58 protein-coding genes and 8 pseudogenes (2 of these 66 running past the window's edge) are annotated in these 55,031 nt (G+C 68.0%); 20 read left to right on the plus strand and 46 right to left on the minus strand.

The features are described from left to right. The 6 genes and pseudogenes from GO592_RS46075 to GO592_RS37685 all read right to left on the minus strand — a co-directional run. Positions 1-322, minus strand: partial view of a condensation domain-containing protein gene (locus GO592_RS46075; protein WP_012686824.1) — the 5' portion only. Its footprint begins 119 nt before the window's first position; only the first 322 of its 441 coding nucleotides appear in the window; the start codon lies at positions 320-322; its stop codon lies beyond the left edge, outside the window. A 333-nt stretch (positions 323-655) separates the two neighbouring features. Beyond that, positions 656-1,299: pseudogene (locus GO592_RS37665) on the minus strand (HemK2/MTQ2 family protein methyltransferase). 209 nt (positions 1,300-1,508) lie between these two features. Further along, a pseudogene (locus GO592_RS37670) lies at positions 1,509-1,967 on the minus strand (phosphate signaling complex PhoU family protein). Positions 1,968-2,218: 251 nt separating this feature from the next. Continuing rightward, positions 2,219-2,479, minus strand: coding sequence for a CD225/dispanin family protein (locus GO592_RS37675; protein WP_012686827.1), 261 nt, complete (start codon positions 2,477-2,479; stop codon positions 2,219-2,221). Positions 2,480-2,892: 413 nt separating this feature from the next. Continuing rightward, positions 2,893-3,654, minus strand: a complete 762-nt coding sequence (locus GO592_RS37680) for a COG4705 family protein (RefSeq protein ID WP_012686828.1) — start codon at positions 3,652-3,654, stop codon at positions 2,893-2,895. Continuing rightward, a complete protein-coding gene (locus tag GO592_RS37685; protein ID WP_012686829.1) occupies positions 3,575-4,447 on the minus strand; it encodes a DedA family protein in 873 nt (290 codons plus the stop codon). The genes GO592_RS37680 and GO592_RS37685 overlap by 80 nt, the downstream gene beginning before the upstream one ends. A 1,123-nt stretch (positions 4,448-5,570) precedes the next feature. Here GO592_RS37685 and GO592_RS46080 point away from each other — a divergent pair. Then, on the plus strand, positions 5,571-5,699 hold the full coding sequence (locus GO592_RS46080; protein WP_258085249.1) for a hypothetical protein: 129 nt from the start codon (positions 5,571-5,573) through the stop codon (positions 5,697-5,699). 29 nt (positions 5,700-5,728) lie between these two features. On the opposite strand, the pseudogene GO592_RS37690 reads toward GO592_RS46080, so the two are convergent. After that, positions 5,729-6,022 (minus strand): annotated as a pseudogene (locus GO592_RS37690) (integrase core domain-containing protein); the annotation flags it as partial. A 48-nt stretch (positions 6,023-6,070) separates the two neighbouring features. On the opposite strand from GO592_RS37690, the gene GO592_RS37695 reads away from it, so the two are divergent. After that, on the plus strand, positions 6,071-7,465 hold the full coding sequence (locus tag GO592_RS37695; protein ID WP_043827253.1) for an IS30 family transposase: 1,395 nt from the start codon (positions 6,071-6,073) through the stop codon (positions 7,463-7,465). 7 nt (positions 7,466-7,472) lie between these two features. On the opposite strand, the pseudogene GO592_RS37700 reads toward GO592_RS37695, so the two are convergent. From GO592_RS37700 to GO592_RS37720, 5 genes and pseudogenes are all read right to left on the minus strand, one after another. Continuing rightward, positions 7,473-8,401 (minus strand): annotated as a pseudogene (locus GO592_RS37700) (IS3 family transposase); the annotation flags it as partial. Between the two features lie 159 nt (positions 8,402-8,560). Then, positions 8,561-8,984, minus strand: a pseudogene (locus GO592_RS37705) (MFS transporter); the annotation flags it as partial. 111 nt (positions 8,985-9,095) lie between these two features. Continuing rightward, positions 9,096-9,632 carry a universal stress protein gene (locus GO592_RS37710; protein ID WP_007296124.1) on the minus strand — a complete coding sequence of 179 codons (537 nt, stop codon included), beginning with the start codon at positions 9,630-9,632 and terminating at the stop codon, positions 9,096-9,098. A gap of 24 nt (positions 9,633-9,656) precedes the next feature. Next, complete coding sequence (gene crcB / locus GO592_RS37715) at positions 9,657-10,022, minus strand: fluoride efflux transporter CrcB (protein ID WP_012686833.1); 366 nt, start codon at positions 10,020-10,022, stop codon at positions 9,657-9,659. After that, on the minus strand, positions 10,019-10,507 hold the full coding sequence (locus GO592_RS37720; RefSeq protein WP_007296122.1) for a fluoride efflux transporter FluC: 489 nt from the start codon (positions 10,505-10,507) through the stop codon (positions 10,019-10,021). The genes crcB and GO592_RS37720 overlap by 4 nt, the downstream gene beginning before the upstream one ends. Positions 10,508-10,775: 268 nt before the next feature. Here GO592_RS37720 and lgt point away from each other — a divergent pair, with 268 nt between their 5' ends. Beyond that, the gene (gene lgt, locus GO592_RS37725; RefSeq protein ID WP_012686835.1) at positions 10,776-11,681 is read left to right on the plus strand and encodes a prolipoprotein diacylglyceryl transferase; all 906 of its coding nucleotides are present in this window, start codon (positions 10,776-10,778) and stop codon (positions 11,679-11,681) included. Between the two features lie 537 nt (positions 11,682-12,218). On the opposite strand, the gene GO592_RS37730 is transcribed toward lgt, so the two are convergent. The 7 genes from GO592_RS37730 to GO592_RS37760 form a co-directional block, all read right to left on the minus strand. Then, positions 12,219-13,646, minus strand: a complete 1,428-nt coding sequence (locus GO592_RS37730; RefSeq protein WP_007296120.1) for a HAMP domain-containing sensor histidine kinase — start codon at positions 13,644-13,646, stop codon at positions 12,219-12,221. A gap of 70 nt (positions 13,647-13,716) precedes the next feature. Further along, complete coding sequence (locus GO592_RS37735; RefSeq protein WP_007296119.1) at positions 13,717-14,043, minus strand: hypothetical protein; 327 nt, start codon at positions 14,041-14,043, stop codon at positions 13,717-13,719. A gap of 121 nt (positions 14,044-14,164) precedes the next feature. Then, positions 14,165-16,825 (minus strand): FtsX-like permease family protein, encoded by a 2,661-nt coding sequence (locus tag GO592_RS37740; protein WP_007296118.1) that lies wholly within the window; start codon positions 16,823-16,825, stop codon positions 14,165-14,167. Continuing rightward, positions 16,822-17,580 (minus strand): ABC transporter ATP-binding protein, encoded by a 759-nt coding sequence (locus GO592_RS37745; protein ID WP_007296117.1) that lies wholly within the window; start codon positions 17,578-17,580, stop codon positions 16,822-16,824. Before GO592_RS37745 ends, GO592_RS37740 begins: the two co-directional genes overlap by 4 nt. Beyond that, positions 17,577-18,260, minus strand: a complete 684-nt coding sequence (locus GO592_RS37750) for an ABC transporter ATP-binding protein (RefSeq protein ID WP_007296116.1) — start codon at positions 18,258-18,260, stop codon at positions 17,577-17,579. The genes GO592_RS37745 and GO592_RS37750 overlap by 4 nt, the downstream gene beginning before the upstream one ends. A 4-nt stretch (positions 18,261-18,264) precedes the next feature. Then, positions 18,265-18,882, minus strand: coding sequence for a hypothetical protein (locus GO592_RS37755; protein WP_007296115.1), 618 nt, complete (start codon positions 18,880-18,882; stop codon positions 18,265-18,267). A 267-nt stretch (positions 18,883-19,149) separates the two neighbouring features. After that, a complete protein-coding gene (locus GO592_RS37760; protein WP_007296114.1) occupies positions 19,150-20,082 on the minus strand; it encodes a phosphatase PAP2 family protein in 933 nt (310 codons plus the stop codon). Positions 20,083-20,192: 110 nt separating this feature from the next. Between GO592_RS37760 and GO592_RS37765 the strand changes: the two genes are divergently transcribed. Next, entirely contained in the window at positions 20,193-20,867 is a 675-nt protein-coding gene (locus GO592_RS37765) for a response regulator transcription factor (RefSeq protein ID WP_007296113.1), read from the plus strand. A gap of 7 nt (positions 20,868-20,874) precedes the next feature. Here GO592_RS37765 and GO592_RS37770 read toward each other — a convergent pair whose 3' ends face one another. From GO592_RS37770 to GO592_RS37790, 4 genes and pseudogenes are all read right to left on the minus strand, one after another. After that, positions 20,875-21,360, minus strand: coding sequence for a hypothetical protein (locus tag GO592_RS37770; RefSeq protein ID WP_007296112.1), 486 nt, complete (start codon positions 21,358-21,360; stop codon positions 20,875-20,877). Positions 21,361-21,548: 188 nt separating this feature from the next. Continuing rightward, a pseudogene (locus tag GO592_RS45185) lies at positions 21,549-21,843 on the minus strand (hypothetical protein); the annotation flags it as partial. A gap of 83 nt (positions 21,844-21,926) precedes the next feature. Then, entirely contained in the window at positions 21,927-23,216 is a 1,290-nt protein-coding gene (locus GO592_RS37785) for a COG4705 family protein (protein ID WP_007296109.1), read from the minus strand. A gap of 730 nt (positions 23,217-23,946) precedes the next feature. Further along, positions 23,947-24,324, minus strand: coding sequence for a CD225/dispanin family protein (locus GO592_RS37790; RefSeq protein WP_039950588.1), 378 nt, complete (start codon positions 24,322-24,324; stop codon positions 23,947-23,949). 572 nt (positions 24,325-24,896) lie between these two features. Between GO592_RS37790 and GO592_RS37795 the strand changes: the two genes are divergently transcribed. Further along, a complete protein-coding gene (locus GO592_RS37795) occupies positions 24,897-25,703 on the plus strand; it encodes a COG4705 family protein (protein ID WP_236581628.1) in 807 nt (268 codons plus the stop codon). A 568-nt stretch (positions 25,704-26,271) separates the two neighbouring features. Here GO592_RS37795 and GO592_RS37800 read toward each other — a convergent pair. Next, positions 26,272-27,588 (minus strand): alpha/beta hydrolase, encoded by a 1,317-nt coding sequence (locus GO592_RS37800; RefSeq protein ID WP_007296106.1) that lies wholly within the window; start codon positions 27,586-27,588, stop codon positions 26,272-26,274. A gap of 525 nt (positions 27,589-28,113) precedes the next feature. Then, complete coding sequence (locus tag GO592_RS46085; RefSeq protein ID WP_272943264.1) at positions 28,114-28,245, minus strand: hypothetical protein; 132 nt, start codon at positions 28,243-28,245, stop codon at positions 28,114-28,116. Between the two features lie 163 nt (positions 28,246-28,408). On the opposite strand from GO592_RS46085, the gene GO592_RS37805 reads away from it, so the two are divergent. After that, complete coding sequence (locus GO592_RS37805) at positions 28,409-28,609, plus strand: hypothetical protein (RefSeq protein WP_007296105.1); 201 nt, start codon at positions 28,409-28,411, stop codon at positions 28,607-28,609. Positions 28,610-28,742: 133 nt separating this feature from the next. Here GO592_RS37805 and GO592_RS37810 read toward each other — a convergent pair whose 3' ends face one another. Next, entirely contained in the window at positions 28,743-29,045 is a 303-nt protein-coding gene (locus GO592_RS37810) for a helix-turn-helix domain-containing protein (protein ID WP_007296104.1), read from the minus strand. Then, positions 29,045-29,392, minus strand: coding sequence for a type II toxin-antitoxin system RelE/ParE family toxin (locus GO592_RS37815; RefSeq protein ID WP_007296103.1), 348 nt, complete (start codon positions 29,390-29,392; stop codon positions 29,045-29,047). The genes GO592_RS37810 and GO592_RS37815 overlap by 1 nt, the downstream gene beginning before the upstream one ends. Positions 29,393-29,509: 117 nt before the next feature. Here GO592_RS37815 and GO592_RS37820 point away from each other — a divergent pair, with 117 nt between their 5' ends. Then, positions 29,510-29,878: a hypothetical protein gene (locus GO592_RS37820; protein WP_007296102.1), complete on the plus strand. Its 369-nt coding sequence runs from the start codon at positions 29,510-29,512 to the stop codon at positions 29,876-29,878. Between the two features lie 147 nt (positions 29,879-30,025). On the opposite strand, the gene GO592_RS37825 is transcribed toward GO592_RS37820, so the two are convergent. The 15 genes and pseudogenes from GO592_RS37825 to GO592_RS37885 form a co-directional block, all read right to left on the minus strand. Then, positions 30,026-30,190, minus strand: a complete 165-nt coding sequence (locus GO592_RS37825) for a hypothetical protein (RefSeq protein WP_012686844.1) — start codon at positions 30,188-30,190, stop codon at positions 30,026-30,028. A 578-nt stretch (positions 30,191-30,768) separates the two neighbouring features. Next, positions 30,769-31,185, minus strand: a pseudogene (locus GO592_RS37830) (TVP38/TMEM64 family protein); the annotation flags it as partial. 149 nt (positions 31,186-31,334) lie between these two features. Further along, a complete protein-coding gene (locus tag GO592_RS37835; RefSeq protein ID WP_007296099.1) occupies positions 31,335-32,573 on the minus strand; it encodes a L,D-transpeptidase in 1,239 nt (412 codons plus the stop codon). Between the two features lie 126 nt (positions 32,574-32,699). Continuing rightward, positions 32,700-33,383 carry a DUF305 domain-containing protein gene (locus GO592_RS37840; protein ID WP_007296098.1) on the minus strand — a complete coding sequence of 228 codons (684 nt, stop codon included), beginning with the start codon at positions 33,381-33,383 and terminating at the stop codon, positions 32,700-32,702. Between the two features lie 94 nt (positions 33,384-33,477). Beyond that, positions 33,478-33,933, minus strand: coding sequence for a DUF6153 family protein (locus GO592_RS37845; RefSeq protein WP_012686845.1), 456 nt, complete (start codon positions 33,931-33,933; stop codon positions 33,478-33,480). 148 nt (positions 33,934-34,081) lie between these two features. Then, on the minus strand, positions 34,082-34,339 hold the full coding sequence (locus tag GO592_RS45190; protein ID WP_012686846.1) for a hypothetical protein: 258 nt from the start codon (positions 34,337-34,339) through the stop codon (positions 34,082-34,084). 38 nt (positions 34,340-34,377) lie between these two features. Beyond that, entirely contained in the window at positions 34,378-35,376 is a 999-nt protein-coding gene (locus tag GO592_RS45195; RefSeq protein ID WP_231869104.1) for a CopD family protein, read from the minus strand. Between the two features lie 2 nt (positions 35,377-35,378). Then, a complete protein-coding gene (locus GO592_RS45200; protein ID WP_012686848.1) occupies positions 35,379-36,017 on the minus strand; it encodes a copper resistance CopC family protein in 639 nt (212 codons plus the stop codon). A 5-nt stretch (positions 36,018-36,022) separates the two neighbouring features. Further along, on the minus strand, positions 36,023-36,844 hold the full coding sequence (locus GO592_RS37855; protein ID WP_007296096.1) for a F510_1955 family glycosylhydrolase: 822 nt from the start codon (positions 36,842-36,844) through the stop codon (positions 36,023-36,025). A 94-nt stretch (positions 36,845-36,938) separates the two neighbouring features. Beyond that, on the minus strand, positions 36,939-38,489 hold the full coding sequence (locus GO592_RS37860) for a multicopper oxidase family protein (RefSeq protein WP_007296095.1): 1,551 nt from the start codon (positions 38,487-38,489) through the stop codon (positions 36,939-36,941). Positions 38,490-38,614: 125 nt separating this feature from the next. Beyond that, positions 38,615-39,904, minus strand: a complete 1,290-nt coding sequence (locus GO592_RS37865; protein ID WP_007296094.1) for an MFS transporter — start codon at positions 39,902-39,904, stop codon at positions 38,615-38,617. Then, positions 39,901-41,013, minus strand: coding sequence for a PLP-dependent cysteine synthase family protein (locus tag GO592_RS37870; protein ID WP_012686849.1), 1,113 nt, complete (start codon positions 41,011-41,013; stop codon positions 39,901-39,903). The genes GO592_RS37865 and GO592_RS37870 overlap by 4 nt, the downstream gene beginning before the upstream one ends. A gap of 107 nt (positions 41,014-41,120) precedes the next feature. After that, on the minus strand, positions 41,121-41,513 hold the full coding sequence (locus GO592_RS37875) for a hypothetical protein (protein ID WP_007296092.1): 393 nt from the start codon (positions 41,511-41,513) through the stop codon (positions 41,121-41,123). Between the two features lie 116 nt (positions 41,514-41,629). After that, positions 41,630-42,592: a M56 family metallopeptidase gene (locus tag GO592_RS37880; RefSeq protein WP_007296091.1), complete on the minus strand. Its 963-nt coding sequence runs from the start codon at positions 42,590-42,592 to the stop codon at positions 41,630-41,632. After that, on the minus strand, positions 42,589-42,969 hold the full coding sequence (locus GO592_RS37885) for a BlaI/MecI/CopY family transcriptional regulator (RefSeq protein WP_007296090.1): 381 nt from the start codon (positions 42,967-42,969) through the stop codon (positions 42,589-42,591). The genes GO592_RS37880 and GO592_RS37885 overlap by 4 nt, the downstream gene beginning before the upstream one ends. A 378-nt stretch (positions 42,970-43,347) precedes the next feature. Here GO592_RS37885 and GO592_RS37890 point away from each other — a divergent pair, with 378 nt between their 5' ends. From GO592_RS37890 to GO592_RS45210, 6 genes are all read left to right on the plus strand, one after another. Next, complete coding sequence (locus tag GO592_RS37890) at positions 43,348-43,938, plus strand: TlpA family protein disulfide reductase (RefSeq protein WP_007296089.1); 591 nt, start codon at positions 43,348-43,350, stop codon at positions 43,936-43,938. Further along, a complete protein-coding gene (locus tag GO592_RS37895) occupies positions 43,935-44,561 on the plus strand; it encodes a TlpA disulfide reductase family protein (protein WP_012686852.1) in 627 nt (208 codons plus the stop codon). Before GO592_RS37890 ends, GO592_RS37895 begins: the two co-directional genes overlap by 4 nt. Beyond that, positions 44,558-45,364 (plus strand): cytochrome c biogenesis CcdA family protein, encoded by an 807-nt coding sequence (locus tag GO592_RS37900; protein ID WP_007296087.1) that lies wholly within the window; start codon positions 44,558-44,560, stop codon positions 45,362-45,364. Before GO592_RS37895 ends, GO592_RS37900 begins: the two co-directional genes overlap by 4 nt. Before the next feature lie 153 nt (positions 45,365-45,517). Next, on the plus strand, positions 45,518-46,771 hold the full coding sequence (locus tag GO592_RS37905) for a M23 family metallopeptidase (protein WP_050785263.1): 1,254 nt from the start codon (positions 45,518-45,520) through the stop codon (positions 46,769-46,771). 100 nt (positions 46,772-46,871) lie between these two features. Beyond that, the gene (locus GO592_RS45205; protein WP_231869105.1) at positions 46,872-47,063 is read left to right on the plus strand and encodes an SRPBCC family protein; all 192 of its coding nucleotides are present in this window, start codon (positions 46,872-46,874) and stop codon (positions 47,061-47,063) included. After that, entirely contained in the window at positions 47,009-47,311 is a 303-nt protein-coding gene (locus GO592_RS45210; RefSeq protein ID WP_328799687.1) for an SRPBCC family protein, read from the plus strand. The genes GO592_RS45205 and GO592_RS45210 overlap by 55 nt, the downstream gene beginning before the upstream one ends. Positions 47,312-47,334: 23 nt before the next feature. Here the strand turns inward: GO592_RS45210 and GO592_RS37915 are convergent, their stop codons facing one another. Both GO592_RS37915 and GO592_RS37920 read right to left on the minus strand, forming a co-directional pair. After that, on the minus strand, positions 47,335-47,865 hold the full coding sequence (locus GO592_RS37915; RefSeq protein ID WP_039950558.1) for a hypothetical protein: 531 nt from the start codon (positions 47,863-47,865) through the stop codon (positions 47,335-47,337). Positions 47,866-47,867: 2 nt separating this feature from the next. After that, positions 47,868-48,131, minus strand: coding sequence for a hypothetical protein (locus GO592_RS37920; RefSeq protein WP_007296084.1), 264 nt, complete (start codon positions 48,129-48,131; stop codon positions 47,868-47,870). A 99-nt stretch (positions 48,132-48,230) separates the two neighbouring features. On the opposite strand from GO592_RS37920, the gene GO592_RS37925 reads away from it, so the two are divergent. Further along, complete coding sequence (locus GO592_RS37925; RefSeq protein ID WP_007296083.1) at positions 48,231-48,806, plus strand: TetR/AcrR family transcriptional regulator; 576 nt, start codon at positions 48,231-48,233, stop codon at positions 48,804-48,806. A 39-nt stretch (positions 48,807-48,845) separates the two neighbouring features. Here GO592_RS37925 and GO592_RS37930 read toward each other — a convergent pair whose 3' ends face one another. Further along, positions 48,846-49,607, minus strand: coding sequence for a methyltransferase domain-containing protein (locus GO592_RS37930; protein WP_007296082.1), 762 nt, complete (start codon positions 49,605-49,607; stop codon positions 48,846-48,848). Positions 49,608-49,635: 28 nt separating this feature from the next. Between GO592_RS37930 and GO592_RS37935 the strand changes: the two genes are divergently transcribed. Then, positions 49,636-50,064 (plus strand): helix-turn-helix domain-containing protein, encoded by a 429-nt coding sequence (locus tag GO592_RS37935; RefSeq protein ID WP_007296081.1) that lies wholly within the window; start codon positions 49,636-49,638, stop codon positions 50,062-50,064. 45 nt (positions 50,065-50,109) lie between these two features. On the opposite strand, the gene GO592_RS37940 is transcribed toward GO592_RS37935, so the two are convergent. Then, positions 50,110-50,775: a class I SAM-dependent methyltransferase gene (locus GO592_RS37940; RefSeq protein WP_007296080.1), complete on the minus strand. Its 666-nt coding sequence runs from the start codon at positions 50,773-50,775 to the stop codon at positions 50,110-50,112. 574 nt (positions 50,776-51,349) lie between these two features. Between GO592_RS37940 and GO592_RS37945 the strand changes: the two are divergent. The 5 genes and pseudogenes from GO592_RS37945 to GO592_RS37960 form a co-directional block, all read left to right on the plus strand. After that, a pseudogene (locus GO592_RS37945) lies at positions 51,350-51,957 on the plus strand (ATP-binding cassette domain-containing protein). Further along, the gene (locus tag GO592_RS46365; protein WP_012686859.1) at positions 51,954-52,358 is read left to right on the plus strand and encodes a hypothetical protein; all 405 of its coding nucleotides are present in this window, start codon (positions 51,954-51,956) and stop codon (positions 52,356-52,358) included. The pseudogene GO592_RS37945 and the gene GO592_RS46365 overlap by 4 nt, the downstream one beginning before the upstream one ends. 108 nt (positions 52,359-52,466) lie before the next feature. After that, on the plus strand, positions 52,467-53,495 hold the full coding sequence (locus tag GO592_RS37950; RefSeq protein ID WP_012686860.1) for a hypothetical protein: 1,029 nt from the start codon (positions 52,467-52,469) through the stop codon (positions 53,493-53,495). A gap of 362 nt (positions 53,496-53,857) precedes the next feature. Beyond that, positions 53,858-54,106 carry a hypothetical protein gene (locus GO592_RS37955; RefSeq protein ID WP_007296076.1) on the plus strand — a complete coding sequence of 83 codons (249 nt, stop codon included), beginning with the start codon at positions 53,858-53,860 and terminating at the stop codon, positions 54,104-54,106. Positions 54,107-54,224: 118 nt separating this feature from the next. Beyond that, positions 54,225-55,031: the beginning of a heavy metal translocating P-type ATPase gene (locus GO592_RS37960; protein ID WP_007296075.1), read on the plus strand. Its footprint extends 1,626 nt past the window's final position; 807 of the gene's 2,433 nt are visible here — the first part of the coding sequence; it begins with the start codon at positions 54,225-54,227; its stop codon lies off the right edge, out of view.

The following is a 55,031-nucleotide window of genomic DNA, read 5'->3' on the forward strand; positions in this document are numbered from 1 at the left end:
CCGGCAGGTCCGCTGTCTCGCCAACCCAGAAATCACGATCGCGGCGTCTCTGGTCGGACTGCTGGTAGCGCAGGTCCTCGTCGAGCAGCTGCCCGGGGTGCACCACCGGATGGGCGGGAGCTTCCCGCTGTTCGAGGGCGGCGACGTACAGTTCGGCGGTCCGGCCGATCAGTGTCATCGCGCCGTATCCGTCGAGGGCGATGTGGTGGGCGCGCGAATACCAGAAGCAGCGGCTGTCGGTGAGCCGCAGGATGTGTGAGACCACGAGGTGCTCGTCGTACATGTCGAGGGAGATCTTGCGGTCCCGTCGCATCCATTTCATGAGCTGCCTCCAGCGGCGCGTCTTCGGCGCTGAGGTCGACGACGGTGACCGATACGTTCGCGGCCGGTGCGACGACGACGGCGTGGGGGTGACCGTCGACGTCGACGAGCCGAACGGATCCGGCGCCGAGTTCGCGGTGGGCCCGCTGGTTGGCGGCGGTCAGCAGGTCGAGGTCGACGGAGCCGCGGAGTTCGGTGTACTGGGCGATGACGAAGGGCACCTCGGGGGAGAGATGCTGTGCGAACCAGATGGCCTTCTACGCCCCGGTGAGCGGAAGGGTCTCCGGTCGCCCCGGCAGGGCGCACACCGAGGGCGGCCCATCGATCGACGAGGTCATGCCGCTGCCCTCACGACAACGATCTCCTCGGCCCTGTGCACTGGAGTGATCAGACCGCGTACCTCGAGCATCTGGATGCGCGAGGAGAGAACCGGACCGAACGGGACCTCGGCCCTCGCTGCGATGTCGACGCGCAGCCCCTGTTCTTCGAGGATGTTTGTATCATCTCGATTCTCCGCTGAGTGAGGACTGGGCGATCAGCAGTACCCCGTCCGCGTAGAGGACATCCGGTGCCTCGATACAGATCCGGTCGAGCAGTGCCCGTCCGTTCCGTCCCACGCCCGCTCGCCCCCGCGGCTTGGCAGCTCATCGTTGGGGGCGGGAACGTAGGGAGGATTGGTGACCACCAGGTCGAACCTGTCGGCGCGGACCGGAGCGGTCAGGTCGCCGCGCGCACGACCCGGATCGACCGGCGATGCATCGCGGCGTTGAGCCGCGTGTTGAGCCTAGCGCGGCGGGAGAGGTCCACTGCCGTCACCCGGCCGGCGCCCGCCGCGAGGGCCCCCAGGCTCAGTGCCCCCGTTCCGGTGCACAGGTCGAGGACCCGGGAACGGGGTCCGAGTTTCTGCGATGCGAGTACCTGTGCCAGCAACCAGGTGTCTGCCTGTGGCGGATATACCCCGGGCAGGCGCAACAGCACCGGTACTCCTCGCGATTGCGGCAGCGGTCATCACCGACTCGTGGACGATCCGGAGTGGTGGCTACACACACGGCCTTTTCGGTCGTGCGGTGCAGCATAAGATCCGCGGTCGTCGAGTCCACCAAAGGATCGAAACACGGACTTGTCCTCTCGCACTGTGTGCTTGCCCGATCGTTCCCGCCGGGGCTCGGCCGCTGGGGCCAGATGTCCTAGGCCGGCAGGCTTCCGGTCTCGAGGAAAATGACCCGCCGCCGATCTCAGCAGTGTGGTCACAGAATCGTTCGTAGAAGCGGCCGAGCAGAGTGATGTCGACAGCGGCTTGTACCCCGTGAGGCCATTGCTCGGCTTGGGTGATCGTTTACTCTCGGCTATGTGCACGGCGAGTCCACCCATGCGTCGTAGGTCGCCGACAGCACGAGGCCGCCGACCATGACACGCAGATCATGCGCGACGGGCGCCTGCAGCGGGAGCAGCGAGAACGCCCGCTGCTCCCAGGTCGTGGCGTCATTCTCGAGTGCTCCGCTCGCGTCGATGACACGCTCGGCCAGAGTGAGGTCCGCATCCAGCAGCGCGTTCGTCGCATCCGACACCGCGGTGACGGTCAGCGCGCATGTCGCGGCCAAGCCACCGGTCAGCCCGTCGATGCTATCCGCGAATCGTGTGCGCATCCGCTCACGGTCAGTGGGCACTGTGCGAGCGTCGTCGGGCGTCCCAACATCGTTTACCACCTCCACTGCACCGCGTGTGCATCACGCGCAGCGGCGGGTGATGCACCAGTGCCTGCTGCTTTCGCGTGTATGTATTGAGATGGATTGAATCGACGGTCGTCATCGGGCAGCCGTGTTCCTCTCGTCGCAACGAGCGTCGAACGGGAACAGCGCAACGATCGGTGGGCTGCAGGATATGGATAACGAGGGGACTATCCACGCATCTCACGACCCCACTCATGGTCTCCGTCACCGCCTTGGGCGATCAGCACGATGGCCAGGATCGTGTAAAGAATCACCGCCAGAAGGAGTAGACCGCCGGCGATCCACAGCGACAGTTGCCCGAGCCGGCGCACCCGGCGGGAGGCGTCCACGGCGCCTTCGACGTCGCCGCTCGCCCACCGTGGATACACATCGAATGCATGGTTGAAGGCGGAGAAAGCCAGCGGCCAGAAGAACACGAGCGATGCCACGGCCCAACCCGCATTGCTGCTGGGTCTCGGTTCGGCGGGGTCGTCGGCGCCGCGCTTGGCTGGGGGTTCGTTCGCGGCGCGGCCGGTTCGGCAGGTGTGGATTCTGGTGTCGGCGAGACCATGATGGACTCAATGTCGGTCGGGATCTGCCTGACGGTACGGGACCTGTGTTGAGAATTCGCTGAGAAGCCAGCCGATTCCGTTCTAATACCATTGCCGTGCAACAACGTTGCGGAGGTTAGGACGTCCTCGGAGGCCGGTGTCCTCATCGGGGATGAGGCGGAGACGAGCTGTCGATGCTCTCGGGTTCGAACGGAGGCCGTATTCCACACGTCGAGGATGCGTGAGAAAATCGCCCGCTTGCCTGCTGCGGTGGGGTGCAGGGGCCGCGTGAACGGCTGGGAGATGAGCCATCACGACCGTTCGTGGACCGGTTCGCGGTCTGCCACGGTTTCTTGGTGGCGGATGTGGGTGTAGACGATGAGCGCCAGCAAGATCACGGCGAGCACTGCCGATGAGCCCACCGTCCCCAGCGCCAATCCGCCTTTGTCGTGCGGCTTGCTGAACAGGTCCCCGACCGTCGCACCGAGCGGGCGGGTCAGCACGAACGCAGCCCAGAAAAGGACAGTGCCGGAGGACGTGGTGAAGTAGTGGGCGCCGAGGATCAACGCCATCACGGTGCCGATCAGGAGGGCGCCGCCGGCGAAGCCGAGACCGGAACTGTCGGCGAGGAAGTCGCCGAGCGAGGTGCCGAGGGTGTTGGAGAACAAGATGGCGGTCCAATAGAGCAACTCGCCTCGGAAGGTGCAGATCCGTTCGACATCGAAGGTATCGCCGAACCGACTCCAGATGGCGAAGACGCAGGCCAGGCAGGTGATGAGAATGAGTGCGCCCTTGGCGTAGCCGAGTCCGGCGGAGCGGTTGAGGAAGTCGGACATGGTAGTGCCTGCGGTGCTGGTGGCGACGATCACTGTCCAATACAGGGCGGGATGAAACGTCTTGGCCTTCAGCTGGGTGACGAGGCTGACGAGGAACAGTCCGATGAACAACACCGAGGCTGCGGCGTAGCCGATGTTCAGGGTCTGGGCGAGGAGATCACCACCGGTTTCGCCGAGCGTGGTGGCGGCGATCTTCATCACCCAGAAGATGGCGGTGATCTGGGGGAGTTTCTTCATGATTGCTCCAGTCGCTGTGCGCGGCAACGGTCACTGGGACGCTCGCACGATGCGTGGTGCGGCAGCACGAGTGCTGGTCATTCATACATCTGCGGTGCCCCCACGGTTCTGTGCTGGTCGGGTGGTGCAGGTCGAACTGGTCGACGCTGGGGTGTCGGCGGGGCTCGCCGACACGTCCGGGATGGTTGTGCGCGGCTGCGCCGACGGAGTCGCGACGTCGTCGGGTGCGCACCGCATTGATCAGCAGCGGCACCAAGGAGACCACCACGACCGCGATCAGGATCACCTCGATGTGGTTGCGCACGATCGGTATCCCGCCGAGAAGGTATCCCAGGACGGGTACGCCCGTACCCCACAGCACACCCCCGATGACGTTGTAGGTCACAAAGGTGCGGTAGCGCATGCCGGAGGCTCCCGCCATCACCGGGGCGATGGTCCGGGCGACCGGTACAAATCGCGCGAGGAGGACGGTGCGCGGCCCGTAGCGGTCGAAGAAGCGCCGCGACTGCTCGAGCTGCTTCGGTCCCAGCCTCGTCGCGCTGGGACTGTCGAACACCGCCGGTCCCACGCGTCGGCCGATGAGGTAACCGACCTGATCGCCCAGGATCGCAGCGACAGGTATGGCGATCACCGGCACCCACAGGGGCGCGAAGGGCTGAAGTTGGGCGGCGAACACGCCGGCGGTGAACAACAGCGAGTCGCCGGGCAGGAAGAAGCCGACGAGAAGCCCGGATTCGACGAACACTGCGCCGAGAACGCCGAGCAGACCGAGGGCGCCCAGCAACGTCGGCACATCCAGGATGCCGATCCCCCAGTGCCATGCTCATGCCGCGGCCCCGTCGTCATCGCGTGGTTGCTGACGGCCATTCCGGGCGATGACCGGACAGCCAGCAGGCACCGGTCTCGGTTGCCGCGAACGCCGACGCCAACTCCCGTGTCCTCCAGGACTTGCAGTGTCGATGCGCCCGGGCCCCGGCGACGCTCGCGCGACGGGCTCAGCCATCCGTCGCGGCGAACACCGCTGTGCCTGCGACGAGCAGGGCCAGCGGTAGCACGGTCGTGCTGCACCTCGGTGAGCAAGGTCGTGGGCGCCGCCGCGCAGCCTGCCGAACCGGGCGAGTCGGCGTCGAAAGCGCGACGGTGTCAGTGCGTGTCTCACGCCTGCAGTCTTGGCGCGGGGTGCTGTGGTGACGCTGAGGAAGCCGCACACTCTCAGCCAGTATCGGGTGTGACCTGGAGTTTCGTTCATCGGTGAGCGGTTTCTCGGCGAGTCCACACTGGGCTGGGGCCACCCTCGCAGTAATAGCCGGCATGAGGGCAGGAGTGGGCCATGACGTCTACCAAGGACAGGCCGGTTCACCCGCCGACCTCGCCGCCACCACGTCGGCGCGCCGGTCGGCGGACAGCGCGCCGGATCGTCGGCGTGGCCGTGACCACCATGGTCCTTGCCGCCGCGATGTCGTATGCCCAGGCGTTGCTGGCTCCCGGTTACGCGACGTGGCAGGACAAATCCTCCTCGTGGCTGCGCGACCACGGCGCCGCCCCATTACTGAACCTGTACGAGAACTGGCTCTACACGCGGCATCCGCCGTCGAACGCGCAACCCGACCTGAGTCAGCTCGCCCCCTCGTTGCACGTTCCCGGTGTTCCCGGCCGGGACGCAGCAGCCGCGACTGGCCCTGCCGCTGCTGCCGCACCCGGCAAACACGCCACCGGTCATGTGGTCACCGGGTCGTGCCGGCCCGGAAGGCACGCCCTTGTCTTATACCGCGGTGTTCCAACCCGATGCCGCGCACCGCGGCGTGGTCGCCGGTGCGCGGCAGACCTCTGCGCGCGGGGTGACGCTCATCTGATGGAGGGCACCGAGCAGCCTTCCAGTTCGCCAAACCCGGCAGACGCTCGGGTGCCGGTGGGTGATGCCGTCGTTGGTTGCCGCGTTCAACTCGGGTTTCAAGCTGAAAGACATTCGTGGTGGCTTCCATTGGAACGGGATCCTGGTGCGGCCACTGGTCGACGGACAAGCATCGGTGGTCATCGACGACTGAGGTTGCCCCTCGGGAGTGGACACCGGATTTCATGCGGCGACTGACAGCGTAGACGACGCGATGAGTCGTTGTTCGAACTCCACTGGGGTGAGGTATCCGAGGGCGGAGTGACGGCGACGTCGATTGAAGTACGAGAGCCACTCGAACAGGTCCAGCCGTGCCTGCGACTTCGACGTCCAACTCCGTCCGTGCAGCCACTCCCTCTTGAGTCCTTGGAAGAACGACTCGGCGAGAGCATTATCGTAACTCGAGCCGACCCGTCCTCGACTTAGCTGAATCCCATGACGGCGGCATACATCGACGAAAGCTGCTGCGGTGTACTGACCAGGCTCAACCGGTGGAAGCAACACCTCGATAACGGAGGTGTGGGAATGGGACGACCACCCGGGTGGGCAGCAGCGTTGACGGGGCGTGCGGTGATGCGGTCACCGGGACGGCCTCCGATACGCCGAGATCTAGAGCGGGCATTCTGGACGCGGATCGCCGAGGGTCTCACGAGCGACGACGCAGCGACCACATGCGGCGTGTCGGGGCCGGTGGGGACACGGTGGTTCCGCCAGGCTGGTGGGATGCCACCGATCGAGTTGACCCCGGTCTCGGGGAGGTACCTGTCGTTCACCGAGCGTGAGGATATCGCGCTGCTGCGAGCCAAGGGTATGAGTATGCGCGACATCGCTGACCGGATCGGACGGTCACCGTCGACGATCTCGCGGGAGTTGCGGCGGAACGCCGCCACCCGCAATGGCAAGCTCACATACCGAGCGTCGACCGCACAGTGGAAGGCCGACCTCGCCGCGAGGCGCCCAAAACCAGCGAAGCTCGCCGAACACGATCGGCTACGAGAATATGTGCAGGACAAACTGTCTGGTGTGATTCGTGCCGACGATGGAACCGTGGTGTCCGGTCCGGATGCCGCTTGGATTGGCCGAAACAAGCCTCGGCGCGGTGATCGTCGGTGGGCGACGGCGTGGAGTCCGGAGCAGATCTCGAATCGCCTACCGATCGACTATCCGGAGGACCCGACGATGCGCATTTCACCTGAGGCGATCTACCAATCGCTCTACATCGAGGGTCGCGGCGGCCTGGAGCGGGAGCTCGTCGCGTGCTTGCGCACCGGCCGGGCGCTGCGAAAGCCTCGTGCGCGAGCACGGAAGCAGCGCACCGGATTTATCACCGAGGAGGTGACCATCAGCGCCCGTCCGGAGGAGGTCGAGAGCCGGAAGACGCCGGGGCATTGGGAGGGCGACCTCATCATCGGTCTGACCCGGTCCGCGATCGGCACGCTCGTCGAGCGCACCAGCAGATACACGACTCTACTACACCTGCCGCGACTGAAGGGCTATGGAACAGCGGCGATGGTGAAGAACGGGCCGGCGCTGTCCGGATATGGTTCGGAGTCCGTTCGTGATGCTCTGGCCGCGACGCTGTCACCGCTGCCCGAGCATCTACGCAGATCCGTGACGTGGGATCGCGGAAAGGAACTCGCGCGTCATGCCGAGCTGACGGCATCTACGGGTATCCGTGTCTACTTCTGTGATCCGTACAGTCCATGGCAGCGCGGAACGAATGAGAACACCAATGGGCTGCTGCGACAATATTTTCCGAAGGGAACTGATCTGTCCCGATACAAGTTCCGTGAGCTTCAGGCGGTCGCCGATGCGCTCAACAACCGCCCCCGAAAAGTGCACGGTTGGAGAACTCCAGCGGAAGTGTTTGCCGAACAGGTACACTCGTCCTCACGGCACGGTGTTGCGACGACCGGTTGAATCCGCCCTGTGATCCGCGGTCGCTGTGGAAGATAACGCCACCGACGTCACCACCGCGGGTGCGCACCGCCATCTCGATCGCGTCCGTGACGAGATCGGTGCGCATGTGGTCAGCGATCGACCAGCCCACCACCCGGCGTGAGAAGATGTCGATCACCGTGGCCAAGAACAACCACGAGGATCCCACCGGGATGTAGGTTATGTCCCCACACCACTTGGTATCGACAGCCGTAGCGGTGAAGTCTCGCATCACCAGATCCGGCACCGACGGAGCCGACTTGTCCGCGACGGTCGTGCGCTTGCTGCGGCGCAGGTGCCTGCCCACCACGTGGTGGATTCGCATCAGCCGGGTCACCCGTTTGCGGTTGATCTTGCGTCCGCGGGAGCGGAGTTCGGCGTGAACCCGCGGGGCACCGTAGGCGCTCCGGTGCTCGGCATGAATGGCGCGGATCTCGGCGACCGTCGCGGCTTCCTCGGCCTGGCGCTCGACTCGGGCCGGCTCCGTGATCAGGTGCTTGTAGTAGCCGGAACGGGAGGTCCCGAGCACCCGGCACAGCCGCTGCACGCCGAACTCGGCGCGATGGTCGGAGATGAAGTCCCAGCGGCGGGTCTTCACTTCACCTCCTTTGCGAAATACGCGGCCGCCCGGCGCAGAATCTCGCGTTCGAGCTGCCATTCCTTTTCCGCACCGCGCAGCCGCGCATTCTCCGCGCGCAGCCGCGCGAGCTCGTCCGCCTCGGTCCCGTCGGCGCCGGTACTGCGGTCCTGCGAGCGCGCGTTACGGGCGGTGTCCTTGCGGACCCACGTCCGTAGCGTTTCGCCACTGACGCCCACATCCGCGGCCACCGCCGCGTACGTGCGTTTGCCGTCGGCCGCGCGATACAACGCGACCGCGTCTTTCCGGAATTCCTCCGTGTACAGAGACTGGCGTCCCACCTCGACATCCCTCCTGGCTCTCCTAGAACCATTGTCCGGGGTGTCCACTCAAAGGGTGCAGCCTCACGACGGCGGGCACATGACGATCGGCCAATGGGCCGGGATGCCGGCATAAACGACCACATGGTCGCGGTCCGGCAGAACCTCGCCCTCATAGTCGATCTGGTCGAGGGCCTCGTGGACGGCGAAGCCGCGGCCGCGGCCGCGGCCAGTGGCGGCGGTGGCGTGCGAGAGCAGAGTGTCCTTCGCCGGGCTGCGGACCGACTTCCCGACCCGTTCGGCGATGACCAGAGCACATGCCACAGGGCGGCGGCGATCCCGAGGAAAGGGACGGCGATCACGGTGAGCGCGTATCCGGCGATGGTCCACGCCGAAGACTTTTGGGTGCGGTCGACCAGCGGCCCGGAGACCAGCCGCAGCATTGGCGCGCAGCCTCACCGACTCCGGTGACGATACCGACGACGAACGCGGTCGCACCCAACGACGCCAGCAGGGGGCCGGTGATCGACAGGGCACCCTCGTATCCGACGTCCGTGAGCAGGCTGATCGTGCCGAACGCGAACACGACCCGCAAAGCACCCATCGGCCGGCGCACCCTCCCGGCAATGCCCACCGTTCGGACGGGTTTCGGGACCGGCGCGTGGGACCCGCGCCGGGCGTTGGAGGACCTGTCCGCGGGCTCGGACGGCGTCATTCACGCTCCTGGCGGTACGGGGACGAGCAGGACTGGGCGGTGGGCGTGGTGGACCAGTTTTGAGGACACTGATTCACCGAGGAACCGTTCCATCAGCGACATCGCCCCGCCGCGGGAGGTGCCGATGATGATCATCAGGGCGTCGTTCGCTTCGGCGATGGTGGTCAGCAGCTGTGCCGGGTTGCCCTCGCGGGAGTAATAGGCCCAGTTGCCGGGCAGGGCCGCCAGCATGGCGCTCGCCTCGGTGCGCTCTTGCTCGACGGCGTCGGCGAAGCGCTGCTCCCAGTCGTCGCGGTCCGGTTCGATCGGGATGTCGTCGATGTCGACGATGTGCGCGACGTGCACGAACGCGGTCAGGCGGCCGGCGAGGTCCATCGCGTAGGTCAGGGCGGCGTGGCTCGCCGGGTGCCGGTCGAAGCCGACCACCAGATGACACACCGCCGGGGTGGGCGCCGGCGGGCCGTCGACGCGCAGCGGGGTCCGCCAGTCCCGCAGCGTCTCTCGGGGGGCGGGGTGGTTGTGGTTGTTTTGGGTCATTGTGTTCTCCTCACACCCTCGCTTCTAGATCCCGGCCAAGGCCAGACCCGCCGCGCCGGCGGCGACGGTCACCAGCAGGGTGCCGACCGCGTTGGTGACACCGGCTGCATACCGTCCGCGGTGGATCAGCCGCACGGTCTCGAAACTTGCGGTGCTGAAGGTGGTGTACCCACCGCAGAACCCGACACCCACAATCAACTGCACCTCGCGCGGAACACCGTGAAAAAGGACCAGGCCAACCACGAACCCGAGCAGCAAAGACCCGGTCACGTTGATCGCCGCCGTCGCCCACGGAAACTCAACGCTGCGGCGGTGTTTGATCGCCCCATCCACAACGAACCGGGCGATCGCCCCCACACTGCCGGCGCACGCGATCCACCACACCATCACCGTTGCTCCTCCCGCCGCGACCGCACCTGCTCCCCGACCGCGATCCCCGCGATGGTGGCCACCATGCCCGCGAGCACCGTTCCGGCCGCATAACTTCCCGCCGCCCACCACTGATGGCCGCGCAGGAGCAGGTCGGCATCCACCGCGAGGGTGCTGTAGGTGGTGAACGAGCCCAGCACCCCGGTGCCCACACCCAGGCGCACCCGCTGACGCCACGCCGTGTCCGGGCCGAGCCGGGTCAACGCTTCGAGCACCAGCCCGAGCAGGAACGCACCGGCCACGTTGATCACGAATGTGGTCACCGGCCATCCACCCGCGGCCTGGGGGAACCACACACCGAGCTGATAGCGAAGCGGGGCCCCGAGCAAGCCCCCACCACCGACCGCCGCGATCGCCGCCGGGCGAACATGCAACGGGCCGGGGGTACGGGGTGCGGTATCGGGATCGACCGGCAAAGTGGGATTCGGGTCGCGGCGACCGTCCACGGGCACACTCCTTCCACGAAAGGGAAAAGGAGCCATCAGCCTCGGGTGAGGCGGTTCAGACGACCCCTCGCAGGGTGTCGTGGCGGAGATCCATCGCCGAACAGGATCATAACCGCCGTCTGGCATCGGACGTAGACCTCCGTCGGTCCGCTCAGGAGAACCAACACGGGAGAGCCTCACCACGGCGGCGGGGCGGCGAGCTGCCGGGTCAGGGTGCGCTCGCTCACGAGGAACTCGCCGTGGGCGTTCGCTCCGCTACCGTGGCGTCGTGACTTCCACTGTGGACGTACTGGCCTACATTCCGAGTCCGCCTCAAGGTGTCTGGTATGTCGGACCGGTGGCCCTGCGCGCGTACGCGCTGTTCATCATCGTCGGGATCGTCGTCGCGATCGTGTGGGGTGACCGTCGCTGGGTCGCCCGCGGCGGCGAGAAGGGCACGGTCCTCGACATCGCCATCTGGGCGGTGCCGTTCGGCCTGATCGGCGGCCGTCTCTACCACGTGATGACCGACTGGCCGACGTACTTCGGGGAAGGCGGCGACCCCGTCGACGCCCTGAAGGTGTGGCAGGGCGGTCTCGGCATCTGGGGTGCCGTGGCGCTCGGCGGTGTCGGAGCCTGGATCGGTTGTCGTCGCCGCGGCATCCCGCTGCCTGCGCTCGGCGATGCGGTCGCGCCCGCGATCCTGCTGGCGCAGGCGATCGGCCGGCTCGGAAACTACTTCAATCAGGAACTCTACGGTCGCGAGACCGACGTGCCGTGGGGGCTCGAGATCTTCGAGCGGCGCAACGACCTGGGCCAGGTGTCACCGCAGCTGATCGACGGGGTGTCCACCGGCGAGGTCGCGTTCGTGGTGCATCCGACGTTCCTGTACGAGGCGCTGTGGAACGTGCTGATCGTCCTCCTGCTCGTGTGGGTCGATCGCCGCTTCCGTATCGGTCACGGCCGCCTGTTCGCCCTGTACGTGGCCGGGTACTGCGCCGGCCGGTTCGCGGTCGAGTTGATGCGCAGCGACTATGCGAGCCTCATCGCGGGTATCCGGGTCAATTCGTTCACCTCCGGCCTGGTGTTCGTCGCGGCCCTGGTGTACTTCTTCGCCGCGACGAAGGGCCGTGAGGATCCGGCGGAGCTGCAGTCGACGCACGGTGATGCTGCGAATACGCGGCAGCCCGAGTAGGCGGAGCCGACGACCGGCGAGACGCCGAAATCGGAGGAGAAGGCTCCCGAGGGGGCGTCGGGAGACAAGGCTGTGAGTGCGGACGCCGAGTCCGGAGCGAAGACCGACGGCAGCAAGACAGACGGATGACGCGACTGACTGAACCGGCCGACCGCCGCGCTTACCTTACTGACCTCTGGACCGATAACTCGCAGACCTTGCGGCACTTCGGATACCGCAAGCTCGAGGCATCAACAGGGCGACAGCGACGATTCGCCCATTCTGTCCAGATCGACCGTCTCGGTGTCGTTCGTACGTGTGCTCGGCCTTGCCTTTGCCGATGCTTACCCACGGGACGGTCCGCGATTGCACTCCCACCGTGTCCGTCTTGCGCGGTGACGATGACCGTGACCCGCATCGTTCTGTCAACTTGTCAGCGCAGGGGTTCACGTCGGACGGCTCCATCCGGGCAGAAAGCGAGGCTGTTAGGGCGTGTGGTCAATGCGCGAGTGGGGTCGTCGGCTGACCGACACGGTTTGTAATTGGGTGCCCGAGCAGTCAATCGGTGTATCCGGGCTCCGGCAGTTCGGGCTTTTTCGTGCTGTGCGGGGTCGTGCCTCGGACCGGAAGGTGGACGATGGCGGTGGCGCCGCCGTCGGGGTTGGTGTCGATGTGCACAGTGCCGTGGTGTGCGGTGACGATCTCGGCGACGATGGCCAGGCCCAGTCCGGAGCCTCCGCTGCCGCGGGCGCGGTCGCGTTGCAGGCGGAAGAATCGCTCGAATACCCGGTCTCTTTCGGTCTCGGGTATTCCGGGGCCGTCGTCGGAGACCTCGATTCGGGCGGTCACACTATCGGATGACACCCGCACACGGACGGTGGTGGTCGCGTAGCGGGCGGCGTTGTCGACGAGGTTGCGCACCACCCGGGAAATCTGGGTGGCATCACCTCGCACCTGGACCGGTTCGAGGACGCAGGAGAACGTTGCACCGCCCTCGGCGCGTTTGCGGTGCACCTCCGAGGCGACGACGTCGTCGATGTCGACGTCGACGATGCGCAGGGGCAGTCCGTGCTCGTCGGCTCGTGCGAGGAGCAGCAGGTCGTCGATGAGGTGGTGCATCCTGGCGGCCTCGGGGAGCAGGGTGTGTTCGACGAGCGCGGTGTCGAGCAGTTCCGGTCGATCGCGTCCGATCTCGAGCGCTGTGGTCACCGTCGAGAGTGGGCTGCGCAGCTCGTGGGAGGCGTCGGCGACAAAGCGGCGTTGCGCGTGCTGGCCGGATTCGATCCGGGAGAGCATCGCGTTCATGGTTTCGGCCAGGGCGGCGATCTCGTCGTGCTGGGTCGGTACCGGGACGCGTTCGGCGAGATCGGAACTCGAGATCGCGGCGACCCGGGTACGGATTTTCTCCACCGACCGCAGCGAACGTCCGATGAGGGCGTAGGTGGCGAGGGCGGCGACGGCCACGATGAACGGGGCCCCCAATGCCACCAGAACGGCAACGGTTTTGATGGTGTTCTCGATGTTTTCCACACTGGTCGCGACCACGACGGTGTACCGGCCACCGACCCCGGTGGTGGTGTACGCACTCACTCGTAACCCGTCGGTGCGGGGGGCGGGCCGCGCGCCATGAACGAGCGCACCCTCGGGCGGTCGCACCGCGGTGACCGGTTCGGTGGGGCCGGCGGCGGAGGACCGCACCACCCGGCCTTGGGGGTCGATGACCTGCACCAACGTCACCCGTGGGTTGACGGACACGGTGGCGGCGTCGAGTTCGTCCGGGGTATCGAGCCGCAGCTGGGCACTGACTTCCTGGATCCGGGCGGCGGCAGCATCGTCGGATGCCGAGATCATCGACCGGTACAGCACCAGCGTCAGCGCGATCGCAGCGAATCCCACGGCAACGGCCACGACGACGCCGGCGATGATCGCGGATCGGATGCGCAGCCCCCACCTCCGCGGATGCAGCAGGGGCCAGATCCCGTCCATGGGCTCCATCTTCGATCATCGCGGTGTCGGCCGTGGGCGGGCGGGAAGATCCGCCCGCCCACGGCGGGTTCTACCGGCCGGGGGTGTGCATCCCGGGGGCATCGGGTACCTCCGGGCCGGTCTGATCGCCCTGCTGAATGTTGTCGTTGTCGACGGCGCCGGGGGTATCGCATTCCGGTGTATCGGGTACCTCCGGGCCGGTCTGATCTCCTTCCTGAATGTTGTCGTTGTCGACCGTTCCGCAGGCGTCGGGGACGTCACCGGGTTCCGGCGTGTCCACCACCGACGGCGGATTCGGCGGCGGCTGGGCGGTGTTGGCCGCGGCGATGCCTCCGCCGATCGCGGCGGCGGCGGAGACCGCCGCGGCCGTCGCGATGAGTTTGCCCTTGAGGTTCATGGTGTCGTCCTTCCCGTACTTTCAGCCGATCTGACTGTTACGACCAGGCTGCCCAACCGGTGCTGAGAGGTCGCTGTGGGTGGCTGAGAGACCGCCGAGAGGCGCATCCGAACGCCGTTTCTCAGAGCTCGCGTAGCACGGTCAGCGGTGAGCGGCGCGCGATGCGACTGGTGGTGGTGGCCACGACCGCGGTCACGACGACGACCGTGGCGGTGACCGCGCCCAGATACCCCCATGGGACGGTGAGGGATTCGGGGGGTGGGTCGAAGACGCCGGTGAGTATCTTCACCAGCATCTGCGACAACACCGCGCCGAGCAGCCCACCGGCGGCCAGCCCGCCGACGACCAGGACGGCCGCTTCGGCGACCACGAACGCGCGCAGGTGCCGGGGTTGGGCGCCCAGGGCGCTCGCGATGGCGAAACCCCGTCGCCGCTCCGCCAACCCCAGCGCGAGCACCAGCGCCCCGGCGGCGGCCGCTACGACGACACCGTAGCCGAGTTCGATGCGGGTCAGACCGGCGAGATTCACGGAGGTCAGGCTCGAGCCCACCGTGGCGCGGGTGGTGGTGATGTCGGTGACCGTCGCGCTCGTGCCGACCACGGCGCGGATGCGGTCGGCGACCGCGGTGGTCTCCCGCCCGGCGGTGTCGACGAGGAACGCGCCCACACTGTTATTTCCGGTCTGCTGGGCGATGTAATCGCCGTTGGCGACGAAGAAGCTGTCCTTGGGTGCGGTGGGGAATTCGGTGACCACTCCGACGTAGAGGAACGGCACCGGGACCAGCTGGTGGGTGCGGCTGTCGGGCAGGCGCAGGTTGAGCGTGTCACCCGGGGCGAGTTGGAAATCCTTGACCGTTTCGGCGCTGACCAGGACGGAGTCCGGGTGCACGGCAAGCTGATTCATCAGCTCGGCCGCGGTGCCGCCCTGAAAGTAGCTGTTCTGCAACGCGGTGACCGTGGTGATCGTGCTCGGGTTCACCCCGTAGAGGTCCTGGAGGTCGGCGCCGATGTAGGCGAAGCGGTGCTGGATCGGTTCGACCGCGCGGACACCGGGCACCGCCGAGAGGGCGGTCGCCGCGTCCGGCGGCACCGGGTTCCCGGGTGATTCGGTCACGGTGACGTCGGCCCCGTTGGTCAGGTGTGCGTCCACCTCGGCCTGGGCGCGGTAGGTGGCGTTGAAGGTGGCGGTGGAGATCGCGAAGGCCAGCGCGAGCGCCAGCAGCACGATGCCGCGGGCCAGGGAATGTCGCTGCCGCGAGATCGAGTTCGCGACGGTCGGCGCCAAGGGTCCGGCCAGCGGCCGCAGCGCGGTACCGACGATCCGTCGGCCACCGCCGAGGATCAGATCGGCCAGCCGCCAGATCAGCAGGGCGGCGCCGACCCACAGCAGGGCGGGGGCGGTGAACGCCCAGTACGACACGGAGATCGTGGGCACCCCCTCGGGGGCGAGGACGAGTTGGTAGTTGTTGCGGCTGGTCGACCAGAACAGCACACCCGCGGCGGCGAGGAGTCCGATGTCCAGCCCGGCGCGGGCCCAGCGCGGGCTGCGCCCGGCGGTCAATGTGGCGCGTCCCGCGGTGACGGTGAGGGCGCGCAGATCCCGCCGCGCCGGCATGAGGATCGCGGCGGCGGCGACCGCCAGTCCGGTGGCCACCGCCGCACCCGACCAGGCGAGCGCTGAGGTGGCGGTGGCACCGAACCGCGCCGAACCGAACAGCATCACGCCGACCGCCGCGGCGGCGGCCAGACCTACCGCGCTGCCCCCGACCCCGACGGTGACCGCCTCGACGGCGGCCAGGCGCAGAAGTTGCCTGCGCGAGGCCCCGCGGGCGCGCAGCAACGCCTGCTCCTGGCGGCGTCGCCCCCGCCCGGCGTCGACGACCCCGGCGGTGAACAGGCCGGCGAGGATCGCGGCGGGCAGGCCGAGGAACAGAAACAGCACCTGCGCGTAGGCGGCATCGGACCGTGCGGCGCCCAGGCTCGCCCCGAGGTTGTCCCCGACCAGGGCGCCGCCGACGCTGCGGGCCTCGAGATTGTGCGCCGCCGCGGTCACCTCCCGATAGGCGGAGGCCGGATCCGCGGGCAGGGCGTGGTCGAGGACGGCATGGATCTGGGTGCCCACCAGGTCCGGCCGCAGAGCAGCAAGCGGATCGAACAGGACGTGCCACCGCGCCTGGTCGAGCAGGAGCACGTTATCGGGCGGGGCGACCGGTTGCGCGCCGGGCGGGGCGCCGACCTTCTGAAACAGCGAGTCGGCCTGCGGCAGATCGACCACGCCGTCGACCACCACCGGGACCGTCGGCAGCCCGGCCCGACCCACCTCGACGGTATCTCCCGGTTTCACGTGCAGATTCGCCGCCGTCTGCTGCGCCACCAGCACCCCGCCGCCCGCCCCGGCCAGGGTGCGCACCGCCCCGGGGAAGTCGGTGCGGTACCCCTCGGGCAGGCCCAGGACCATGCCCGGTCCGGTGGTTTGGGTGCTTCCGCCGCCGGTCGCGGTGAACCCGTTGGTTTGGGCGAATCCGACCGGGACCGCGGCGGTGACCCCACTGGTGGCGCGGACCAGGTCGAGCACCGCGCTCGGGGTGGTGGCCGACCGGACCTCGACCTGCCAGTCGACGGCGACGGTGCCGGCGGCGCGGACGGTCATCGAACCCTGCGCGGTGGTGAGGAAGATCCCGATGCCGGCCAGCAGGGCGACCGCCGCCCCGATCCCGCCCACCGTCGCGGCCAACCGGGCGCGCCGCCGCCGCAGCAGACCCCGAACCCAGATCCCGATCATCTCGCGCCCCCGCCGGTCTCTGGTGGCCCGAGGCCCGGTGGTTCGGTCCCGGACCGCGCACCGGTGTCGAGTCGCCCGTCCCGCATCGTCCACCGCCCGGTGAGTAGGCCCGCGACAACCGGGTCGTGGGTGGAGACGAGTACCGCGGCATCAATGGCCTCGGCGGTGTCGAGGAGCACCGAGAGGGTGGTGCGTGCGGTGTCGTGGTCGAGTTGCCCGGTCGGTTCGTCGGCGAGGATCAGGGCGGGGCGGGCGGCGAGCACCCGCGCGATCGCCACCCGCTGCGCCTGCCCGCCGGACAGCTCGTCCGGCACCTTGTCGGCCAAATCCCCGATCGACAGCACCTCGAGCGCGCGGCGGGCACGGGCCCTCGCCCGGTCCGCCGACTGCCCGGCGAACAGCAACGGCAACGCCACATTCTCGATCACATTCAAGGCAGGCAGCAGGCTCGGGCCCTGAAACACCACGCCCACCGAAGCGGCCCGGCCACGGCGCAGGTCGGGCAGCGCCGGCCATCGCAGGCTGCCGGTGGTGGGGGTGTCGAGTCCGGCGATCAGATGCAGCAGCGTGGTCTTTCCCGATCCGGAGGGCCCCATCAACGCGATGCGTGCGGATCCGGGCAGCTCGAAGCTCGCCTCCCGAAGGGCGATCACCGCGTTCGGGCCGGCGCCGTAGGTTCGGCCGAGGGCGGTGCCCTCGACCACCACCCGCGGCGCGGGGGCTTCTCCCGCAGCGCGGGTGCCGTTGCCGGTCATCGGCGCACCCGCCCGTCCTCGAGGGTGATCACCCGGGCCGCCGCGACCGCCACCGCCGGGCTGTGGCTGGCCACGACGATCGCGGTGCCGCCCTCCGCGGCGGCGGCGAGCAGGTCGAGCACCCCCGACTCGGTGACACTGTCGAGTTCTCCGGTGGGCTCGTCCGCGATGAGGACGGTCGGCTCGTTGGCCAGGGCGATCGCGAGTCCGGCGCGGGCCAGCTCGCCCCCGGAGAGCTGGCTCGGGTAGGCGGGGGCGCGGTGGCCCACTGCCAGCGAATCCAGCAGTGCCGCTCCGCTGGTGCGGGTCCGCCGGCGGGCGAGGCCCCGCACGAGAGTCAGGTTCTCGGCCACCGTGAGGTGTTCGAGCAGGTTCGCGTTCTGGAACAGCATGCCGACGTGCCGGGCCCGGATGCGGGCCCGGACCGGTTCGGGCTGGTGACTGATGCGGCGGCCGTCGATGTGCACACTGCCGCCGTCCGGGTCGTCCATCCCGGCCAGGCAGGCGAGCAAGGTGGATTTTCCGGATCCGGACGGGCCCACGACCGCCACGAACTCGCCGCGACCCACGGTGAGGGAGACTCCCTGCAGGGCAAGGGTTTCCTCCTCACCGGCGCGATAGAACCGATACAGCGTCCGCGCCCGTAGGGCGGGCGGCCCGGACGGCGACCCGGTGCTCATCACATCACGGCCATTGCAGCGAATCGGTGATCGTGCGCCACGGGTCGACATTGTCGGTGCCCTGCGGCCCGGACAAGGTCACAACCACTTCGGTTCCGTTGTGCCAGAACTGATACCGCTCGACCGCTTCGGTGACGGACTTCCCGGTCACCGGGTTCGGCGCCGACGCCGCCTGATAAGTGATCAGGACGGCCTGGCCGGCCCGCCGTTGGACGGCAGTCACCGTGCCCGCACGGTAGCCGGGGGTGCCCGCCGCGATGCCGGGCAACTCCTGGGAGATGACCGACTCGACGGTCGGCGCGGCGGCGCGGTCGCCGGCCTGGACCCGGACGGTGTTGTACTTGTCCGTGAAGACGGTCTCGGTGCCCGCGGTGCTGCGCGACCAGCCCTCGGGGACGGAGATGGTGAACCGGTCGCCGGCCGGGGTGAACGGCACATACACCTGGTTGTCGGGGATGTCACCGGCCGGATTGGACTCGGGGGCGGTGGCATTCGGTGCGGTGCTCTGGCCCGGGGAGATGGGTGGCGGATTCTGTGAGCAGCTCACGGTCACCATCACCAACACCACGGCCAGGAGACCGGTTCTCAGGGCGGTGCCGGCGCGGTTGCCGATGTGCTTCATGATGGTCTCCCGAACACCCTCGGAGTACGGGTGCTGTGGTGGCGGTTGGTGTTGTTGATCGATGCGCGGGGTGCACCGGAAGATGTCGAGACCGCGCGGACCGCTCGATTCGGGATCATCGTGGTGTTGCCTGGTTCTGCGCTGTGCGGAGAGAGGTCGAGATGCTGTGCGCGGATCACCACGGCGGACCGTGATTGTCGGCCGGCGCGGCGCGCCGCGGAGCCGGATCCGGCGGTCGCTGAGCTGGTCCTCGATGCTGGCATGCGATCACCCGGTCGATATCGGTCGGTGCTCGTCAGCGACAGGATGTGGCATCGGTGGTGTGTCCGAGGGCCGACCGTCCTCGATCCCCGAGATCTGCACGGCTGAAATCGGCACGGCTGGGGCGCCGGTCACCTCTGCGGCCCGCCCGGGTGGGCGGCGGGCCGCGAGGGCGGTGACGGCGCAGGATCCGGCGGCCACGACCGCGCCCCCGAGCAGGGCTCCACCGAGCACGTCGGTCAGCCAATGCACCCCGAGGTACAGCCTGGTCGCCGCGACCACGACCACGACCAACACCGCCAGAGTCCCGGCCAGGGCGCCACGGGCCCGGCCGGGCAGCCCCGCGCCGGTCACGATCAGCAGGGCGCCGGCGAGGGCCACGATGCCGGTCACATGCCCCGACGGAAACGACCAGTCCGTCTCGGTGACGAGTTGGGAGGCAGTGGGAGGTCGTGAGCGGGCGACGATCATCTTCACGATCGTGCTGGCCGCCGCGGCGACCGCGACGATACCCACCACCAGCACTCCCGGCTCCCATGATCGCCGGCGCCAGGACACCAGGGCGGCGGTGACCACGGCCACGAGCGCGACCCCCACCGGGCTGGCCGCGTCGGTGATTACCACCGCCGCCGCGGTTACCCCGGGGGAGCGATGCGCGACGAACCAGTCGAGTGTCGCGGTGTCGGCGCCGGTCACCCAACCGGAGAGGCGAACCTGGACCGCCAGGAGGGTGAACATCAGCAGCAGCGCCGCGACCCGCACCGCGCCCCACCCACAGACCGTCGTGACCGTGGAATCGCCGCGGCGCCGATTCCACCGCTCGGCCCCCAGCGCCACCGTATAGGCCAGCACGCCCACCGTGAGCATCCAGATCGCGATCTCGGCGGTGGCCGCTTCGGTACGAACCTCGTTGATCACCAGGTCAATTGCGTCGCGCATTCCGGGCATGCTTCCAGTGTCGTGTTCGGCCGCTGTGAGAACACTGAGAGCGTGCCCTGGTCCGTCCGGAATTGGGCTCTAATGGAAGAAACACCCGAGGACGGTGCGCGATGCGAATCCTCTTGGTCGAGGACGAGGCCCGACTGGCCGAGACCGTGCGGCGTGGACTGACGGCCGAGGGCTTCGTCGTCGATGTCGCGCGCGAGGGATGCGACGGGCTCGAACAGGCCGTGACCGGAGATTTCGACGTGGTCGTGCTCGACATCATGCTGCCCGGCATGCACGGCTACCAGATCCTGCGGGAGCTGCGCGCACGCCAGGTGTGGACTCCGGTGCTCATGCTCTCGGCCAAGGACGGCGAATACGACCAGGCGGACGCCTTCGACCTCGGCGCCGACGACTACCTGACCAAGCCGTTCTCGTTCGTGATCCTGGTGGCGCGGTTGCGCGCCCTGCTGCGGCGCGGGGCCCCCGAGCGGCCGGCGATCCTCACCGCGGGCAACCTGGCACTCGACCCGGCCCGCCGGCGCGTGAGCCGGGGGGAGGACGTACTCGCCCTGACACCCCGCGAGTACGGGGTGCTCGAATTCTTGCTGCGGAACAAGGGGGACGTCGTCAGCAAGGCGGAGATCCTGCGCTCGGTGTGGGACAGCAACTACGACGGCGACGACAACGTCGTCGAGGTATACATCGGCTACCTGCGGCGAAAGATCGACGCACCGTTCGGCATGGCCACCATCGAAACGGTGCGCGGCGTCGGCTACCGGCTACTCGACGCCCAATGACCGAATCTCACACCCGCTGGATCAGCCGCGCGAACGCCCGCAGGACGGCCTCCCAAAAATCGAGGCCGATCACCACCAGGGCACCGGTCGCGGCGGCCGACAGCACAACATGGACCGAACGACGTCCCGCCCGCTCCCAGTACACGTCACGAAGATTCAGCCACAAGGCGAACTCGTCCAGCGTGAGCGCGGCACCGACACCGAACAGCGCGGCAACGACCGGATGGTCGCCGTAACCGAAGGCGAACGCGAGATATCCGGTCACCAGCAGCAGCACGATCCCGGGCACCAGATGATGAACATGGGTGCCCCCCACCCGCACATTCCGCACGAACCGGCTGCCCCGCCGAACCGCGTGCGTGATCACCCGCACCCCCACGAAGCTGACCAGGAACGACGCCAGCACCACGAATGCCCCCAACTTGCCCTCGTCCACGATCCGCGAGTGGAACACTTCCACGACTTCCTCGACGAAGCGGGCGATATGGTTCACACCATCTGCTCCTCACCCCGCCGGTCGCCGCCCGGGTCATTTTGCTGGTCATGCGGCACACAGCGGCCCAACCTAGAGGGTAAACGTTCGCCGAGCCGATTCACGGCCTTCGCGGTGTCCTCCGGACCGATTCCCGCCGGACTGACCAGTAGGCGCGCCCTCGCCAGTCGGCGCCGACCGCGACCACCGAAGAACAGCGCGGAGACCGCGTACCCCAACTGGAGCCGCTCTCCCGCAAGTTCACCGGCCGCGGTGCCGAGAGTGAATGTGAACTGGATCGCCAATCAGTAGAACCCTTCGCGGCCAGTGGTGTCGATGCTATGGATGGACAGGGTGCGCTCGCTCGCGTACCCGAGCACGAAGGCCGCTATCAGTGCGATACCGAAGATCATGGTGGTGGCCTCGAGAGACCGGTCAGGGTTGTCCGGGATGAGTGTCCCGACCACGCTCAGCAGAATCACTGCACCAATACAGCGCCGGAATGGACTCTGTGCCCTTCTGCGGTCCGATGCGGCGGGCGGCCGCCGCATCGGTGGGACGCCGGTCCGTGCCTTTGCACGATTGCCTTACCGAAGCGCGGTCAACAGTGCGGTGAGGGTCTGGGTCTCGGTCGCGGTGTCGGGTTTGCTGGCGCGTAGTGCGTGCAGGACGCTGTCGATCTGGCCGTCGAGGACGGTCCAGGTGGTTTCGTCGAGTGGGCGCAGCGTCGTCTCGTCGTCGTCCCACGCCGTTTCGAGGTCCTTGATCCGGGCTGTCGCGTCTGCCTGGTCGCCGGCCTGGACTTTCCCGAGGGTGTCCTCCGCGATGGTGCGGAACTGCGCTATCTCTGTCGGCGGGAAATGCGCTGACACCTGACCCGGGGTGAGCGTTGTGATCACGGGTGTGGTGCCGGTTTCCTCGTCGCTCGCCGCGGTCGCGTGTGGCTGCCCGGCCGCCCAGATGAGCAGCGCGCCGGTGGCGACGGCGACGGCGACGTAGTACCCGAGCATGATCCGCTCGCGCGTCGGATGCGTGGTGATGGTCGTTGTGTGGGTTTGTTCGTGCTCTTCGATGACGTCGCTGCGGGTGAGCGTGAGGTACACGACCGTCGCGAGGATGGCGGTGAGGAAGATGGCGCTGGTGAGGGCGGTACCCAGGCCGAGTCCGTGATCGGTCGACGGGGATGCGAGCCAGTCGCCGAGGTTCGCGCCGAGTGGGCGGGTCAGGATGTAGGCGAGCCAGAAGGAGAGCACAGCGTTCGCGCCCAGACGCCAGCCGATCACGATCAACACGATCAGGCCGGCCGGCAGGAGCACCGATACACCGGGTCCCCAGCCGGTGAGGTCGAGTGTCCAGTCGCCGGCCGCGGTACCCAGGGCGAAGGTGATAAGTACTGCGAGCCAATAGAATAACTCTCTGGGCACCGTGACGATGCTGTGGATCGACAACGTCCGCTCGCGAACAAACCACACGGCGAAGACGATGGTCAGGGCCGCCGCGAAGACGCTCGTGCTCAGGGCGAGCGGAATGCCGAGAACATCGGTCAGGATGTCGGTGTAGAGCGTGCCGGTCACGCTGAGCACGACGACCGTCAGCCAGTAGACGAATGGCTCATAACGGGAAAGGCGCAACTGCCACCCCAGAACTGCGGCAAGGATGACCGTGAAGGTGAGGGCGGTGGTGTTCAGACCGAAACCCAAGGTCATGTTGATCCAGTCGGCGAAGCTCTCGCCCACGGTGGTGCAGAGGATCTTGATGACCCAGAACCAGACGGTGATCTCGGGCACCTTACTCAGCATCGCGCGCTGGGCTTTGATCGTCTCGGATCTCGTTGCCTCGTCCACAACGTCCGACCGTAACGCCACGTGGCTGAACATTCGCTGAGGGTTCGGTCAACGCCTGCCCCGCCCTCCCCATGTCACGAGTGATCTGTCGCCCGGTTCGCTCTACTGCCTATGTCAGTTTTCGCCGGCCGGCGCAATGAGGACCGGCGGATCTGGCTCGCGAGGAGGGGTTGCCTCGCCCTGACTGGGTATCCCGAGCGGCATGATGGTTCATCGGAATCGATGTACGCAAGCGCCCCACGAATGTCGACGAAACCACTGGGGCCCCAGCAAACTGCCACCCATCACCGCTGCGCTGGGGGTGCGGGGTGAGAATCAGTGATCGATCCGTGTCCATCGCTGTGGAGATGACCCCACGAGTCTGCGCTCGAGGATGCGAAGTACTTCCGTCCCACCGTCGCCGCTGGCCTTGCGGCAAGCACTGAACCGCGCCATTGATCTGACGGTTTCCATTGTACGAGAGACGATACCAAGCGCGATCGATGACCCATTCGGGAAGGTCGCGGTCCCGGTGTGCCGAACACAACGGTTCTTGGATGGAATCGGTCGACATATTGTCGGGTCGGCGGCAGGCGCTGCGCAAGTTGTCCGCGCGGCGCTTTGTCCCCGCGGCGCTGCATGCTCTGACGACCTCGGATACGCCGTCACCCCTCGCCCGGTCACCTGACCCGCACAACACCACCGCGATCTGCTCGGCTCCGCTGCGCTCCGCCGGGAGAATGTACCCGTCGGCACCAGGCGCAAGATCACCTCACTATCGGGGTTATTCGCGCATGTGGTCGTGCCACTCGCCCCCGTCGCCGCCGTTTGCAATCAGAACAATCGCCGCGATCGCATAGAGGACGATCGCGAGCAGCAGTAAGCCACCGAAGATCCATAGTGACAGTTGCCCGAGCTTACGCACCCGCCGAGAGGCGTACTCGGCGCCGTCAAGATCGCCCTCTGCCCACCTGGGATAGACCTCAAACGCGTGGTGAAATGCCGAGAACGCCAGTGGCCAGAAGAAGAGCACCGACACCACCGCCCAGCCGGCGTTGCTGCTGGGTCTCGCCCTGACCGACTGGCCGTCGGTTGGGTCGCGGGCGGGCTCGGTCCGAGTGGGCCGCTCATCAGGCGCGGGTTCCGATGATGGATTGACCATCGCGACCTCCATATCTGTAGAGACCGTTCCGCATCGACGATACGTGCCTTACGCTGAGGATTCGCTGAGTGCTCCATGATCGATTTCGGGTGTGGTCGCCGTGTTCGCTGTCGTGGCGCGGCGCCTCTCGATCACCGCGCCGCGCGAGTAGCGAGACCACTGGGTAGGTCCGCCGTCCCTCAGAGTGCTCTCGGCGAATCCGGTCACTCCGGATGTGCATGCCATCCCGGACGATGTCGACCACGGTTCCCGAGGTCACCTCTCCTTGGAGGGGTTCGATCGCGCAGATGCCGACACGCAGTGATCCATTCTTCGGACGCGGTAACGACATCCGGGTGGGCCTGCCATGTATTGGTCAAGTCGCGCAAGAGGTATGGGCGCACAACGAGAACCCCTCTCAGCGGACCCACAGCATTGGATGGCCATAGTGGGTGCCGGGGTGAATGTGATTGCCGACCACGGAGAAGAGAGGAGATCGACCTATGTCATCGGTTGCGCCCGGATCGCATGGACCCGATCATCCGTCACGGTATGTGATGCGCAAACTTCCTCACATCACCCTGACTTTTTGGATGTTGAAGATCGTCGCGACCACTTTCGGGGAAACCGGTGGCGACCTGCTCGCGCAGACCTTGGAGGTCGGCTACCTGGTGAGCACGCTCGTCTTCTTCGCGATGTTCCTTGTCGCTGTCGTGGTGCAGCTGCGGGCTCGGAAGTTCCATCCCGCCATCTACTGGACGGTCATCGCGCTCACCAGTACCGCCGGCACCACCCTGTCGGACTTGATGAACCGTACCGGAGGAATCGGTTACACGAAAGGCGCGATCCTGCTCACCAGCTGTCTCGCCGTCGTGTTCGTAGTCTGGTGGCGCAGCGGGCAAACCCTCGACGTCGAAAATGTCGCGAGCTTCAAAGGTGAAGTGTTGTATTGGATCGCGATCCTTTTCTCCAACAGTCTCGGCACCTCCAGTGGGGACTTCCTAGCTGACGACCTCGGCATCGGTTTCCGGGATAGTGCGGTGGTCCTGTCCGCGGTCATGTTGCTGCTGTTGGCCGCACACTACTTCACCCGGATCAACGCCATGTTGTTGTTCTGGATCGCATTCGTCCTCACCCGTCCCCTCGGCGCCACCGCAGGCGACTCCTTGAGTAAACCGATCGAAAAGGGCGGATTGAACTGGGGCACCATGTGGACATCGGCGGCGCTGCTCGCCGCAATGGTCGGGTTGATCATCTACCAGGCCATACACCTGCGTCATCACCCTCTCGATCCTCTGCCAGCTCCGATCGACCGGCGCACAGGTGATCGGCAGAAGCCCAACGGCGCCCTGGTCCCCGAAGACCGCGCGGAGCGGGTCACTGCCGAGGGATCCGCTTGACCCGCCGTGGCCGATACATGCCCGGCGCTGCGCGTAGGTGCGACCCGGCGAGCTATTGCCGGTCACCGGGTTGTGCGTCGGTGTCGTCGCCGGCGCAGGTTTGTCGGAGGAACGCCGATGAGGCCGAACGTGTTTCGTGCTCATCTGAATCCAGCGGGAGAGGTCTCGCGCCTCGGCCCCTGGTCGCCTCCTGCCACGGGACCTCCACCGCCGACAGGGAAAGGAACCACCGAAGCGGGTCCATCCCATAGGAACGCTGCGTGCCGTCGACCGGCCCAGGTCGGACAGATACGCCGTCACAGCGGCTTCGAGCGCTTGGTCTATAGCAAGACCGCGGCCGCCGCACCGGAGGTTCCGGGCTGGGGCTGGCCATCGACGCCGCACACAACGGGGCCGTCCGGCTCGCAGACGGCCCGGACGGCGGCGTTCGCGTCATCGTCGAACTTGCCGTACGTGGACCTGACCACCCCCGGCCGATCTCGCCGAATAGCCAGCGCCAGTAGTACCCCGGTCCCGGAAGGTCTGTGCGGTGGCCCACGATGCCTCGAGCACGGTGATGTGCGCCGGTTCAGGGTGTGATCGCGAGTCGTCGACCCAACCAGGGGAGTTCCTTCTCCAGACCGGCCGACCACACCTCGAAGGTGTGACCGCCGGGGAGCTCGGAGTAGTGAACATCCATACCGGCATCCCGGGCGGCGATGGCGAGCAGTTGCAGCGCCTGCTGAGCCTCGGGATCGGCGGAGCCGGCGACGAATGCGCCGGCGCTGTCCGGGTACCGGTGGGTGTGGAGCAGGTCGAGGGGGTTGATGCGGCGAAAGGCCTGCTCGTCGCCGGCGAACACGTCGGTGACGGTGCGGCGGTGGTCACCGAGGCCTGGTTCGATCTGCCCGGACAGGTCGAGGAAGGTCGGGTAGATGTCGGGGTGCGCGGTGGCCAGTTGGAGGCTGCAGGTTCCGCCGTAGGAGAGCCCTCCGATTGCCCAGCCTTGCGGGTCCGGATCGATCTGGAAGGTGCTCTTGACCCAGTTCGGGACGTCGGTACCGAGGTAGGTGTCGACATTGCCGAGGTGCGAGTCCACGCACGCCGGGTTGCCGAATTGAGTGCCCGTCGCGTCGGCGACGACGACAACGGGCGCCAGGCCGGCGTGCTGTGCGGAAAAGGAGTCCATGGTCTCGACCAGTCGTCCGCCGGCCAGCCAGTCCTCGGGGCCGCCGGGTACCCCGGCCAGCAGCACCAGTACCGGCAGAAGGGGGCGTGGCTCGGCGAAGTATGCCGGTGGGAGGTAGACGATGGCGGGTCGTGCCTCGAATCGAGACACCGTCGGTGGAATGGTCCCGGTAGTGACCGCTCCGGTCGCGGGCATGGCTGCCGGCGCTTCCCACACCGGGGAAAGCGGATCCCGATCGACGGCGGTCCGGTCGGTGCCCCTGATCTGGTCGAGGGCGAGTGTGCGGTAGTCGGGAATGCCCAGGATCGACCCGAGTGTCGGGTAGGCAGCGAACAGGACATTGATCTGGCCAGCCGCGGCGATGACGACGACAACCGAGGAAAGGGCGATCGCGGTCGCTGTCACCGGGTAGCGGCGGTCGCGGCATCGGAAGAACGCCCGCAACGTCGCCAACAGGACGGCCAGCACCGCGACGCCACCCCAGAAGTAGACTCGCCGGTCGAGTATGTCGGGAAACGGCTTCCAGACCCTTTCGACGATCCACACCGATCCCACCGCCAGCGCCACGGCACCACAACCGGCGAGGGGGACACCGACGAGCAGCCATCGGCGGCCGCGGCGGAGGAGTAGAACACCGAGACCGATGACCACGGCGACCGTCAGTGCGGCCCGGATCGGTCCGGACAGCAATGACCACCCGGTCAGTTCGCTGAGCATCGGATCGGCGCACCCTTCCTCCCGACGGGGCCCGGACTGTGCTGTTGACGCCGGTACCACCGCCGCGCTCCCCACCCAAGCGGCTCTTCCCAGTTGGCAGTGGCATTGATGTCGGCCGGGCGCGCGCCGCCATGATCGGCAGGCGAAGGCCAACCGTACCCGTCCGCAGATAATGCGGCCACAACTCGATTGTTGCCACACGTGGCGTTGACGGAGACGACGGCAGCGGTGTCGGTGTGTGGATCGACCCGCAACGGTGCCTCCCGGCGCCAGTCGAGGGTCAGCAAATGCGTTCCTCGGGAGAGCCGCTGGACGAAGCCGTATCCGGCCAACTCTCCTTCCGGGACTTGCCAGCCGATGTGTTCGGTTTGTCGACGACCTCCCGAACACCGGACCGCGGGTGACCAGCTGCTCGAACACCGCCGGCAACTCGGTCTCCGGCGTTCGGCAAGGATTTGTCGTACCGGCGACCGCCGTCGATGCTCATCCGAGTGCGTTCCGCCATCGATCGATGGCAACCATTGTTTAGTCACAGTGAACCTGGTTGGGGCTCAGCAGGTTCGGGCTGATCCGCAGGACCGGATCGGTGACCACGCAGAGGGCGTAGCGCGGCCGCGGAAGTCGGTAGTCTCGCCGCGGCGAGGCGGTCACAGACATCCGCCGGGTGTACCAGGAGGATTACGCCTACGCCGCAGCCGTGGCGCTGATCGCCTCGGTGGACTCGGACTCGGACTCGACGGAGGCGCTGTTCGTGCCTAGCTCGAAGCGCACCTAACCTCTCCGCGAAGGACAAGCGGATCGCGTCCTTCCGGGGTTTCCGATGAAGGCGCTCATCGCCGTGAAGCATGCGATGCTCGTCGTCTGGAACATTCTCGCCACGGCGACCTCTGCCCCGATCCCGGGGCCGTCGACTTCATCCGGCGTGGCCCCGCCACGACCAGGGGCCCGCGCAGTCGGCGAGCTCGAGGCACTCGGCTACCGCGTCACCCCCCACCCGTCCTCACCTGCGGTGGTCACCTAGTTTCGTAAGAGAGACGTGAGAGACATGGTGTCTCTGACGAGCCGGGCGAGGGAGGGAATGTGATGGTCCGTCTTGCCCGAATGGCGATCACCCGTGGCATCGCCAGTGCAGGCGCCACCGGCGGCGGCACCTGTCAGCGGCTGGTGAGTTCGTCGGTGTCCACATGCACCCCGACGTGGACTCCAACTTTGCTGCCGAGGTTGACCAGGGCGTCGAGTGAGAACTTGCTCAGCTTTCCGCGGTACAGGTCCGACAGCCGCGGTTGAGTGACGCCGAGGTTCTGCGCTGCCGTGACCTGGGACCACCCGAAGCGGTCGATCTGTCCGCGGATCGCGGTCATCAGATCAGCGCGGAGCTGACGGTTGTATGCTTCGCCCGGGGCGTCGCTGATCGCCTCCCAAACGGAAGCGGTCTCGACGATGTCGTTGTCGCTCATCATTTCTCCTTCGCATGTGCGTCCGCCGCCTTGTAGCGGCGACGGCCGAGGTCGATGTCGGACTTCGAGGTTTTCTGCGTCTTCTTCTGGAAACAGTGCAGGACGTAGACCACCTCGCCGAACCGAGCAACGTAGAACGTTCGAAACGCTCCATCGGGAGTGCGGACCCGGATCTCTCGACAGCCGGCCCCAACCTCCTTCATCGCCTTCCAGTCATCCGGATCCAGCCCCTGCTGCACTCGATCGAGCTGGTAGCCGAGATCTGTCTGTGCATCTCCGGGCAGATCACGCAGGTCATCGAGCGCACTGCCAACCCATCGAATCGGTTTTTCGTTACCTCGCACCACTTACACAGTATATCAATACGGATATACACGAGACCGGGAAGTATATTCGATCGTTTCATGGTCGAGCATGACCTGCAGCCGCGTCGTCGGGAGTTGAGGACACGGAGGACGACGTCGATGGCGAGATGGTTGACGACCACCATCAGCACGAACGATGTTCCGGTTCCGGAGGTGTACATGTCGCAGGCAGAGCGCGCGCGGGGGCGCGGCAGCCACTATATCGAGGAATCGGTCTGGGTGTACCTGATGCGTGACTGGGACGGTGCCGATCGGTGGGTGCTCGACCCGGTGACGGTGGACGGGTACGGGCTGGACTCGGGCCTCGAGAACGGTGTCCGCAACAGTGAGTGCGTGTGCGAGGACCAGGCCGAGTGCGACGTGTCCGGGATCGGATGGACCGGGCCGCCGTTGTGTGGTGGAGCCGGAGGGGCTGGGCGGTCAAGGTTCCGGTGCTCGCGCAGTTTCCTGCGGATATCGAGACCATGACCGGGCTCGACCCCGAGGGGCGCCCGGTGATGGCGCAGCGGATTGGTACGGTCGTGGGTGTAGACGAACGGCGCGTTGCCGAATAATTCATCGCGGATGATGCGGTTGTCTCACGCTCTTGATCGCACGGCTCGATCACGAGGTTTGTCACCGACGTTTGAGCCAGATCGCGAACTGCGGCGGCCAACGTGACGTCGCGGCCTGCCGCTCGTTCACCTTCTTCGAACTCATGAGATGGATACGGCTGGACGCCTCGAGTCGCGCGACTTCGGAGACAATCTTCGGTGCCAGCTTCGTGCCAACACCGGTCATGTGAATCCGTGTGTGTCCAGGCGGGCGGAGCGCGTTCATCTGCTTACGGAGACCGGTGAGATCGCCGGCAGCGACCGGCACGGCGGACAGAGGGCATACTCGCCCCTTTTGGATTCGTCGATGAACGCATGCATTGCGGCGGAACGATCTGAACAGTCCCGGGCTGCGGGCACCGCACGCTCATCACTGCTGGTTCACGGCACGCAATTTGTCGGTTGAGCGGTGCGCGGTAACCGGATGCCTGCTGTCGATGTCGATGAGACGACGGTGGAAGCGTTTCATCGTAGTTGGGCTGAGCGGGCAGAGCGACCGCGGGCGGGGTGTGCTGGTGTCTACCGCCTCTGACGGCAGACACCAGTGTGCGTTTGACCTGCCGCCCATATGGGCTGTATGGGTCATATGCAGTGAGAGTGCGCTGAGCTGAGGTGCTGGTGGCACGTCCCACCCCACCCGCCGATGCCGCGGCTGTAGCTAGGCAGAGTGCTTTGGATGTAGTCCTCGACGGCCTCACGCATGAGTTCGCTGGGCTTGTGGTGCTTGTGGTGCTTGGCGTTCGTCGAGCTTGTTGCTCAACGGTTGGGGCTGATCAGGCGCAAGGACCCGACCGCCAGCCACCCGCGCCGGGCGAGGCGGGCATCGATGGCCTTGACCGCGGGGTGCGTCAGCCGCGCTCGTACCGCGGTGCGCCCGAGCGCGCGCACCAGCAGCAGCGCCAGCACGGCGCTGACCGTCGTGGCGGCGATCGCGACGGCGACCCCGGGGCCGGGCCCGAACCGCAGTCCGGCGCTGAGGGTGAACACCGTTCGCGGCACCGGGGCGATCGTCAGTACCGCCTGGGCCAGGAAGAACACCAGCACGAACGCCGGTCCCATCGACTCCGCCCACTCCTGCACCTGGGAGATCGACGGGCGAGGGGCGAGGGCGGCGGCCACGGCCAGTGAGGCCAGTACCGCCAGGGTGGCGAGGACTCGGCGGTCGCGCAGGATCAGCGGCACCCGCCGAGGACCGCGACGTGGGGATCTGGGGGATAGTTGGTCGGCGGAGGCGCTCGGGCGGGCATCACCTGGCCGCGAGTGCTCACCGACTGAGTCGGCCTCCGCGGCGGCGTGGACGGTGTAGGTTCGCGGCCTCCACGTTGGAGGGATCACGCCAGCGCGCTTCCGGCCAGCCACTGATCCCACGGCACGGACCAGTCCCCGTTCTGCCACTGCGCGAGCGGCTCCCCGCCGGTGTTGCGGACCTCGACGATGTCGCCGGGGACGGAGAAGTCGTAGAACCAGCGGGCGTTGTCCGGGCTGAGGTTCAGGCAGCCGTGGGAAACGTTGGTGTTGCCCTGCGCCCAGATGGTGTCGGCGAGTTCGTGGAGATAGATGCCGTCGTTGCTGATGCGGGTGGCGTAGTTGATCGTTTCCTTGTACCCCAGGCGGGAATTGACCGGGAGCCCATAGGTCGAGGAATCCATGATCACGGGGTTGGCCTTGTCCAGAACGGTGTAGATGCCGCGCTGGGTCCAGAACGTCAGGGTTTGCCCGTTGATGGTTTCGCTGCCGCCCATCCCCATCGAGGTGGGCATGGTCCGCACGACTTCACCGTTGTTGCTGACCGTGATCTGTTTGGTGGTGTCGTCGGCGATGGCGATGTGCGCGTCGCCGATGATGAACGAGGTGGTCGCGTCCTCCTGACCGAACAGTCCACCACCGAGGTCGACGCCGTAGACGTTCGCGCGGGCGGTGACTTTCGTGCCGGGTGTGTAGTAGTTCTGCGGTCGCCAGTGCACGTTCTGCTCGTCCGCCCAGTACCAGGATCCCGGCACCGGGGGTGTGGTCTCGACGGTCAACGCCCTCTCGGCAGCGGCGCGGTCGGTGATCGGCTCGTCGAAGTGGGTGACGACGACGATTCCGATGCCGAAGGTGCCGCCGTCGGTGAGGAGATTGCCACCGGAGGTGACGAACGTCGGTTTGGTCAGGTTGCCCGGTTTGACGGTGGAGAAGGTGCTGGTCCGCTCGGTGCGGGTGCCGTCGTCGTGGATTGCGGTGGCCGCGATGGTGTAGGTCCTGCCGTATCCCAGCGCGGCACCGGGTTTCCAGGCGATGCGGTCGGGGGTGAAGATGCCCTCGATGACCTTGCCTTCGTTGTTGGTCATGGTGACCGATTCGAGGGTGCCACCGGTGGTTTCCACTGACACCGGGTCCGCGGGGTTGACCGTGTCGGCTCCGTCGGCGGGGGTCACCGTGATCGTGGGGTCGGGGTCGGCGGGGGTGGAAGGGTTCGCGCCGCCGCCCGGCGAGGATCCGGTGCCGGATGGGGCGCAGGCGGCCAGCAGCGCGAGCAGGATCGCCAGGGCGATCAGGATCGGAGTACGGCGGGGTGGGTGTGTGTGCATGAGTTCCTCAATACCGACGAGGCGGCAGCGAGCTGGTGGCAGAGAAGAAGTGGGGTGCACGCCATGTCCGTGGCGGCGGGGGAAGAGGGTGGGACCGGGAGGGGGCACGGTCCCACCCTCGTGGGGTCAGCCCTGTTGCAGCTGCCCCTGCATGGTGGTGATTTCGGCTTGCTGGGCGCCGACGATGGCGGTGGCCAGTTGCTTGGCGTCGGCGTTCTCTCCGTCGGAGAGTTCGGTCTGAGCCATCTCGATGGCACCGGTGTGGTGTTCGATCATCATGTTCAGCCAGGCGGTGTCGAAGTCGGCGCCGCTCTTGCCGGCCAGGTCGCTCATCTGCTCCGGTGTCATCATTCCGCTCATGCCACCGCCGTCGGCCATCCCGCTCGTTCCGCCGTGCTTCATCCCGCTCATGCCGCCGCCGGCATCGGTCGAGGGAACACTCATGCCCCGCTGTGCCAGCAGTGCGGTCATCTGTTCCATTTCCGGTCCCTGGGCTGCGGCAATGTTTTTGGCCAGGTCGAGTATCTGTGGGTTGGTGGTGCGGCCCTCGACCATGTTGGCCATCTCGACGGCCTGGGCGTGGTGGGGGTACATCGTCTGCAGGAACGTCACGTCGGCGTTGTTGAATGCGGTCGTCTCCACCGCTGCGGTGGTGGGGCTGCTCGACGTGGTGCCCGAGGTGTTATTCGACATCTGGGACATGTCGTGTCCGCCGCCGCTGTTGTCGCTACAGCCGGCGAGAACCAGCACTCCGGACACCGCCGCGGCGGACAGGACGAACGTGGCACGGGGGGAACGCAAAGACCACATGGATAGGACTCCTCGAAAGGTCGGTGTGTGAAAGGTGAAGCAGGCGTGCCCGAGACACGTCCGCGTAGGTGACCCACTTGACGTGGGTCACCTGTCACACCCGCAATACCGACAGTTGCGCGAGGGTCGGAGTGGTCCACGGCGGCGCCCGGCCAGCGCGGTGGCGCAGCAGGGCCCGCAGGCTGTGTACCGCGGTCTCGCCGGTGGTGGCGGTGGCGTACCACCGGGCGAGGACCAACGCCGCGGCGATCGTCATCACGGCCATGCACAGATGCAGGCCGGAATGGTCGGTGCAGTCGCCGCCCTCGCAGCCCGTCCCGGCCAGTGCGACGGGAAAATCCTCGAGCGGCATCGGCATCGGCGCCGCGGCCGCGTCGTGGGAGTGCGCGTGCACACCGGAATCATGCCCCGATGAGGTGGGGTGCCCGCCGGTGTGGTCGAGCAGGGGAGAGGAATGCATGAGGAGGACACCGAACAGCACCGCCACGACAGCGGCCACCCGCAGCAGGTGCTGCATCGGCGGCGTCGTACCCAGCGCTTTCACAGTCATGATGGTACTGGCCGGGCTCGGGGTCGCCGCGGTGAAGGGCGCGACCGGGTGATTGTGTCGCTGAGTGCGGCGCCACCGGTCGGCTGTCCGCACTGGGTAACCCCGGAGACGATGCGATCGCCCGCCGTCCCGCCGCCCCGCCGCCCCGTCATCGTTCACCGGGCTCTGGGTAGAGGAATCTGCGGGTGACGAGATGTTTGCTGTCGGTGAGGGTTTCCTCGCTGATCCGTCCGGCGTCGTCGAGGGTGAGCAACACGTTCATTCCGGCGGCCGGGTAGCCGAGCACCAACCGCACGGCCCCGTCCGCGTGCGGCAACCGGACGGCGATCGGGGCGGTTCCGTCGGCGTACGGTTCCTGCGCCAGGAAGAAGTCGGCGGACAGGTCGAGTCGCTGCGGCTCGGGCACCGGGCCGCTGGTGTCGCTGGTGACGCTCTCGTAGACAGTCAGGTCCCGTGGGCGTGGGTGGCGGCGACGGCGCGGGCGAGGTCGTCGCCGCCGGGACCGGTGGGCCAGGGCGCGAGCAGGCTGACCGTGCCGCCCTGCCAGCCCTGCGCCGCCGCGCCGAGGGTGAGCACGTTGTCGCCGCCCTGCCAGCTGGCGGGTGCGACGAAGCAGCCCGGGCCGCATCCCCGCAGGTCGAGTGGAGCGCCGTCGGTTCCTGCGGCGTCGATCCGCCCGGTCAGGGAAAAGTCCTGGCCCGGTTCGGGGGCGTAGTAGTCGCCGCGGCGTGGGGTGGACAGCCGTACCACCAGTTGCCCGTCGCTGGCGGCGACGGAGAGTCCGATCTGCCCGGCGAGGGCGCCCAGGGGCAGGACCGGACCCGTCGGCGCCGGGGGGCCCGGCTGCGGGGAGGTGCCGGCCGGGGTGGTGGAGACCAGGGTGGCGCTGACCGCCAGCACCGCGATCAACACGATGCTCTCGGCCCGAATCGTACGCCGCATCAGGGCTGTTCGCTCCGGGGCGTGCAGCGATTGCCGCGCCGCGAGCGCTAACCCGGCGGCGGCGGCGGCGACCAGCACCAGCTTGACCACCAGCACCTGACCGTAGGTGGTGGACAGCAGGGCGGAGAACGGAATCAGCAGCAGGGCGGAGACGGTGCCGGTGGCCACCACGACCAGGAAGGTCCCCACCGCCAGCCGGGTGTATCCCGCCAGCACCCACCGCACGGCGGCGCGCTCGCCCCACCAGGCACGCACCGCGCGGACCGTGTGCACGAGCGCGCCCACCCAGATCGCGGCGGCCGCCAGGTGCACCGCGGTCAGGAGGCCACCCCAGCCGGGGGCGGCGACGTTGGCGTGCGAGCGCAGGCCCTCCGCGGCGACGACCAGCACCAGCGGTGCGAGTGTCCACTTCCGGCGGTCGGCGGCGGCCACCACGATCGCCCCGGCCAATCCGGCGGCCTCGGTGAGCAAGACGAGACCGGGCCGGCTCTGCCACCACATATTCACCTCGCCGGCGACGCGGCGAGGGCAGCGCCGAGGCCGAGGACACCGACAAGTCCGATCAGGGCGCCGGCCACCAACGGGGACCGCAGCACCGGCAGGGACGGATTCTCTCGTCGGGCGGTGGTGGTGACGCGTTCGGCGATCAGACCGCCGAGTGCGACGGCGAGCCCGAGGAGCAGCAGCCACCGCAGGGCGGTATCGGTCCAGGACGTCGACGGGCCGTCGGCCGCGCTGCCGTCACCGGTCAGGGCGAGGCCGACGGCGAATCGGAAGTCCTGCTCGACCAGGTCTCCGTCGGCGCCGGTCACCTGCCAGCGCACGGTGTAGGTCCCCGCTGCCAAGGTGTCGGCCGGGCGGGCGGTGAGGACACGCCCGTCCCGGGCGGTTTCGGCGGCGCCCATCGGGATTTCGCGGCCGGCGCCCTCGTGCAGGACGATCGCGGGCGCCCCGGGGGTGACCGGTTCGTTGAACATCAACGTGATCGACTGCGGTGGGTCGGAGACCGCGGTGTCGGAGCCGGGGTCGGTGAACAGCAGGGTGGGACGGGCGCCGGCCACCCCCGCCCCGGCACCCGCGGCCGCGGTCAGGGCCAGCAGCAGGAGCAGGCCACGGAACAGGTGGCGGGCGAGGGCGGGCACAGTCGTCAGTTCAGGGTGTAGAGCGCCTGGGAGGTGGCGGCGTAGGCGGTGTCGTAGTTGGCTGCGGTCATCGCTTCGACGGTGCCGACCCGGGAGCGTTTCTGCCAGTCCCGCCCATCCCTGCTGCGCCAGGCGTACCCGTCCTCGTCGATTCCCCACAGCGCATCCCCGGCGCCGGAGACCATCACCAGTCGTGGGGCGTTCGGCACGGGCGAGAACGTGCGGGCGCCGGTGGTGCTGTGTTCCAGACCCGCCGGGGTCACCGCCCACACCCCGCTGCCGTTGACCGCCAGTGCGCCGGCGACCAGAGACGCGCCCGGTGTCCAGGTGGTGCCGCCGTCGGTCGACACGAGCAGCCCGTCCTTGCCGTCGAAACCGACCAGCAGCCGTCCGTCCGTGCTCAGGACATGGAAGTCGACCTGCCCGGCCAGGGACCGGTCCACCCAGCTGGTGCCGCCGTCGGTGCTGCTGCGCAGCCCAAGCGGGTTGGCGGCCGAACTGGACGCACCGGGGTGCCCGGACGCGAAGACGGTGTCGGTGTTCGGTACGCCGGTCAGTCCCATGAAGTCGTCGTCGGAGGCGCCGACGCGGGACGTCGTACCGGAGGTGTCGATGGCGAACAGCCCCGTGTGGGTGCCGGCCAGGACGGCGCCGTCGGCGCCCACGTGCAGTCCGTGCAGGTGGGTCAGTTCGGAGCTCAACTCCACCGTCGGCACGGCGGCGTCCGGTGTCGTCGTGTCGTCGGCTTGCGAAGAGCAGCCGGCGAGCACGAGCAGGGCGGCGATCCCGGTGGGAAATACGGTGCGGGCGATCCGATTGGCAGGCATGGGGTCTCGTTCTGTGCTCGGCGGGATGAAAAAAGGGGGGGCACCCGTAGCGAAGCCGCCGCGGGTGCTGGGTCCGATGGTGTTGCGGCGGTGGTTATTCGGTGTAGGACAGGGTGGTCATCATCCCGGCCTCACCGTGGTAGAGGTTGTGGCAGTGCACCAGCCACTGGCCGGGGTTGTCCGCGTCCAGGTCCACCTCGACCGTCTGATTCGGCAGCACCAGGGTGGTGTCCTTGCGGGGACCGGTGCCGTGGCCGTCGACGACCTGGAAGGTGTGCCCGTGCAGGTGCATGGGGTGAAACATCATGGTCTGGTTGACGAACCGCAGCCGCACCCGCTGCCCCTGGGCGATCGCGAGCGGGGTGTGCTCGTCGTAGGTGGCGCCGTTGATCGTCCACCGGTACCCGGACATGTCCATGCCCAGCATCAGATCGTGGACCCGATCGGGGTTGCGTAGGCCGAGCCGGACGTCCTCGCGGGACCGCAGCGCCAGGCCGGTGATCGGGGGTGCGTCGAGCTCGGCAGGCCGGATGGCCGGATCGAGTCGTCCGCCTGCCCCGGTGCGGATCACGGCGAAACCCTGCCCCTGTTTGCCCTCGGCGGCCGCGACGATCGGGAAGACCCCGTCACCGAGCGTGACGATCGCATCGAAACGCTCCCCCATGCCGATCAGCACCGAGGATCCTGTGACCGGCTGCATCGGATAGCCGTCGCTGTGGGTGACGGTCAGCTGATGGCCGCCCACGGCGAGGCGGAACGCGGTGTCCGCCCCGGCGTTGATGATCCGCAGCCGCACCCGCTGACCGGGGCGGGCCCGCACCGAGAAGGGGTCGGTCCCGAGGGTGCCGTTGATCAGGTAGTAGGGGTAGTCCACGTCCCCGGTGTCGGCGCCCAGCGGGTTCGCCGGATCGATCGTGGTCCCTATGTCCATCCCGGACATGCCGCCGTGGTCCATGCCCATGCCGCTCATCATCGGCATCCCGCCCTGGCGCAGTTCATCGAGTTGCTGGTCCGGGGTCCGGCCGCCCACCCCGTCGAGCCAGTCGTCGAGGACCAGGACGGCCTCGAGGTCGTAGTCGCCGCCCTCGGCCGGGTCTTCGACGATGACCGGGGCGTACAGGCCCCGGTCGAACTGCATCCCGACATGGGGGTGGAGCCAGTGGGTGCCGGCGTCGGGGGCGAGGAACTCGTAGGTGAACGGGCTGGTGGGGGCGATGGCGGACTGGGTCAGCCCGGGCACCCCGTCCATGTCGTTGCGCAGCGCGATGCCGTGCCAGTGGATGGTCGACTCGGCCGGCAGATCGTTGGTCAGCTCGGCGCGCAGCAGATCCCCGCGGCGCAGCCGGACTTCCCGGCCGGGAATCCGGTCGTTGTAGGCCCAGGTATCGACCTGGACACCGCCCAGGTCGATCCGGGTCGGGCCGGCTTTCAGGGAGGCGGTGACCGTGTTCCCGGTCCCGATAGTGGCTCGCCGGACCTGCTCGGCCGTCCTCACGGCTGCCGAATCGGGACCGACGGCGGTGGGCGCCGGTCCGGGGCCACCACCCCTGCTGCACGCGCCCGCAGCCGCCACGGCCCCCAGGCCGGCCAGCGCCAGAAAGTTCCGACGCGACAGGCGGGCGGCACCGGGAAACTGTTCGATCATGCACAACTCCTGTTCGAGCGCGGAGGGCGGCGCGGGACTCCGGCCGTGAACCCCACCCCAATCTACGTAGTTGCATAGTAGATGGGGTGGGGTGGGGGTCTGACCAGGGCGTTGCCTTCGGCGACCTAGCGGGCGGCCGGTACCTCGTCGCCCTCGGGTGCGGGGGTCTGCGCCGGCGGCGGGGCGAGCTGGGCGGACCGGTCGAGCAGATACAGGGCACCCACACACACCGCCCCGACGACGGTCAGCGCCACCCAGATCAGCGCACCCAGATCGGCGTCGCGCAGGATCCCGAAGACGGCGCCGGTGCCCAGGTTGCCGAGCAGGATGCCGATCCCGACGACGGTGTTGTAGAAGCCGTAGTGGGTGGCGACGAGCTTGCCGCCGGATAGGGCGACGACGGTGTCCATCTCGAACGGAAATACCGCGGCGGTGCCGACGGCCAACAGCGCCGCGGTCAGCACCAGGGCACCGGCGGCGGCCCACCCGCCGAGGGCGGCCGGACTGGGCAGCAGGATCAGCGGAAGGAAGGCCAGCGCCATGATGGCCATCCCGACGACCAGGCTGCGTCCCGAACCCCACCGGCGGGAGAACCAGGAGGTGATCCTCAGCTGCCCGGCGATCGCCACTACCCCGGACACCACGAACAGCGAGGTCACCAGGGCGGTGTCGGACCGCTCGTCCCCGGCCACCACGGCCGCCTGCAGGGGCAGCGCCAGATAGATCTGGAACGAGAGCACGTAGGACCCGATCATCGCCACTGCGAACAGGACGAAGGGCCGGTTGGCGACCACTACACGCCAGTCCTCGAGCACCGAGGTCTTGGCCGCGGCCGTCTCGGCCCGATGCGCGGGCAGCGCCCAGATCTGCACGATCGTCAGCACGGCGAAGACCGCGGCCGCCGCCAGCGAGGTGACCCGGAAATCGAGGGTGGTCAGGGCGAGCCCGATCAGGGGGCCCAGCAGAATGCCGGCCTGGTAGAAGACGTTGAAGGTGGCGAACGCCTCGACCCGACGGGGGCCGGCGTCGGCGGCCAGATAGGCCCGCACGGCCGGGTTGAACAGCGCTCCGGCGAACCCGGTCGCGACCGAGGCGAGCAGGATCGCCGGCAGTGATTCCACGGCGGCGAGCAGGACGAACCCGGCGACCCGCAGCAGGCAGCCGGCGACGATCAGGGGTTTGTAGCCGAGGCGGTCGGCGAGGGTGCCGCCGAGGAGGAACATCCCCTGCTGGGAGAAGTTCCGCATGCCCAGGACCAGCCCGACCGCCCACGCCGCCAGTCCCAGGGGGCCGGCCAGGTAGCCGGCCAGATACGGCATCAGCATGTAGAAGCCCACGTTGATGGAGAACTGGTTGACCATCAGCACTTGGCTGGGCCGGTCGAAGCTGCGGAACTGGGTCAGAAGGTTCTTCATGAAACGCTCTCGGTGGGGTCGACCACGGTGGCGCACCGGGTCCAGGACTGGACGACGTGGTCGGTCGGGTGGTCGATGGTCGCCGGTTCGGTGGGCGGGTTGGCGTCGAGCAGGCCGTGCTCGGCGCAGTAGTCGTCGTTGTAGATGGTGTCGAAGTAGCGCTGCGGGCCGTCGGGGAAGATGGCCGCGACCCGGGTCTCCGGTGGGCTGGTGCGGGCGATCCAACCGGCGGTCAGGGCGACGGCACCGACGCTCCAGCCGCCGCTGGCGTGGTGGGTGGCCGCCAGGGTTCGGCAGGACCAGACCGCTTCGTGGGGGGCCACCCAGTGCACTTCGTCGAAGGCGGGGTAGTCGATGTTGTCGGGGTAGATGCTCGAGCCCAGCCCGCGCATGAGCCGGGTACCGGCGGGTTGCCCGAAGATGGTCGATCCGACGGTGTCGACGCCGACCAGTTTCAGGTCGGGGCAGAACCGGCGCAGCACGCGGGCGACGCCGGCGGAGTGTCCGCCGGTGCCCACCGAGCACACCAGGGTGTCGACGCGGCCGAGCTGGGCGATCAGTTCGAGGGCGAGTGACTCGTACGCGTCGACGTTGTCGGGGTTGGTGTACTGATCCGGGCACCAGGACCCTGGATGGGCGCTCAGGAGTTCGCGGACCTTCTCGCGCCGGGCCTGTTGCCAGCCGCCGGTGGGGTGCGGTGTGGTGACCAACTCGACGTGGGCGCCGTAGGCGGCGAGCATGTTGTGCACGATCGGCTCCAGGCCGGGGTCGGTGACCAGGGTGACGGGATGGTGATGGGTGATCCCGGCCAGGGCCAGACCCAACCCGAGGGTTCCGCTGGTGGATTCGATGATCATCGCCCCGGGTGCGAGGTCGCCGCGCGCCTTGGCCTTCTCGACCATGTGCAGGGCGGGGCGGTCCTTCATCCCCCCGGGGTTGGAGCCTTCGAGCTTCGCCCAGAAGCCCCGGCCTGTGTCGGCGAACGGTTCTCCGATCCACAGGACGGGAGTGTTGCCGACCATGGTGCTCGGTTGCGGGCAACGGCCGGCGGTGCTCGGCAGGTGGCTGGCGGACGGTGGAACGAGGGTGGAGGGAACAGCACTGTTCATGATGAGTAGTCCCTGTATCGACTGCGACGACGGCAGTAAGTGAGTGATGGGCAGCACGAGCTGGGCCACGAGGACCAAAAGTCCTCAGATGGCCTGCGGGCTGCTGATCAGCACCTGTTGATACAGAGTTCGTTCAGAACGGTCCGGCCGTGCCGGATGGGAATGGGTAGATCCGGCGGCGCCCGCGGGGTCAGCGGCACCGACATCAGCACCAGCACCACGGCCAGGGCGATCGCGACGACCGCGGCGACGGTCAGCGGGCGGAGCGGATTGTCGGAGCGGGGCATTGCGACGACGGTGTGCGTCTCGTGCGACAGGTGGGTCGATCCGTCATCGATGTGCGCGTGCCCGGGAGCGGATTCCTCGGCTGGCATGGATGTTGTGGACGAGGAGACGTGCACGTCCTCGCCCTGGTGATCGTGCGCCAGAAAGATCCCGCACTGGGCGATCGTGTGGGCGAGTAAATAGAGGGCAGCGGCGACCGCAACAACCGTCCGCATACGCGGGGGGCGTATCGCAAAGGCCGTCACAATTTCCCGACTCTAGCAGCGCGTACCTGGGCGCCGGTCCAGTTGATCGGCGGACACCAGGGCCTCCCGGGCGCGATATCCACTGGTCAGGAAGCCATCGGCAGGCACCACATGGTTCCGGTCACCTCGAGGACAGCCAACGCGAGCGGGGCGGCGGTCACCATCGCGACCACGGCGGCCGACAGCAGGCACACCCGCACCTTTGCGGTCCGCCGCGGCGGTGACGCCAGTCGTCCGGCCCGGTCCAGCAGGGCGATATTGCCGGCGCCGAGGGCCCCGTCGGGAACCTGGGCCGGAGCGCACAACGCGAGCAGCCCCGAGAGCAGGGCCCGCGAGCCGTGCGCGCGCGCCGCCGAGTCGTCCGCGCACATCTCCAGCAGGCGGCCGACCTCCACCGCACCGGCGGTGAACAGGGTCATGCCGGGCAACGAGGCGGCGAGCACCCGCAGAACGGCCAGGATCTGAGCGTGGTGCCCGGCCAGATGGGCGCGCTCGTGGGCCAGGACCGCCTGGACCTGCCGGTCATCGAGTGCGGCGAGGGCGGCGGTGGTGATCACCACGGCGTGCGGTCGCCCGGCGGCGCAGTAGGCGGCGCGCTCGGCATTGTCGATGACCACGGCGTCGACACCGCGCACCTGGTGGCCGATGAGGCGGGCCCGGCGGGCATGACCGTGGGTGCGGATCCGCAGCCGCATCAGCCCGACAGCGAGTCGGCCGGTGATCCACACGGTGATCGACACCACTGCCGTGGCCGCCGCGACTCCGGCCACCTCGAATGCGGTGTCGGCACCGCCGAGGCTCTCCTGCAGGCGGGCAAGGCAGGCCCCGAGCAGCGACTCGCCGGGACGAGCCCGATACCGGAGAAGGTCGAGAACAAGCAGCAGTGCGGCCATCGCCCACGAGAGCACCACACTGGCGATGGCCGCCGACCAGGCGATCACCCCCAGACGCGGGGCGAGGCCGCCATGGGTGATGCGGCGCAACACCGGCGGACCGAGGACGGCGACGAGCCCGCTGAACAGGGGGAAGCAGGCCGCTGCGCTCATCATGGGGCGGCGTCCTCGTCGGTGGCCATGCGTTGCAACGCCATCCGAAGTCCGGCGGCCTCCTCCTCACTCATCTGCTCGAAGAAGTGGGTCAAGACCACATCGGACCTGCCGCCGGATTCGAACGCCTCACGCATCAGCCGGGCACTGTGCTCCTCCCGGGTTAGGGTGGGCCAGTACCGGAATGCCTTGCCGCTGCGCTCACGCTCGAGCCATCCCTTGCGGTGCAGGTTGTCCATCGTCGACATCACGGTGGTGTAGGCGATCTCGCGGCCCCGGGCCATGTCGTCGAACACCTCACGGACCGTGGTCGATCCCTCTCGATCCCACAGCCGTTCCATCACTACCGCTTCGAGTTCTCCGAACCCGCGCACCCGCATCGCGCCCTCCCACCGTCTTCGCCGTCCCAGCGTACGACGTCCCGGCCCGGTTCCTGCGCCTCGGTCGTGCGCCCACCTGCGGCGACGTCACAGAACACCACTATCTACTATCTACGTACGTAGTACGTATATTGAGTTCGGAAGCTGATGTGAATCGACGAGGAGGCGTGGAAACGATGCTGGACATGGTGAGCAATCTGCAGGCGTGGTGGGACTGTCAGATGATGATGAGCGGCCAGATGTGTCAGATGTGTGACATGTGCTCGATGATGATGCCCTCGTAATCGATTGAGAGTCTTTCGGATTCAGAGAACCACGGTATGAGTCGGCCCCTGCCGGTCGGAGTCCGCTGGCTTGTGCCGGTTCTGGCGGTGATCGTTGTGTTGGTCGTCGCGCTCTGGCCACGACAAAAGCGATGACGACCCCTCCACCGGGCCGCCCACCGCAATCGCGACGGGCCGCGGAAGCGACCAGGCCGAACGGGGCCGACTCGCCGCCGCAGCAGCGCTACAGCCGTGTCCGACCGCAAAGGCGGAGACCGTCGACGCCGGAGCGCTGGGAGGAATCACCGCCCGCTGCCTCGGATCGACCACCGAGGTCGATCTCGGTGCCGCCCTGAGCGGTGAGCCGACCCTGATCAACGTGTGGGCCTCCTGGTGCGGGCCGTGCCGGGAGGAGATCCCCGTCCTCGAGGAATACGCGCACACCCCCGATGCCATCCGCGTCGTCGGCGTCGATGTCGACGACAGTTCCACCGCCGCGCTCGCCCTGCTCACCGAATTGGGCGCGCACTATCCGTCCTTCGGTGACACCGATGCCGGCGCCCTGCGCGGCGCCCTCGGGGCGCCGCCGGTGCTGCCGCTGAGCTTCCTCCTACGTTCGGACGGCTCGATTGCGCGCATCACCGAGCCTGCGGTTTTCGCCGAACCCGCCCAAATCCACCGAGCTGTCAGCGAACTGACCTCATGACCACACCGACGCCTCAGCGACTTCTCCGCCGCAGAGTAGTCCTCGCCGCCGTGTGCGCGGCCCTGCTCACCGCGCCGGCGTGTGCCACCGGTGCGGACGCCGTCGCCCAGGGCGGCACGTTCGACTTCGTCGCCCCGGGCGGGCAGACCGACATCTTCTACGACCCACCCCAGGCCCGGGGCAGCATCGGCGCCCTCACCGGACCGGACCTGATGACCGACCGACCGGTGTCGCTGGCCGACTACGCCGGGCATGTGGTGGTGATCAACCTGTGGGGCCAATGGTGCGCCCCCTGCCGCAGCGAGGCCGACGACCTCGAACGCGCCTACACCGCCACCGCGGACCGGGGGGTGAGGTTCCTCGGCATCAACGTCCGCGACCCGGGGCGCGACAAGGCGCAGGACTTCGTCGTCGACAACGCCGTCACCTACCCCTCGATCTACGACCCACCCATGCGCACCCTGCTGGCCCTCGGCGGCAGCTACCCGACCAGCGTCATCCCCTCCACCCTCGTCCTCGACCGCCAGCACCGGGTGGCCGCGGTGTTCCTGCGCGCCCTGCTCACCGAGGACCTGCAACCGGTCATCGAACGGGTGGCGGCCGAGCCGGGAGATCCGAGATGACCGTGCTCGCCCAGGAACTCGGGTCGAGCTTCCAGACCGCCGCCGCCACCGGACCGATGCTGCTGGCCCTCGGTGCCGCGGCGCTGGCCGGGCTGATCTCGTTCGCCTCCCCGTGCTGCATCCCCCTCGTCCCCGGCTATCTGTCGTATCTGGCCGGGATCACCGGCGCGGAGACCGAGTCCGCCCCCGGTGGTGCGATCGGGGTGCGCACGGCCACCCGCTGGCGGGTCACCGGCGCCGCGGTCCTGTTCGTCGCGGGATTCACCGTCGTGTTCGTTCTCGCCACCGCGTCGGTGTTCGGGGCGATCAGCGTGCTGCAACTGAACCGGGAACTGCTCGGGCGGATCGGCGGCGTGGTCACCATCGTGATGGGGCTGGCCTTCCTCGGCGCGATTCCGGCCCTGCAGAAGGACACCCGCCCGCATCCGCGGCGGATCTCCCACCTCGCCGGCGCCCCACTGCTCGGGGCCGTGTTCGGGCTCGGGTGGACCCCCTGCCTGGGTCCCACCCTCGCCGGGGTGCTGTCGGTGGCCGCCGGCACCGAGGGCGCCACCGCCGCCCGGGGGGTCACCCTGATCGTTGCCTACTGCCTGGGCCTGGGCCTGCCGTTCATCCTGCTCGGCTTCGGCTCCACCGCGGCCGTCCGCGGTGTCGGCTGGCTGCGGCGGCACTCGCGCACCCTCCAGATCCTGGGGGGCCTGACCCTCGTCGTGGTCGGGCTCGCCCTGCTCGCCGGCGCCTGGGATGTGTTCGTCGCCTGGATTCGGGACGAGTTCGTCACCGCCGTCGTCCTCCCCATCTGACCCCGGTGGGAACCGTGGGAAACAAGTGAATAGCGGCACAGAAGTGAAGAAAGTGTATTAGCGTTACGGCGTGTCGTCTTGACTTTGTCGCGCCGGTCCATGTGTTTGCTGCACCGCCGAAACCCCGGCGTGACTGCTCAGAAGGGACCTGCGATGCGCGGTATCACCTCCTCGGCGCTGACCGCCTGCACGAGAAGACTGCCCACCCTGTGCCTGGGTGCCTCCACGGCGGCGGCGATGGTGGTCCTCACGGCCCCGCCCGCCTCGGCCGCCCATCCCGGCCACGCGGATTCGTCGTCCGCGCTCGCCGCGGCGCTGGCCGACGCGGTCACCATGGTCGCCGACGCGGCGCAGCCGGACGTGGTGGTGGTCGATCCCAGTCGTTGGCAGACCGTCGCGAACATCGCGGCCGCCAGCCTGCGGAATGCCGAGGCGAATGGCTCGCTCGCCGATGCGTTCGAGGCCCAGCACCTGCTCGCCGGATGCCTGAGCGGTTTCGCCGCCGGGTCCGCCGCCGCCGAGGTGCTCGGTGCCTGCGCCGACGAGCTCGGCGCCGTCGACGGCGGCATCGCGCCGAGGTTGCTCGCCGCACTCGAACTCGGCGACGTCTCCGAATCCTCCGGTCCAGGCATCTTCGACCACACCGACCCGGCCGAGGCTGCGGCGGCACCCGACTCGGCGCTCGCCGAGGCCACCGTCCCGAACCCGGACGAGGAGCAGACCGCCGGCACCGGTGCCGAAACCGGTGAGGCCGAGGCCGACGCCGATCCCCAGAGCGAGCATCCCGGCCCCGAGGGCGCCGAGGACATCGAGGCCCCCTCACCCGAGGCGGACACCGGCGGCGACGCCGACGGATCCCACACCCACGACGGCGCCGACGCCGAGGGGGCCGCCGACGACGCGACCGGTGACGAGACCGGCGCCGTGACCGGTGCTGACGAGACCGGTGCTGACGAGACCGAGGACGGCGCGGCGGCTCCGCAGCAGCCCCGCACCTGGAATCGCCCCGGCACCAAGGAATTCGTGGCACCCAGCGCGGGCACCGTCACCTCCACCATGGGGGATGGGCGCGGCCACGAAGGCATCGACATCGCCAACACACTGGGTGCCCCGATCGTTGCCGTCGCGGACGGTGAAGTCATCGACGCCGGCCCGGCCCAAGGGTTCGGGTTGTGGGTGCGGATCCGGCATGACGACGGCACCATCACCACCTACGGGCACAACAACGACAACCTGGTCGAGGTGGGGGAGCGGGTCAAGGCCGGACAGCAGATCGCCACCGTCGGCAACCGCGGCAATTCCACCGGCCCACACCTGCACTTCGAAATCGAAGACCCGGACGGGGAGATCGTGGACCCCGTCAAATGGCTGGCCAAGCGTGGCGCCTCCATCGTCGGACTCGACTGAGCTGCAACCGCTGTTTCTCCGTCTCCGCAATCGGGTCGGACAGTCGGCGGCAGAGCTCGTGCAGCGGCACAGCGGCGGTGGAAGGGGACGGTGGTTGCCGATGATCGACGTCGAGGACAGCATCGTCATCGATTGCCCCATCGGCGAGGTCTTCGACTTCGTCGCAGATCAGACCAACGCACCCCGCTGGCAGAACGGACTCGAGCAGGTCCGCCGGATCACCGACGGACCCCCGGGGTGGGAACCAAACATGTTGTCGTCCGCAAGTTTCTGGGTCGGAGACTGGACTTGATCAACGAATACGCCCACTTCGAGCCGAACGCGGAGATCACCTTCACCGGTGCGTCCGGACCGAGCCGCTTCGAGGTGACGTACCGGACCGAGGAGACCGCCGAGGGAACCCGGCTCAGCTGCCACATGCGGATGGAGCAGAAGGGACTGTTCGCCCTCGGTGACCGGGTGGTGGCCGAGGGTCTGCGCAGAGACTTCGCCGCCAACCTACGAAACCTCAAGGCATTACTCGAAACCCGCGCAGAATAGCCGCAACCGATCCGGCCGCGACTTTATCTCGACAGACTGGGCGCCGCCCGGTTCCGCAGCGCTTTCCGGTGCCCGTATGCGGTCACCCCGCGCGGCTTGTACACCGCCAGCACCAGCGCGGCGAGTACCACGATCAGGGCGGCGGTGGCATGCACCAGATGGGTGGGGTCCTGCAAGACGGCTCGGTCGGCCTGCGACCAGCTCGGCTGCGCCGCGACGGTCGCGGCGTACTCGATCGAGCGGGTGTAGAGCACCAGCACCACGGTGGCGACCAGATTCAGCAGCAACTTCAGCAGCACCCAGTAGTGGCGAAACAAGCCCCACGCGGTGCCGAGCGAGCAGATCAACCCGGTGACCAGCGAGGCCAGCGCCAACGGCAGCAGCACCGCGTCGGCGAGCATCGCCATCACCTGATAGCCCCCGCGCACCTGTGCCGGATCGGCGCCGATCAGCGTGGCCGCGGCCACCACCAGGTACGTGACGATGGCACCGAGCCACCCCGCCGAGGCACCGATGTGCACGGTCAGCGCGAGCGTGCGCACCGGCGGCGACATCGTCACAGTGTGATCGGCCCGGTCAGCGCCTGCGGCAGGGCGCGGTCGGCGTCGAAGCCGGTCACCGGGTGCACGACCGTGGCGGGGGCGGACATGTGCCGTCCCGGACCGTGGTTGCCGCCACCGAACAGCATCACGGCGATGACCAGCACGAGCAGGAGGCCGACGACGACGGCGACCACCTTCACCCAGCGTGGCGTCCGGTGCTCGGAGCTGCCGCCGGCTGAACGGGGCGGCGGCGGTGGGGTGGGTGTGGGGTCGGTCATCGGCGGTAGCTCCCTCATCCACGAAGACAACTTTTGCGATACACACTGTCACATGCCAAGTCATGTTGTCGATAGTGCGGCGTTGCGTATACTTCGAGGGTGCCGAAGCTGTGGAACGAGACGATCGAATCGCATCGCCAGGCGGTGCGGGAGGCGACGATGGACGCCGCCGCGGCCGTGGTGGCCGAGTCCGGGCTCGCGGCGGTGACCATGTCGAAGATCGCCGAGCGCAGCGGGATCGGGCGGGCCACGCTGTACAAGTACTTCCCCGACGTCGACGCCATTCTCACCGCCTGGCACGAGCGCCAGATCGCAGGCCACCTGCACCATCTCGCCGAGGTCCGCGACCACACCGACGGCCCCGGCGCCCGCCTGGCGGCGGTGCTCGAGGCGTACGCGCAGATCCTCGCGCATCATCACACCGGTGCGATCGCGGCGGGGCTGCACCGCGGCGACCACGTGGCGCGCGCACAGCAACATTTGCACGAGTTCGTCCGCGACCTGCTCACCGACGCCGCGGAGACGGGCGAGGGCGAGGTCCGCGCCGACGCCACAACTGATGAGCTGACCTGGTACGTGCTGCACGCGGTCGCCGCGGCTGAAGGACTCGACTCACCCGCCGCCGTGCACCGGCTCGTCACGATCATCCTGGCCGGACTGCGGCCGCAGCGCTGACCGCGATCTCTGCACCCCGCCGCCGGTGGGGGTGTGATCTCAGGGCCGCGCGGCGTGCGCGAGAAACACCGGAATCGCCACGAAACCTCGGTCCGCCTGCCCGCGGCGAGTCTGGTCACCGATCCAGTCCTCGGACTCCTCGGACGTGATCGCGCCGACGGCGGCTGCGGCGTGGGCGATGCCGGTGAGCATCGGCAGCAGCGTGTGGTCGGTGAACACCCCGGTGTGAACTTCGATCTGGGCGTCGGTGAAGCCGGTGTCGAGCAGGAGGTTGCGGTAACGGCGGGCAGCGCGGGGCGCGGCGACGGTGTCGGCGCGGGCGTGGACGATGATTCGGGTGAGCTCGGGGTGATCGGAGTCGATGAAGAATCCGTCCCAGTCCTGCCCAATCAGGACGATGCGCCCGCCCGGAGCGAGCACCCGGCGCGCCTCGGTGAGCGCCGCAGTGGGATCGGCGAGGTCGTGAAAGACCTTCTCCGCCCGGTATCCCTGCACCGAGTGATCGGCCAGCGGAAGCTCGGCTGCATCCGCTTTCTCGAATCGGCAGTGCGGCCACCGCCTGCGGGCGATGGTCAGCATGTGCTCGTCCAGGTCGATCCCGAGACCATCCCATCCCTGCTCGGTCATCTCGGCGACGGCGCGACCGGCGCCGCAGCCCACGTCCACAATCACCGCTCCAGGTGGGGCGGCCAGTAGTTCGATCGATCGTGCCCGTAGTGCCGCGGCACCGGGGTAGTTGTCGATGACGTCGAGGAGCGCGACGAGGGCCTCGGTGTCAGGGGAGATGTTGGTGGTTGACATGACAGCCAGGATGCGACTTCATGTTGACATGAAGTCAAGCGACGACAGCCGCTCCTGGAGCATCGGTGAGGTCGCCGAGCGGTTCGGGATCGCCACGCACGTACTGCGCCACTGGGAAACGGTGGGGTTGCTGCACCCGTCGAGAGAAGGTGGCTCGCGCCGCCGATACGAGAAGTCGGATGTGTACGCGGTGGCGATGATCTTGCGCGCGAAGGAGGCCGGTTTCGGTCGCGACGACATCCGGGAGATGTTCGACACCGACGACCCGGTGAGGCGCACAGCCATTCTCGGGCGACACCGCGACGCTTTGGCCCGGCGGATCGCCCGCGCGCAGGCCTCGCTCGCCCTGATCGACTGTGCGCTCGACTGCGATCACGACGACATCGCGTCCTGTCCGCACTTTCACGCGGCGATCGACGCCCGCATCGGCGCGCTCGCGCCGTTGTCACTTCCGTGAGCGGCCAAGGGACTGCCGGTGGACCCACTACCGTGATGGCCGGACTTATGGGGATGCGGGCCGTGCCGCTCGGACGTAGTGCAGCAGCGGGCGGCGGTCGCCGCTTCCGGTGATCTCGAATCCGGCGCCGCTGATCAGACCGTCGAGTTCGTGGATCGGGTTGTGTTGCATGGCGTGCCCGCTGAGAGTTCCTACGAGGTGGTTCGCGATGCGGTTGCGCGGTGGCCGGAAGTCGGCGATGAACAGCCGGCCACCCGGCCGGAGCACCCGGAACGCCTCCCGCAGCGCGGTGGCCCTCAGCTCGGGTGGAATGTGGTGCACGGCCAGGCTGGAGATCACCAGATCCATCGACGCGTCATACAGCGGCAGGGCTTCGGCGCCCGCGAGCCGGAATGTGCAGTGCGGTGGTGAGACGCGCCGGGCGTAATCGATCACCGGCGGCGACGGGTCGATCCCCACCACGCGCCCGCCCGGCAGCACGGCGCGGGCCGCCCGGCGGGAGAAGTAGCCGGTGCCACACCCGATGTCGAGCACCTCGTCGCCGGGATGCGCCCCGGCGAGTGCCACCAGCCCGTCGAAAACCCGGCGGCGGAAACCACCGAATCCCACCGCGGAGAAACACTCGTACAGTCGCGCCCGCCGAATCAGTCCTCCGCTCCCGTCGTCGGCATGACCATCGGGGCCGCCCAGCAGCTTCCGACCGAGTCCCATGTGAAAGTCCTCCCTATGGTGATCGGTCAGCGCCCTGCAGGGTGTGCTGCTCGAGGTACGGATATCAGTGGGTGACAAGCCGTGCGGGGTCGAGGTCGAGTCGACGGAGAAGCTGCGCATTGAGCGCCACGACGATCGTCGAGACCGACATGGCCGCAGCCCCCTCCGCGGGCCTGACCCGGTTATGCGTCGGTTCGTTGACGAGTGTCGGCGGCGAACCCCCGCAAATCGGTGAGGGTTTTGTGAAGATTCGTTGAAGAAGAGGGCCGGTCGAGTGCGCCTGGCGCTGGCACGGTATTGAGTTGAGGAATCGGCGGGTCACGACCCGAGGAGAGTGTGCACCGATCTGGCGGCACTCGTTCGGGTTGCTGTGTGCGGGGGAAAGGGGTGGCACCTCGACCTGCACATCACGGCGTCTGATTCGACACCCTCACTGCCGTGCCGGCCGCCGGTGGTGCGCACACGCCTGACGCAGCGGCGCTGACGTCCCGATGACCACCGCAAGTGTTCCGAGGAGAGAGATGGACAGTTCGGGGTCCGCGGAGTCGGCGCCGGTGAACGCGGTGCTGACCGCATCGAGAAGAGCTTTCGGCAGGGATGGTGGCCGGCCCGCCGCGATTCCCCGGTACTGCGGGGCGTGGATCTGGTGCTGCAGCCGGGCGAGGTGGTCGGGCTGACCGGGGAGAACGGGTCGGGGAAGTCGACGTTGATGAAGATCCTCGTCGGCGAGTACCGGCCGGACGCCGGGACCGTGACCCGGTCGGGGCGGCTGGGCTACTGCCCGCAGCAGCCGGTGGTGTACGAAAGGTTGACCTGCGACGAACACTTCGAGCTGTTCGGTTGCGCCTACCGGATGACCCCGAACGAGGAGCGACGGTCCCGCCGGGGACTGTATGCGGCGCTCGGCTTCGAGCGCTACGCGGGCACCCGCGCCGACCGGCTGTCCGGCGGTACCCTCGCGAAGCTGAACCTCGGGTTGGCGATGCTCGCCGACCCGGAGGTGCTGCTGCTCGACGAGCCGTACTCCGGTTTCGACTGGGACACCTACCTGCGGTTCTGGGAACTGGTGGCGCACCGCCGCCACACGGGCACTCGGTGCTGATCATCAGTCACTTCGTCACCGACGAGCACCGATTCGACCGCATCGTCGACCCGCGCAACGGGCTGGCGGCGGCGAGATGAGAAGCGATAATCACCTGGCGGGGCCGGGCGAGGTCGTGTTACTCATCCACCGATTCCTGGTCGACTACGCCCGCAACCCGGTCAACATGCTGGTGCTGGTGCTGGTCCCGGTGGTGTTCGTGATTGTTGCGGCCGGGTCGATGGCCGATGCCGCGAAGCTGCTCGGCGGCGCGGGCGGGCCCGCGGTGGAAACCGCGACCGCCGGCTGGGCGGCGGGATTCCTCGCCGGTATCGCCAGGTTCTTCCAGATCGGCGGAGCCCGTGCCGCCGATCGGCGGATGGTGTCGGCGGGCCGTGCGCCGATGCGGTTGGTCGCTGCCCGGCTCGGGACCGGAGGGGTGCTGGGGGTGTTGGTCGCGGCGGCCCTGCTCGCCTTTGGCCGCGCGTACCGGCATCGGTGACCTCGGCCGGGCGATCGCCGGCACGCTGATGTTCGCGGTGATCTATCTGGCGATCGGCGCGCTGGTGGGGGCGGTGGTGCGCAACCCGGTCAACGGCACGTCCTCATCTTGTTCGTCTGGATTCTGGACGTGTTCTTCGGCCCCGCCGTGGGATCCCCCGATCGCATCGAAACCCGGTGGTTCCCGACGCATTTCGTGACGTTGTGGATGGTGGATATTCTGTCCCGGCACGGTGGCCGGATGAGGGACTTGGGCTGGGCGCTGGTGTGGATGTTCGCGGCACTGATCGTCAGCACCGCTGTCATCGCCGCCACCGTCGGTGTGTCCCGGCGGTCGCGTCGGCGCCCTCCAGTTGGATCCGGGTGGGGTCAGTTCTCGACCGGACTGCGGATGGGTCTGCGGGATTACCGCCGCAACCCGGTGCTGTGGGTGCTGCTGGTGGTGGTGCCGATCGTGTTCATCGTGTTGGCCAAGGCGATGACCGCGAGCGAGTCCGGCGTGTTCTCCCTGGTCGAGAGGGGCAGTACAGTGATGCAGGTGTTCTGGTTGCCGGATGTGCATGCCGGGACGATGACCCCGATCGCGGTCTCCTCGCTTGCGGCGTTGGCGGGGCTGTTCGTCGGGCTCGATGCGCGCGGAGGCGATCGGCGACTGACCTTGGCCGGCTTCCCTTTCCCCCTCCTGCTCGCGGTGCGGTTGACGATGATCGGGTTCGCCGCGGGTCTGGTCACCGTCTCGTCGCTGATGATCATCGCGACGGTGTTCGATGCTCGGCAGTGGGGTGTCTACGGCGGCGGGAACCTGCTCATGGCCGTGACCTACGGGCTGCTCGGGTTCAGCCTGGGGCCGAGCTTCGGGTGCGTGGGTGGGGTGTTCATCGCGTTTCTGGTGCCCTTTCTCGACCTCGGGATCGGCCAGAGTCCGATGCTGCGCCCAGAACCTGCGACCTGGGCACACGGCCTACCGGGATACGGGGCGATGCGGGTGTTGCTCGACGGCGGGTTGACCGCACGGTTCGACGAGGTCGGCCCACTGCTCGGAGCGTTGGTGTGGCTGCTCGCGCTCAGTGCGCTGGCGGGGCGGTTGTTCCACCGCGCCCACCCCCGTGCGTCCCCGCTTGGGCTCGTGATCCGGTAACGATGTGCCCGGGGTGCACATGACGACCCACATGACCGAGTCTGGTGATCGAGAACATGATCTCGAGTTGTCGACCACGCTCCGGTGAGCACGAACCATATACCCATAGAGGGTAGTGGTAATGGTTCTTGTCTCGTCGGCTGCGAAAAAGCGAGGTCAGTCAGGCTGAAGGGGTTCACCGCCAGCCTTCTTCATCGAATCTTCATCAAATCACTAACCAAGGCATACCCGGTGGGGGCACTCTCGGACATGACCGGGCAGGGAGCGGCGAGCACGGCGAAACCGGTTGCGGCAGAAGCGAGGGAGCAGCCGCTGTATCAGAGGCTGGGCTATGTCCCGGCTTCGTCGAAGGGCGGAACATCATGACGAACGAGGATGGGCGGGCGCCGTACGTCGGCAACGACGGAGACCGTGGGGTTGGTGAGGAACCGCAGGGAGTCGGTGGTCGCAGTCGTCACCGGTGGATGATGGCCTGCTGCATTCCGATGCTGATTGTCGCTGTCGCGCTGATCGCCAGCGGAACGGTGGGAATCGGGAGCCTGGTGTTCGCGCTGGCGTGCCTCGGGATGATGGCGGTGATGATGTTTTCGATGGGGGGACAACGGCATTGACTCCCGCGCCGTGGACGACGGTCATGGGGGCGCCGGGTCGCGTGCGTACCGACAGAAGTCAGCCTACCGAGCGGGACGCCGGCTTCGGCGCCGCCACAACGAAGAGGTGCCAGCGCGAATGAACACAACCGTCCTCGAGGTCAGTGGGGTGCACTGGGCGAGTTCGACGGCGACCGTCGAGGCCACCCTGCGCCGCCGACCGGGTGTCACCTCCGTGGAGGCGAATGCGGTCAACCAGACCGCCACCGTCACCTACGATCCCGGCCTCACGTCGGTGGTCGAACTGTCGAAGTGGGTGCGTGACTGCGGCTATCACTGCGCCGGGCGTTCGGTGCCCGATCACGTCTGCGACCCGATGTCCGAACCGGCCGCCGTGCGCGGCGAGGCAGGACACGCTCACCCCGCCCCGGAAGCTGCGGCACCCGCTGAGCCAGCCGCTCACGAAATGCCCGCCGGGCATGCGCCTGCGGGGCGGTTACCGCAGGAGATGATGGGACACGGCGGCGGTCACGCCGGGATGTCGATGGACGCCATGATCCGCGACATGCGCAACCGTTTCCTGGTGGCGCTGGTGCTGTCGGTCCCGATCATGTTGTGGTCCCCGATGGGCCGAGACATGTTCGGGTTCATGGTGCCGGCACCGTTCGGCCTGCGCGACGACGTCTTCACCCTGCTGCTGAGCCTGCCGGTGGTGTTCTACTCGGCGTGGATCTTCTTCGACGGCGCCTACCGGGCGCTGAGGGCGCGGACCCTGGACATGATGGTGCTCGTCGCCGTCGCGGTCGGGGCCGGCTGGCTCTACAGCGTCGGGGTGACCCTGACCGGCGGCGGGGACGTGTTCTACGAGGCCGCCACGATGCTGACCACCTTCGTGCTGCTCGGGCACTGGTTCGAGATGCGGGCCCGCGGCGGCGCGAACGACGCG

Source organism: Rhodococcus sp. 21391 (genome assembly GCF_016772255.1).
GTDB lineage: Bacteria > Actinomycetota > Actinomycetes > Mycobacteriales > Mycobacteriaceae > Rhodococcus_F > Rhodococcus_F opacus.

What these genes read in the sequence shown, in the direction of transcription:
- GO592_RS37865 (WP_007296094.1), bottom strand. Translation starts at nt 39,904, where the DNA reads ATGAAGAACCTTCTGACCCAGTTCCGCAGCTTCGACCGGCCCAGCCAA.
- GO592_RS46365 (WP_012686859.1), top strand. Translation starts at nt 51,954, where the DNA reads ATGAGAAGCGATAATCACCTGGCGGGGCCGGGCGAGGTCGTGTTACTC.
- GO592_RS37680 (WP_012686828.1), bottom strand. Translation starts at nt 3,654, where the DNA reads ATGAAGAAACTCCCCCAGATCACCGCCATCTTCTGGGTGATGAAGATC.
- GO592_RS37915 (WP_039950558.1), bottom strand. Translation starts at nt 47,865, where the DNA reads ATGTCGCCGCCGGTGCGCACGCTCGCGCTGACCGTGCACATCGGTGCC.
- GO592_RS37750 (WP_007296116.1), bottom strand. Translation starts at nt 18,260, where the DNA reads ATGAGCACCGGGTCGCCGTCCGGGCCGCCCGCCCTACGGGCGCGGACG.
- GO592_RS37845 (WP_012686845.1), bottom strand. Translation starts at nt 33,933, where the DNA reads ATGACTGTGAAAGCGCTGGGTACGACGCCGCCGATGCAGCACCTGCTG.
- GO592_RS37930 (WP_007296082.1), bottom strand. Translation starts at nt 49,607, where the DNA reads ATGTCAACCACCAACATCTCCCCTGACACCGAGGCCCTCGTCGCGCTC.
- GO592_RS37935 (WP_007296081.1), top strand. Translation starts at nt 49,636, where the DNA reads ATGAAGTCAAGCGACGACAGCCGCTCCTGGAGCATCGGTGAGGTCGCC.
- GO592_RS37795 (WP_236581628.1), top strand. Translation starts at nt 24,897, where the DNA reads ATGTTGAAGATCGTCGCGACCACTTTCGGGGAAACCGGTGGCGACCTG.
- GO592_RS37760 (WP_007296114.1), bottom strand. Translation starts at nt 20,082, where the DNA reads ATGCGCGACGCAATTGACCTGGTGATCAACGAGGTTCGTACCGAAGCG.
- GO592_RS37825 (WP_012686844.1), bottom strand. Translation starts at nt 30,190, where the DNA reads ATGACCGGTGTTGGCACGAAGCTGGCACCGAAGATTGTCTCCGAAGTC.
- GO592_RS37855 (WP_007296096.1), bottom strand. Translation starts at nt 36,844, where the DNA reads ATGCCTGCCAATCGGATCGCCCGCACCGTATTTCCCACCGGGATCGCC.
- GO592_RS37800 (WP_007296106.1), bottom strand. Translation starts at nt 27,588, where the DNA reads ATGCTCAGCGAACTGACCGGGTGGTCATTGCTGTCCGGACCGATCCGG.
- GO592_RS37920 (WP_007296084.1), bottom strand. Translation starts at nt 48,131, where the DNA reads ATGACCGACCCCACACCCACCCCACCGCCGCCGCCCCGTTCAGCCGGC.
- GO592_RS37835 (WP_007296099.1), bottom strand. Translation starts at nt 32,573, where the DNA reads ATGCACACACACCCACCCCGCCGTACTCCGATCCTGATCGCCCTGGCG.
- GO592_RS37755 (WP_007296115.1), bottom strand. Translation starts at nt 18,882, where the DNA reads ATGAAGCACATCGGCAACCGCGCCGGCACCGCCCTGAGAACCGGTCTC.
- GO592_RS37940 (WP_007296080.1), bottom strand. Translation starts at nt 50,775, where the DNA reads ATGGGACTCGGTCGGAAGCTGCTGGGCGGCCCCGATGGTCATGCCGAC.
- GO592_RS37820 (WP_007296102.1), top strand. Translation starts at nt 29,510, where the DNA reads ATGGCGAGATGGTTGACGACCACCATCAGCACGAACGATGTTCCGGTT.
- GO592_RS37735 (WP_007296119.1), bottom strand. Translation starts at nt 14,043, where the DNA reads ATGAACCTCAAGGGCAAACTCATCGCGACGGCCGCGGCGGTCTCCGCC.
- GO592_RS37955 (WP_007296076.1), top strand. Translation starts at nt 53,858, where the DNA reads ATGACGAACGAGGATGGGCGGGCGCCGTACGTCGGCAACGACGGAGAC.
- GO592_RS37905 (WP_050785263.1), top strand. Translation starts at nt 45,518, where the DNA reads ATGCGCGGTATCACCTCCTCGGCGCTGACCGCCTGCACGAGAAGACTG.
- GO592_RS37710 (WP_007296124.1), bottom strand. Translation starts at nt 9,632, where the DNA reads ATGACCCAAAACAACCACAACCACCCCGCCCCCCGAGAGACGCTGCGG.
- GO592_RS37790 (WP_039950588.1), bottom strand. Translation starts at nt 24,324, where the DNA reads ATGGTCAATCCATCATCGGAACCCGCGCCTGATGAGCGGCCCACTCGG.
- GO592_RS37810 (WP_007296104.1), bottom strand. Translation starts at nt 29,045, where the DNA reads ATGAGCGACAACGACATCGTCGAGACCGCTTCCGTTTGGGAGGCGATC.
- GO592_RS37765 (WP_007296113.1), top strand. Translation starts at nt 20,193, where the DNA reads ATGCGAATCCTCTTGGTCGAGGACGAGGCCCGACTGGCCGAGACCGTG.
- GO592_RS37880 (WP_007296091.1), bottom strand. Translation starts at nt 42,592, where the DNA reads ATGATGAGCGCAGCGGCCTGCTTCCCCCTGTTCAGCGGGCTCGTCGCC.
- GO592_RS45195 (WP_231869104.1), bottom strand. Translation starts at nt 35,376, where the DNA reads ATGTGGTGGCAGAGCCGGCCCGGTCTCGTCTTGCTCACCGAGGCCGCC.
- GO592_RS37745 (WP_007296117.1), bottom strand. Translation starts at nt 17,580, where the DNA reads ATGACCGGCAACGGCACCCGCGCTGCGGGAGAAGCCCCCGCGCCGCGG.
- GO592_RS46080 (WP_258085249.1), top strand. Translation starts at nt 5,571, where the DNA reads ATGCCGTCGTTGGTTGCCGCGTTCAACTCGGGTTTCAAGCTGAAAGAC.
- GO592_RS37875 (WP_007296092.1), bottom strand. Translation starts at nt 41,513, where the DNA reads ATGCGGACGGTTGTTGCGGTCGCCGCTGCCCTCTATTTACTCGCCCAC.
- GO592_RS46085 (WP_272943264.1), bottom strand. Translation starts at nt 28,245, where the DNA reads ATGTCTGTGACCGCCTCGCCGCGGCGAGACTACCGACTTCCGCGGCCG.
- GO592_RS45205 (WP_231869105.1), top strand. Translation starts at nt 46,872, where the DNA reads ATGATCGACGTCGAGGACAGCATCGTCATCGATTGCCCCATCGGCGAG.
- GO592_RS37885 (WP_007296090.1), bottom strand. Translation starts at nt 42,969, where the DNA reads ATGCGGGTGCGCGGGTTCGGAGAACTCGAAGCGGTAGTGATGGAACGG.
- GO592_RS37840 (WP_007296098.1), bottom strand. Translation starts at nt 33,383, where the DNA reads ATGTGGTCTTTGCGTTCCCCCCGTGCCACGTTCGTCCTGTCCGCCGCG.
- GO592_RS37730 (WP_007296120.1), bottom strand. Translation starts at nt 13,646, where the DNA reads ATGGACGGGATCTGGCCCCTGCTGCATCCGCGGAGGTGGGGGCTGCGC.
- GO592_RS37870 (WP_012686849.1), bottom strand. Translation starts at nt 41,013, where the DNA reads ATGAACAGTGCTGTTCCCTCCACCCTCGTTCCACCGTCCGCCAGCCAC.
- GO592_RS37860 (WP_007296095.1), bottom strand. Translation starts at nt 38,489, where the DNA reads ATGATCGAACAGTTTCCCGGTGCCGCCCGCCTGTCGCGTCGGAACTTT.
- GO592_RS37805 (WP_007296105.1), top strand. Translation starts at nt 28,409, where the DNA reads ATGAAGGCGCTCATCGCCGTGAAGCATGCGATGCTCGTCGTCTGGAAC.
- GO592_RS37785 (WP_007296109.1), bottom strand. Translation starts at nt 23,216, where the DNA reads ATGTTCAGCCACGTGGCGTTACGGTCGGACGTTGTGGACGAGGCAACG.
- GO592_RS37900 (WP_007296087.1), top strand. Translation starts at nt 44,558, where the DNA reads ATGACCGTGCTCGCCCAGGAACTCGGGTCGAGCTTCCAGACCGCCGCC.
- GO592_RS37895 (WP_012686852.1), top strand. Translation starts at nt 43,935, where the DNA reads ATGACCACACCGACGCCTCAGCGACTTCTCCGCCGCAGAGTAGTCCTC.
- GO592_RS37740 (WP_007296118.1), bottom strand. Translation starts at nt 16,825, where the DNA reads ATGATCGGGATCTGGGTTCGGGGTCTGCTGCGGCGGCGGCGCGCCCGG.
- GO592_RS37695 (WP_043827253.1), top strand. Translation starts at nt 6,071, where the DNA reads ATGGGACGACCACCCGGGTGGGCAGCAGCGTTGACGGGGCGTGCGGTG.